This is a genomic window from Marivirga sp., assembly GCF_035704835.1.
GTDB lineage: Bacteria > Bacteroidota > Bacteroidia > Cytophagales > Cyclobacteriaceae > Marivirga.
In genome coordinates this window covers 1-57,671 of the sequence record NZ_DASSWQ010000005.1, presented here as the reverse complement: position 1 = coordinate 57,671, position 57,671 = coordinate 1, and the positions used below count along the sequence as shown (strand labels likewise).

The following is a 57,671-nucleotide window of genomic DNA, read 5'->3' as shown; positions in this document are numbered from 1 at the left end:
CACGCACGAAAATACGCACGCTTTAAATCTGTTTAAGGGTAAAGATGATCCAGATGATGATCTGCAGCGTTATTTAGTATTGTTGAAGGGCAATAACATAAGCCAACCTATTGAATTTAAACCGCCTTTCTTGGGTTTAGGAGCTTTTCTACCTAATGGTGATTTGCTGATGCATGCAAGTCCGAAAGACCAGGAAAAATCATCAGGATTTTGGTATTACAAAGTGAAAATTGAGGGCTTGTAGGTGATTTTCAATCATTTTAAAAGTGAAGAAATATTCTCCACTTGATGAGTTAAAAACTCAAGGCCCTCTCTCGTCCTCGTTTGTAACGAGGATGCCTAAACCAAGCATTTATAATGCTTATTCTGATAGCTTACAAAGTAGATGTTAGATTTTTATGATTTAAATATTTGTGCCTATTTTAGGGACTGGAAATAAATTGGAATTTCATTCTTAACATGTCTGGCGATAGGTTGAAAATTGAAGGACTGTAGGGAAATATTCTCCACTTACTGAGTTAAAAACTCGAAATTTAAGAATCCTCGTTACAAACGAGGACTAGCTGGCAATGAAAGGTTAAATAAACATAAAATTCTTCTCTCGTCCTCGTTTGTAACGAGGATGCCTAAACCAAGCATTTCTAATGCTTATTCTGATAACTTACAAAGTAGATGGTAGATATTTTATGATTTGAATATTTGTGCCTATTTTAACGCCTAGAACCAAATTGTAATTTCAACCTTATTATGTCAGGCGATAGATATAAAATATCAGATCAAAATGCTGTTTATTTCGTGACTTTTACTGTAATAAATTGGATTGATGTTTTCACACGAAATACTTACAAAATAGAAATAGTAAATTCTTTAAATTATTGCATTAAGGAGAAAGGTTTAAACGTTCATGCTTGGTGTTTAATGAGTAATCATATTCATTTAATTGTTTCAGCCAGGGAAGGGTTTCGTTTATCAGATATCATAAGAGATTTTAAGAAATTCACTGCTAAGCGAATTATTAAGATGATGGAGAGTGAGCCTGAGAGCAGGAGGGATTGGATGTTACAACAATTCATTTTTGCAGGATCAAAATTGAAAAGAATAAAGAAGTATAAGTTTTGGAAAGATGACAATCATGCAATAGAATTAAGTTCAAAAATGATGGAAGGAAGGATTAATTACGTCCATCAGAACCCTGTAGAATCCTTAATAGTAGGCAATGCGAAAGATTATTTATACAGCTCAGCAAGAGATTATTCGGATGGGAATGGTTTTGTAATAATTAGCTTTCTGAGTTGAAAACTCAAAGTTCAAGAATCCTCGCTACAAACGAGGACTAGCTAGGGGGAGATGTTTCTCCAAATAAGTATGAGAGAAGTGGAAAATTAAAAAGACAATATTTTTTATGATATCAATTAAAAACAGTACCGCAATTATATATGTGTTAATATTTACTTTTCTTAGTTCATGTGAAAATAGGACAAATGAAAATGATGGTTATTGTAAATCTAAATCTTCTGAATTTTTAGTATTAGTTAACGATTTAATAAATGAATACAAGAATAATTCAAATACACAGAACGATACTCAAACTAAATTAAGAATAGCAATAGTAGACTCATTAAACCATTTTAGTTTTATCATAATTGAAAAATCAGGTGGTATTTCTACGTCAACTGGACAGATATTAAATGGTTGTAGTCCATTTGCAGACAAAATTTCATTATTCAAATATTATAGAAAAAATGTAATTGGTAGTTTATATAAAAGACCAAATGCTAATGACACAAATTCTTTAGACTTTATAGATGTACTGAACAGAAATCTATATGGACCAGATTATTATTTTAATGAACAATACTTAGAAAGCTCCAACTTGAACCAATTTATAAATGACTTTAAAGTCTTCCAGTTAGATTTACTTGAATGATTACCCCGTTGCATCAAAAATAGTTGATGACCCATAAGATTATAAATGCAATTCAGCAAAGGAATATTTTGGCTTAAACAGAGAGATTAAAAATTGAAATCTTATGCTAATTACGCTTTTTAGTTCGCAACATGCGATATGAAGAGATATTCAATTCCCCCTTTTATGATGAATTAATTATAAAAATAAATCGTTACTTTTATGATAGCAATGAAAACAATAGACATCAAAACGGAACTAAAAAGCCTGATTGACCAGGAGACAAACCTGAGCTTATTAGAGACAGTAAAAGCTTTGTTTAAACAAAGAGACTTTGACCCTTCCATTGAAAAAGAAATGATATCCAGAGCGCTTGAATCCGAGCAAGATATCAAAGAAGGAAAAGTCTACACGATAGACGAAGCAGACTCTGAACTCAATAAGCGATTAGGTTTATGAAGGTAATACTTACTGTTCAATCCATAACTCGCTTGGAGCAGTCCCTGCGATTTCAACTTGAAGAGTTACAAATACCCAAAGATCAAGTTGTTAAAATCAAGAATAAGCTAATAGAAAAAGCTAAGAGCCTATCAGTAAGTCCTTATAAAGGTCAATACGAACCTTATCTTAGCAAGCTGAAAAAAGGTCACAGAAGATTAATTGAAGGTAATTTTAAAATCGTTTATCGAGTAGAAGGTAATATTATTTATGTGGTAGACTTCTTTGATAGCCGAGATAATCCTATGAAAATGAAAGGTTAAATAATAATATAGTTCAGTTCTTTAAGTTTTTTTTCTGTTGGTGATAAGTGTTTGCATCTGTCCTTTTAGTAAGAAATTTTTAGAGTTTCAATCCTCAGTTTTTAATTACTGGTTCAAATCTATAGTATATGAATCACTTATATCATTCTTCTTCCTAACAATTTAAGCAATTAAGAATAGTTGTTATACTAACAATTTGTTTACTTTGTAGTTAAATCCGTGGAAGGAAGTAAAATATGGAAATCTCAGCTAAAAATTTTCAACAGTATTGCAATAGTTTGGTTGCTTACAAACGCAGAAAGACTATTCCTGTAAAAGTCGGTGATGTGACGATAGGAGGCGATAATTCAATCGTATTGCAATCTATGACCACTATTGACACCATGGATACGGAAGGTTCCATAGAGCAATCTATCAGAATGATAGAAGCAGGTTGTCAATTGGTGAGAATTACCGCTCCATCCATCAAAGAAGCAGAAAACCTACGAGCCATTAAAGAAGGCTTGGTAAAAAGAGGATACAATACACCCTTAGTAGCTGATATTCATTTTACGCCTAATGCAGCAGAATTAGCTGCAAAAATCGTAGAAAAAGTTCGGGTGAATCCTGGTAATTATGCCGATAAAAAGAAATTTGAGAATATTGAATATACTGATGATAGCTATAAAGCAGAATTAGATCGGATTAAAAAGCGATTTAAGCCTTTAGTGAAAATCTGTAAAGAACACGGCACTGCCATGAGAATTGGAACCAATCACGGCTCTCTTTCTGACCGTATCATGAGCCGTTATGGAGATACACCTTTCGGTATGGTGGAGTCTGCCTTGGAATTTATCAGAATTTGCGAGGAAATGGAATTCTACGATATCGTAGTGTCCATGAAATCAAGTAATCCGCAAGTGATGGTACAGGCTTATCGTTTACTGGTCCAAAAGCTCGATGAAGAAGGTTTAAAGCCATATCCTTTGCATTTAGGTGTAACGGAAGCTGGAGAAGCGGAAGACGGTAGAATCAAAAGCTCAGTGGGTATTGGCACTTTATTGGAAGATGGGTTAGGCGATACGATTCGAGTTTCTTTGACTGAAGAACCCGAAGCCGAAATCCCTGTAGCTAAAGTCTTGGCCGACCGATACAAAGACAGAGAAGAGCATGATGAAATTCCTTCGATTGAAAATACCTTTTTTAATCCTTACGAGTACGAAAGAAGAAATAGCAGACAAACAGCTAATATTGGCGGGAAGGATGTCCCTATTGTCATGGCAGATTTTTCATTGAAGAAAGAGATTACGCCTGCTTCGTTCTTTGCCGTGGGATATAATTACTCAGTTCCTTTAGACAAATGGTCAATATCTGATTTTGCATGTGATTATATTTTCACAAATGATAAAACAGTAGATTTTGAAATTCCAGGTACTTTAGGAATAGTACATTCTCATAAAACCTGGCTGGATGAAAAACATAAAGAAAGAAGATTTCCTTTTATCAATCCTAAAGAATATTTAGCTGGAGCTGAATTGCATCCTAAGTTGAATTTTATCTATGCTATTTTATCCGATTTATCAGAGGAACTGATATCGAAGTTGAAGAATGATAAAACGGCAGTTTTATTAATTGACACCTACAATAATCATGGTTTAGCCGAGCAGCGTAGGCTTTTCATGGAGTTGATGCAGAAAACATGCGATGTGCCTGTAGTGATTGGTAGAGCTTATCAAGATTTGTCACTCGAGAAATTACAATTATATGCGGCTACTGATATGGGTGGTTTATTAATTGATGGCTTTGGTGATGGAGTGTTTATTGCAGCCGAGAATTGCGGTGGTGATAAAGCCATAAACGAAACGGCTTTCAATATTTTGCAAGCTAGCAGAACCAGAATTTCCAAAACGGAATATATTTCTTGCCCATCTTGCGGTAGAACCCTCTTTGATTTGCAAGAAACTACTGCAATGATTAGAAACAGAACTAATCATTTGAAAGGAGTGAAAATAGGAATTATGGGCTGTATTGTAAACGGTCCGGGTGAAATGGCCGATGCCGATTATGGTTATGTGGGTTCTGGAAAAGGAAAAATCACGCTTTATAAAGGACAGGAAGTGATGAAAAGGGGAGTGCCTTCTGAAAAAGCAGTAGATGAATTGATAGAAATAATCAGACAAGATGGAAATTGGTTAGAACCACAAGAGGCTTAATGTTGTTACCTGAAAAATGAATACCTATGACTAAAGAATCAAATTCAAATCAGGAAAATAAGACTTCAAATGACTGGACATCCTATTTCCAGTTAGGGGATGTGGCTTCTTATTTCAAAAGATTATTTGGAAAAAAAGATCCAAATGCGCCAAGCAATTTTAATCTAAAAATGATGCACGGTATTAATAAAATATCCATTGTCATCTTTTTAATTGCTGTAATCGTTATGGTTACTAGAGCTATTATGCGTTCTTAATTAATTTATTCTGGATTTTAAATTCTTTACTATTTATAGAATTAAAATGTAAATTCAATAATTTTAAATTTTACAATCTGTGAACATTGAGGACTTCAGAAACTTTTGTATTCAGAAATATGGAGTAACAGAAGAATTACCTTTCGATGAAAATACATTGGTTTTTAAAGTAATGGGTAAAATTTTTGCACTTGTAGATATAAATTTATTTGAAAGTGTAAATTTAAAGTGCAACCCCGAAGAAGCTATCAAATTACGTGAGCAGTATGATGCTGTAAAACCAGGCTATCATATGAATAAAAACCACTGGAACACCATTGCATTTAATGGCAGTATAAGTGATAGAGAGATTTTTCACTGGATAAATCACAGCTACGATTTGGTTGTTTCCAAATTACCTAAGAAACTACGAACTGAGGTGCATCAGAATATGTAAAATTCTACCCTTCTGTTAAGTTCTCTCCCTTCAAATTCATCATCGTTACTAGCAATTGGCCTTTCTTTCCCTTCACAACTAATTTCAATTCTCATAGGGTTTAAACCTCTTGCTACTAATGCATCTTTCACATTATTTGCTCTATTACATGAAAGATCAATATTGATATCTTCGCCTCCAATACCGTCTGTGTGGCCTTCTAAAAGAAGCTTCATATTTTGCTGTTTCTTCATTTCTGCAGCTATTTGATCTAAAAGATTATTAAATCTGATTGGCAACTTTTCTGAGTCAAATTCAAAATAGATGTTTCTATTGATTTTCATTCCTTTGGAGCCAACATCAATCAATTTGATATCCTCCTCCTTACCAGCAATGCCTAGTCTTTGCCCTATTCTAGAGAAAAAACCTTGGTTCTTAGTGGCTTCTAATTCAGCCTGGTAATCCATTTCCTGAATGATAGTGACTCCATTTGGTTGTGTGCCATTTTCATTCTTAACTTCTTTTGTTTCTGCTAATACCACTGAGGGAACTTCTCCGATTTGCTCTTGTTTTGGATTCACCTCAGCATTTTGTGCAACTACTGTCTTTTCAACAATAGGCTCTAAAATAATTTCTTCTTTCTTCTCAATATCGGGTGTAGGCATTTTGGTTTGCTTGCTTTTGTTGCGAGCAGCAATTATTTTTTCTTTTATTTCATCAGAAAGTGTAGCCCTCCAAATATTTCTATTTTCTGAATTGGCTGGGTAAGAATCATAATAGAGGTAATTCAAACTCGGATCAATTGAGACAAAAGTTTCTTCAAATTTTGTATTGATCACGGCTCCTAAATTTTCTGGTTCTGTCCATTCGTTCCAGCTATCACCGGTTCGATAGGCCATAAATATATCAGCAGCACCTTGTCCATTATGACCATAGCTAGCAAAGAAAATTGTATTACCATCATTGGTTAAAAAGGGAGCGAAATCTGCTTTTTCAGAATTAAGCGCTTCACCCATACTCATTGGAGTGCTAAATCTTTTCGAATCTTCCTGATAAACACTGTAGTACAAATCCTGGTCACCTTCGGAATCTTTTCTTTCAACGGCCATCAAAATGACTTTATGTTTGAAATTGTAATCAAAATCTACATAAGGATTATTGTTGTAATAGCCATCTATTGGTAATTCTTTAGGGTCGGTGCTGCCTTTAGTAAATAACGCTAACTCAGAACTTACACCTCGGTAACGAGCGTTTACAAAAATAAGTGAATCATCATTTTTGCTGGCTCTCACCAAATCGTTTGCTTGTTTATTATTGTAGTTCTCTCCTAAATTCTTTGGCTTAGTCCAAATTCCTCTTGAATCAAATTCACTAACCCAAACATCTTGGAAATCTTTTTCTCCTCTAATATTTTCAGGATGAAATCTTCTATTTAGATATAATTTTTTACCGTCATCGGAAATGATGGGTCTTACGTCTTGGGTACTGCTGTTTACGTTTCCAGGTAAACCTTCCGTACTAATTTCCTCTTGTGAAAAAATAAAAAAAGGAACAAAAGCAATTAAAATTAGTGTAAAAAATGGTTTCAATATATTGACTTTAATTTTAAGGTTTGATTTAGTGAAACATCACTAATTAAAAAAAATAAAAAAAAATGGTATTAAATAAGGTTTTTCGATTAAGTGTAGATAAATGTATATGAATAATTTGCAATTTTTTTAAAAATTGTAAAATTTTAATTTTTTACTCTTTTTGTATAAATCTAATTTAGTAGTTTTTCTTTTTTTAATTATCAACTATTTATTTTCATCTCACGAATCTCTGAAGAATCTTTTAATTTTAATTAATTTATTTTAAATTGCACTTTATTTATAATTTTGAAATGAAAAACATCAAATTTTTAATCATTTTTTTATTCGCTACTGTTAATCTTATGGCTCAAGAACAGATTTCTTACTTAGCATTAGGTGACTCTTACACTATTGGAGAAGCTGTAGATTCTGATAGTACTTGGTCTCAACTTTTGGTCACAAAATTGAATCAAAAAGGTATAGACTTGAAGTTAGAAAAAATAGTGGCAACTACAGGCTGGACAACAGATGAGTTGATTTCAGCTATTGAAAAGGATAAAGAGTTAGCTAATAATACCTATGATGTAGTGAGTCTGTTGATTGGTGTTAATAATCAATACAGAGGCTATGGAATCAAGCAATATGAAGAGGAATTCGAGTTTTTATTAAAAAAAGCTATACAATTAGCTGGGAAAAAAGCTGAAAATGTTTTTGTAGTTAGTATTCCAGACTACGGAGTTACTCCATTTGTAAAGAAGAATAACAAAAATGCAGAATTGATCGGTAAAGAATTAAAATTATATAATCAAATAGCGCAAAACATCTCCAATGATTATGGCGTTATGTTTTTTGATATTACACCTATTTCATTAAAAGCGGTTTGGGATAAAACCTATGTTGCGAAAGATGAGTTACACCCATCAGCTAAAATGTATGAAGAATGGGCTGAGTATATTGAGTCATCAGTATATTTAATGTTAAAATAATAAGAATTTGAGAAAGTATGCGCTGATATGTTTTATGGTGATTTTTACCTTTACAGCCTGTAAAGATAAAATGGTCTGCGCTGCATTTCAGAGTTCTTATATTTTAGATAAAGAAGAACAAAGAGAAAGATTTTCCCTATTTAAAGGCGATTCAATAGTTATAAATGCTAATGCTTCCACCAGCAATTACGAAACAAATATTTACGGCATATCAGAAAAAAAATATGGCTACTGGAAACAACAGGAGCTATTGAGAGTAAAGCAGAAGGAAGTATATAGTGATGAAGTTGATTCTTTATTGAATATCCGAAAAAGGGATCTATCTGAAATGGCAGAGGCTGGAACAGCAGATAGTGTCACGCAAGAGTTTGATAGTGCTCAATTAGCAGATGGTGCAGATGCATGGGACAATACCAAAAGGTTTAATTATAATGTTGATTTTGTAAAATACATGGAGCTTGTAGGTAATGATGTTTTGTTACAACAAGCTGCTGACAGAGATTCTGCTGCAGCAAAAGCCAAAAGAGAAAAAGTAAATCAACCTGAGGATTCTACATCGAATACAAAAGACGGTTTTTTCAAAAATCTTTTTAAGAATAAAACTAGAAACGCTCAAGACAGCACTGAAAATAATAGTCCCATCCAAGGATAATTTTTTCTCTAGAAATTAAGTAAGCGGGATATTTTATCTTCTTTAATAAACTAGGTATAGGATTGAATAAGAATCCATCAATACCTTTTAATGGATCCTTATTCAGTTACATTCCATCTTCTTGCCTTAATAAAGCAGAACGTTTCAATGCTTTTAAAATTAAATAGATAACAATGGAAACGACTGCAGCAATGATCAAAGATATATTAAAATTTTGGGTACCTTTGAGTAGCTCCGCCAATACATCAAAAACGCAAAAGATAATAAAAATTGCAGCAAATCCATTTTTCTCTTTTTTCAATACTTTCTTCCAACTAAAAGGTAGATTTGGCTTTTTGAAGTTCTTAAAAGTAGGAATAAATGCAGGAGTTTTCTCAGCCCAATCGGTATATACTTCCTTAAATTTTCTTCTTAAAAATTGCTCTTCGGCAAACATTATTCTTTCATAATATACCCAATAGAATAATACAAAAGCCACATTAAACCAAATATTTTCAGTAAGTAAAGCTGGACCCAACCACATAAAAAAATTCCCAACATAAAGTGGATGCCTTACAGTGGAATAAATACCTGTTGTATTTAGGGTATCTGCTACTTGCTTCCCTGTATTTCTTCCTGAGGTATTTTTAGGAGTATGACCCACCGTATAAGCTCTAATATACTGCCCAAATAAACTGACTGCAATACAGAAAATGAGGTAATAATTCTTGATTATCGGGTCTTGAATTAAAAATTCGGATGGGTTTAAGGCTGCATACAAATAGATAGCCAAGCCAATAAATAATATTAAAATAGGAAGTGTTCCTCTGTATTTGAAAAGCCAAACGCCTTGTTGTTCAAATTCTTCTTGTAATGCCATTAATTATGAAGTTCATTTTAAAAAGTTGCAAATTAACTATTATCTAAGCAATTAATTAAGCTAAATGTGATAAAATGTAACTTCCAACCTGAAAACTATCCTTTAAATGCCGTTTGATAAGTTAAAATCCGAATAATAATGTAATTTCAAGGACGAAACTTAAAAAATCATCATATGAAAAATATCTGGTCAATTTTTGTCATAATTATTTTAATTAATTTTTCTGCTAAGGGCCAAGAAGCTCAATATCCTATTGTGAAGGGTTTTGGCGGCATCTACAAAATGGAAAATTTAGTGGAAGAATTAGAGGAAGGTTCTAAAGTAAAAGTTATAGTCGAACTGGTATCTGGTAATGAAATGCCTGAAGAATATTCTTTTTGGGTAAATAACATTGCCCGACTAATGAATTTGCATGGTATTGAAGGAGTTTCACCTGCTGATTTGGATGTAAAAGTCGTGGTGCACGGACCTGCTGTTTTTGATCTACTTTCACATGGTAATTATTTTGAGAAATATAGAATCCCGAAGAATCCAAACATTCCGCTTTTAGAAGCTTTAGATGAAGCTGGTGCAGAAATTATAATTTGTGGTCAATCTCTATACATGATGGATTTGGGAAGGAACGAATTATGGGAGAAAACAAAAGTGGCGACTTCTGCTTTAACCACAATTACCAAGAATGTGGCAGATGGCTATGTTTTGATTAAGTTCTAGTATATTCATTGGTTTTAATTCTCTGGTATTGGTATCATTTCCTACTTACAAATTTAACCAATAAGTAAGTTTTAAGACTAATGCTCTATTTTTGGTATTATCCCCTGGAATGAAATCAACGGGTCCGTTGGGCGCAAAATTTTCGGTATAAACTAAAAATATATCCGAGGCAGGTGCAAATCGCCATTGGAAACGCAAATTATAATTGACATTATCAAATCGGTTATTGTATTGTGCGAAACCAGTGAAAAATATGGCATCCGTCATCGTTAAATCTAATCTTGGGCCGATGAGGTAAAAATTAGCTTCTCCGAAGCCTTCCGCCAGCTGAATTGAATTGTAATCATATCGGACTGCGAAAGAACCATATGGCTGAAATCTATACCCAATATTACCGTTTAAATTGAACCGTGTACCATTATAAAATCCACCGTAACTCGTACTTACATCATAGTTAACAACAGAACGCCTATCGGAAGTATAATCTGCTTGAACCACATTCCATTCATATTCTGTACCACTTTCTAATAAATTCTCATTAAAGGGTGCAATAGGACTAAAATCGAAGAACATGTATTCATAATTTCTGCTAAAACCTATTGAAGCGGAAGAAGTATTGGTGAAATTGACATCATGAGACAAGCCCAAAGATCGGTCAGTTATTCTACTGAAATCGGTATTGGTGGTGTATGAAATTTCCATACTTAGACTGTGATTAATGACTTTATCATTTTCTGGATAAAAAGTGAGGGAAGGACTCAAAGATCCTTGATTATAGCCAACTCTAGGTACGAAACCCATCTCAGCATTGAACCCGTCTCCTATAGAAGTATGAACCCAACGGACGGCATAATTTCTTCTTTGATAACGGACATAAGCTCCGTGGTTATAAGTTCCTTCTTTATTCCAGTTATCAAAAGAGCGCTGGTAATAAAAATCACCTGCCCAGCGCGTATCTTCTGTAAAAAGATTAAATTCTGCACCTAACACTCTATTATAAAGTTTATAGCTCGTGGTGGTGTCATTTCCTTGAATCTCTCTTCTGGCTACTTGAGGATTGTATTCGCTGATATCTTTGCCTTTTTCTACTCCTAAATTTTCTTTGTTTGCAAATACGAAAGCAACATTTGAGCGTTTTAAAATATTCTGTTGGAGTGCTATAACAGTATAGTTCTGGTACGGCAGGTTAAGATCATCCCTTTTATCAGTCAACATATTCAATACGCCTATCCTTAATTTTTCATTCAATTTTCCACTCATTCTGGCGCCTCCTAAAATCGGTACTTGTTCCGAACGACCTAAAGTATCTGTAGTGATTCCGATTCTTCGAGAGAAAAAAGCACGAGATTGTGGTAGACCAAATTTGCTGAAGAGGTCAGCATTTTCCAGGAAAAATTGTCTACGCTCAGGAAACTGAACTTCAAACCGACTTAAGTTAATGACCTGTCGATCTACTTCTACTTGTGAGAAGTCAGGATTTACCGTTAAATCTAAATTCAGAGAGGGAGAAAGACCGATTTTTGCGTCAAATCCAGTATTTGCTCCCAAGCCGTCATCTAGTAGCGGTTCCTCATAATTTCTGCTATAATCACCTAATACATACGGAATAAATGAAATATTAGTACCTGCTTCTGGTGGATTTTCTGGCCATTTAACTTGCCCTGAAAACGTTAAAGCATTGGCGTTATATTGCTGCGGAACTGCAATCCAGCTGCTTTGCTCATTTCTTTTTAAGTGATTTCTGGTGAATTGTATATTCCAAACTCTATTTTCATTGCTGTAGCGAATGGATTTAAATGGTATGGCGATTTCCGCTACCCATCTGTCATCGTAGACCTTTACATTCGAATACCATTTGTTATCCCAATCGGAATTGGTATTTGAACCTTCATCTATTGTGGCTTCTCTTTGCACTCCAAAAGGCGTAATTCCAAAGGAAAATCCATTGGTAAAATCATTATAAGGGTCAATAAAGATGGAGAAATTTTCATTAAGAGATCCTTCCCAATCTCTCCGTAAGGATTGTACTACATAACCATCTTTCCCATCGAAGCAGGTAATGGCAAAGTAGAAATTTTGTTCATCGTAAGTCATCCGGACTTCTGAATCCATAGGCGCTGGGCGGTCGTCATTTGGAATGGTCATAAAGAAATCGGTTGCGACCTCTGAATTCTTCCAAATCAACTCATTTAATTCTCCATCTAATACAATATTCTCTTTTGTTTTTTGAAGCGTATACTGCGTTTGCTGTGCTTGATTTTGGGCTTTTGAAGAGAAGCACTCCTAAAAGAAAAAATAGTAGACCCGAAAGTTGAATTGGTGTTTTCATCGCTCGCAATACTACTAAAAGTAATGATGGGATAGTAAAGAATTTTTATAAGTGGATTTATTTATTTCTGTTACTCGTTTTATCCACAATACTGCGGATTACAGAATCAATTTCATGTGCTGAACTCAAAACATTTTTCAGTAAATAGGAACATTCATTATCTACTTCATTCATATCTTCGAAATGCTTTTTTTCTAATCTATTGATAATGGCCATCATTCGAGTTAAGGGTGCACGAACCAAATGTGATTGTTCCCATGCGATGTCTTTCAGCTGTTGATTTTGAAATTCGATTTGACTAATGTATGATTGTGTTTCGCTCATATCAAGTGCCATTAATAAAGTAGCTTCTATTCCTTGATAATCAATTTCATTCCCGTATAGCTTAACCTTTATTTTTTTTCCAGTTTTTAAAATATGCTCATGTAGGTTTTCATTTTTTAAAATTTCTTCTTCTGATATGTGCTGGTTGAATTTCTCTTTTGCATAATTCAAATCAATATGGTGAATTCTCATTTTTAAAAATTCATTTTTAGTAAACCCATATTTTTTAAGAGCTGCATTATTAACTTCTAAGAATTCTCCTGTGCTGCTATTGATGACGCAAATAGGCTGTGGATTTAATTGAAAAAGTTGCTGGTATCTTTTAACCGATAATTCAAGCTGCTTATCAATATGCTTGCGTTCAAAAGCGTAAGTAATGCTTTTTCGAAGTCCTTTACTGCTAATTTCATTTTTCAATAAATAATCGGTACAGCCTAGCGTAAGGGCTTGAATAGCTGTATGAATATCATCTTGACCCGTAAGTATAATAACCGGTGTATTTGGAGCACAGACCACAATTTCTTTTATTAAGTTACTTTGGTCAATATCTGGTAAACTCAAATCCAATAAAATAATCTTGTATGTTTGTTTATTATTGGTTAAGTGAGTCTTAGCTTCCTTGAAATTACTGGCAATATCAAGATTTAGTTTTGAAAATTCAGCATAAAGATAATCAGAGACTAATACCTGATCGCCAGGATTATCTTCTACTAATAATATCTTCAGTCCTTTATTTTCCTTTATTATCATAAAAAATGGGGATTATTACAAAAAATATAATTTGGTTATTTGCTTTAAATAGTACCCTAAACCAGTATCAATTAGTTAGAAGTTCCTTTTAAAAATAGATTTACTACAGTTGTTTACTGATACTAAAGTGAAAAGTAGAGCCAAGTCCTTCCTGGCTTTCAATGGTAATTTCACCAAAATGCGTTTCTACTATTTTTTTGCAAACGGCTAATCCTATTCCGTGGCTTTCCGAATCAGTATTATGCAGCTTTTGAAAGACTTTGAAAATTCTATCAAAATCCTTTTCAGAAATACCTATACCATTATCGGCTACAGAAAACACATAAAATAAATCATTTTCATCTGCTTTAATGGTGATAATGGGCTTATTGTCAGAACGATATTTTATGGCATTTTGTACAAGATTTTGAAGTAATCTTCCAAATAGTATAGGATATGCATGAAATTCCTCAATATTATCTACTAATTTAATTTGTGCATGATGTTCTTTTATCAAAGGATTTAATGAAAACTTCAATTCTTCGAATGCATCTTTAACAGTAATTGTTTTTAAATCTTCATTAAGCACTCCTGATCTTGAAAACTCCAGTAATGAATTAATAAGCTGGTTCATTTTATCTCCTGCGGAAACCGCCATATCCATATATTTCGATAACTTTTCACCTAGTTGGTCTCCAGATTTCTTTAATATCAATTCTAAGATGCTTTTTATATTTCTTGCAGGTTCTTTTAAATCATGCGAAGCGATATAAGCAAACTCCTCTAATGATTTATTCAGTCCTGTAAGCTTATTATTTCTTGATTTAAGGATTTGATTTAAAGATTCAATTTGCTCTTCATAATCTTTTTTGGCACTTATTTCATTCTGAATAGAGAAGAAACCCATAATCTCATTATTTCGATCAAACATAGGTTCACAAACTATATTTGTCCAGTATTTATAGCCAGATTTGCTGTAGTTAACGGTCTCAACTTCAAACCCTCTTTGATCTGCAATAGCTTCCGACATAATTTTTATCGTCCTTTGATCGGTTTCTGGACCTTGCAAAAACTCGCCTGGTTTTCTTCCCATTATATCAGACTCGTTATAGCCTGTCAGCTTTAAAAAGGAATCATTAACATAATTAATTCGACCACCTATATCTGTAATTATTACTGAATTTCTGGTTTGTTGTGCTATTAAAGAAAGTTTATGTAACTCATATTCGAACTGAATTCTTTTTGTTATATCAGTGGTATTGGCAATGATTTGGTCAATTTTAGCAGTATTATTGTAAATTGGAGTTAATCTTACTTCAAGCCATATTTTTTCATTTTTCTTCGTGAAAGCTTCCAGCTGAATTTTCCCAATTGAGTCTCCTGCTTTTACTTTCTCAATTGATTTTGTCCATAGTTTTTGATATTTCTTGTTTTGTATAAATTCAAAAGGATGTTTTTCAATTAATTCGTCTGGTTGATAACCAATAATTTTTTTCGCAGATGGAGAAACATATTCAAAATTTCCCATTAAGTCATGTACACTAATTATTTCAATAGAATTATTCGTAATTATTTTCAATAACTCTAACTGCGTTTCATGCTCTAAATTTATGTTTTTCAGTTCATGTTTTGATGATTGTAGGTCATTATTTGCTTTTGTATATGCTGTGATTTCAATAAATGCAATAACGATCCCTTTCGTTTCACCTTTACTCCTTTTGAACGGTGATATTCTCATCATAAATTTCCGATCATTTTGATCTTCAACACTGGCTTCTATGGCTTGCTGAGTTTTATGAACTTGATTTATTCGATCTACAATTTCTACTAACTGAATCTCTGATTTGAAGTGACTAATATGCCTTCCGATATCTTGCGGAAGTATACTCATGATTTCTGTGATGGCCGGTGTAAACCTTCTGATATTGAGTTGTTCATTTAGGAATAAAATCGGGATGTTGGTGCTTCTTATAAGGTTGTCTAGGTCATTATTGGTATCCGATAATTCCTCTACTTTTTCCTGAAATTCTGCATTTACTGAATATAACTCTTCATTTATAGATTCTAATTCTTCATTGGAGGTTTGTAATTCCTCATTGGAGGATTGTAATTCTTCATTGCTTGATTCTAATTCTTCAATAGTGGCTTGTAGATTTTCTTTATTAAGTTTTAATTCATTTTCTAATAGTTGAATGCGTTCTTTTGAAGCTAAATCTAAATCAACTTTTGCTGGTTTTATGGAGGTTTGTTGGTTTTCAGGGCTTAAGAAAAATGCGATGTATAAAGAATCACCCTGTCTCTCTAATTTTTTGAAATGAATATTGATAAGGTCTGAATTAAAAACATCAGCCATTTCATCCTGTATTTCAACATTTTTAAGACTGACTTCCTCATTTTCTTGAATTAATTTATTGGCAGTTAATTCAAACACCAGGCTTATCTGTTCGGGAATCATCCTTAAAATATTTAAACTGAATTCCCCTAATGGTAATTTCAACCATTTGTTTGTTTTCCCTGTGGTGTGAACTAGTTCAAATGATGAATTGAAAACAATAGCATCAGGTACATACTGCTGAATAAGGAATTCCTGAATGTTTTGTAGATGTCTTTTTTCTGTTTTAGGTGAATTTTTAAATCGTATTTGACTCGTTGAGTCAGGGGGAGTGAAAGAACTTTTTAACAAACTACTGTCTGTAAACACTTGACTATTAGGTAGTACTTTCGAATTTTTTTTGTTGACGTAAATTTTATGTTTTCTATTAAACTCACTGAAATTCTCTTCTGATTCCCCTATGGTTTCACTCGATCCTAACAATAAAAAACCTCCAGGATTTAAAACATATTGAAAAGCTGAAAAAAGGTTTTTCTGAATATCCTGATTAAGGTATATTAGTAAATTTCTACAACTAAGGAAATCAATCTTACTGAATGGTGGATCTTGAATAAGGTTATGAACTGAAAAAGTGATCATGTCCCTTATTTCTTTAGCAACTCTATATCCTCCTTTAGTAGGAATGAAATAGGCATTTAATAAGTAGGGGTGAACCTCATTTGATATACTTTCTGGAAATATTTGATTTCCAGCCATTCTAATTGCATCAACATCTAAATCAGTTGCAAAAATCTTTACATCATATTGTAAACTGTTTTTTTTAAGGTAATCTTTTAATAAAATGGCAATGGAATAGGCTTCTTCACCACTAGAACACGCAGGTACCCATATTCTAATGTTTCTACTTTCGGAAGCTTGCTCAATTATTTGTGGAATTACTTCTTCATTAATAACATGAAAAGTTTCTTGATCTCTAAAGAATCTAGTGACGCCAACCAAAAGTTCTTTTGCTAATAGGTAACTTTCTTCTGAATTATCACATACATAATGGTAGTATTCTTCTAATTCTTTATTGCCTTGCAAGCCCATCCTTTTCACAGTTCTTCGATAAATGGTGGAGTATTTATACCCTGTGAAATCTATTTTGGTTTGTTTCTTTACTTCCTTTAATATTAGGTTTATTAAACGGCTATTTTCTTCCTTTTTGAAATCTATCTGTAAAAGCTTTTCATGGCTTTTAAAAAATAAACCTAATTCAAAAGGCATTTTTTCTACTTGGCATATTTTATCTACAGCACCTGTGTGGATAGCATTTTTTGGCATGCCGTCAAACTTTGCAGTTTCAGGATCTTGTACTAATACTATTCCACCTTTTTCTTTAATAAATTTTATTCCGTCAGCACCATCGCTACCTGTTCCTGAAAGTATTATACCAGCTGATTCCTCTTTTTTATCCTCTGCCAATGACTGCATAAAGGAAGTGATAGGGTATGCCAACTTTCTGTCAGCCTTCTCTTTAAGGTATAGGTGATTAGAAGATATTTCCACAAAATATTTTGGTGGGTTGAGGTATATTGTATTGGCTTCTACCGTTATGCCATCCTCAATGATTTTTATGGGCAAACTAGTATGGCGCGCCAATAACTCATCCATTAAGCTTTTATAATCAGGAGCTAGATGTTGTATGATGATGTAAGCAAAGCCAGAATCATTTGATACTTTATTGAAGAATAGTTCTAGGGGTTCAAGCCCACCTGCAGATGCACCGATTCCTATTACTGGTATATGTTTATTATGCATAATCTATATTCTTTGGTAAAGTAAAGAAAAAACTGCTCCCCTTTCCTAATTGAGATTCTACCCAAATGTTACCTCTGTATCTTTCTACTATCTTTTTGCAAATTGCTAAACCTAAACCAGTGCCTTCATATTCTGATTTGGAATGTAACCTCTGGAAAATTTGAAATATTTTCTCGTGGTATATTTCATCTATTCCAATACCATTGTCAGTTATTTCAAACTGAAACTCACTTTTGTTTTCTGTCCAATTTACTTCAATTATCGGGTTATTATCTTTATTTGAATACTTGATTGAATTCCCTATTAAATTTCTAAAAAGCTGTCTTATTGCAGTTTTAGAATAATAAACATCAGGAAGTTCGGCTATCTCTAGATTCACATTTTTATTATTAATGCTAGAGTGCAGTAAGCTTAGGACTTCATCAATCTCAACATTTAAGTTTAATTTTTCTATTGATTCCTGATGGTTACCAGCTCTTGAGAATTCTAATAAATCGATGATGATTTGTCTCATTCGATGAGCGCCATCAACAGCAAAGTCGATATAAGAATGAGCTTTTTCATCTAATTCAACTTCATATTTATTTTTCAACATCGCCATAAAGCTCGATACCATTCTAAGCGGTTCCTGCAAATCGTGAGAAGCGATATAAGCAAATTGCTCTAATTCCTTATTGCTTGTTTCTAATTTTTTGGTGTAATCTTGCAAATCCGCATTAAGCTTTTCTAATTCTTTTTGCTGATGCTTTTCAAAGGTGATATCTCTGAAATAGATGGATAGGCCATTTTTAGATGGATAACTTCTAATATTAAACCAAGTTTTTAAGGGTTCATTAAAATAGTCAAAAACGATAGAGGTCTTATTCTTTTTAGCGTCAGCTAAATTTTTCTTTACATTATCTTCAATGGCATGATCGAAAATATCCCATATATTTTGACCTAATGCATGTTCTTTTTTTATGTTTAAAAGATTTTCAGCTTTTTTATTCAAATAGGTAAAATTATTTTCTTCATCCACCGCTAAAAATGCATCTGATATGCTATCAAGAATTTCATTTTCTTTCTCATAAGCTTCCTCTAATGCCTGAGAGATGATTTTTCTATCCGTAATATCTTTGTAGTAAACGGAAAACCCATCTTGACTTGGATAAATATTTTCATCAAACCATAAATCGAAGTATTGATAATAAAACTCGAATTGAGCTGGTTTTCCTGTTTGTTGAACTTCAAGTAAATAGTCTTTAAAAACCGATTTTTCCAGTTCAGGAAATTCAGAAAACAAATATTTACCTATCAAATTTTTTTGGGTTTTCCCCATGGTTTTGAGCGCACTTTCATTCACATAGGTAAACCTAAACTGTTCATCTAAAGCATAAAAAGCATCAGAAATACTTTCCAAGATATTTTTCTTTTCTGCTAAAGCTCTTTCAACTCCTTTTTTGTTTTTTACTTTTTCCGTGACATCTAAAACAGTTGAAATCATTAAATCTAAATCAATTAAAGGGATGTTTTTAGCATCTATAAATTTAGTATCGCCCTTTTTGGTAGTAATGCTAATCTCATTCCATTGCATTCTACTCATATCTTCACTTTCCATATCTGCCATTACTATTTGCCGGATTTCTTTCCGATATGTCGGGTCAGGATAGACTTTTTCGAAAAATGTTTTAACATCATTTAAGTCGCTTTCAGGCCATCCATAGGCTTTGCTAAATTCACTATTCATTAATAATTGCTTTCCAGAACTAATCTCATTCACAGCCACGCCCATTGGTATATGTTCCAGAATGCTTTCTACCAATTCACTATTTTTCTTTAATTCGCTTTCAATAGTTTTTTTATCTGTGATATCAGAACTATGACAAACCAAACCTACAATTTCATTATTTTCATACATGGGGGTGAGGTTGGCTTGAATCCAGACAGGTTTTAGCACTTTATTGCCAGAAGGGGAGATTTCGATATTGATTTTTTCACCTTTCAAACATTGGTCGTATAGCTTTTTCCATTTGTTTACGTATTCTTCCGTTAGTATTGGAATTTCAAGCATATTTTGACCCACTTTCAGGTCAAACTTCAAATCACGAAGAAAACGTTTTTTCATTGCCTCATTGCAGGCTAGCAAAATATAATTTCTATCAATACTCCAGATTAGGTTCTGGGTACCGTTTATGATGGCTTGAGAAGTTTTCAGTATTTTTTCTTTTTCGTAATCCTTTGGTGGTATTGTTTCCTTAGCAACGCAATAAATTATTTCTTGCTGTTTATCATATTTTACCGACCAAACCATAGGGATGAGGTGGCCTTTTTTATGTCGATAATGATTTTGAAAGGATGTTAAATTGTCCCCTTTCAGTATTTTTTGGTAAATATCTGTAGTGGCTTCTAAGTCTTCCGGGGAAACAAAATCCAGAAAAAGCTTTTGCTCTAATTCATCGGGATTATATCCCCAAATTTTTTTTGAAGCTTTGCTTATGGAAGTGAATTTGCCAGTTTTGTCAATTTTGCACATAATATCCAAACTCAATTCCATGAATTCTTCTAAGGATATTGGCCACTTTTTTGACATTTAATTAAAATTTAATTTATGTACGCATCAATAATGTCAATGCATATGTTAATAAATATAATTAAAAGTAATTCGATTGCAAAATTGCTAATAGAAAGTTAGTGTAAGGAAAGTCATGATTTCCTATCGTAAACTACATAATCAAAGTTTAGCTGATGTCTTTCATCTTTTGAATGATGTTCTCTGCTTACCTCTTTCCATTCGGATTTATCAAACTCAGGGAAGTAGGCTTCTGCGTCTGGGAATTCTGCATCAACTTCTGTGATATATAACCGGTCGGCAAATTTCAGTCCTTCTTTGTATATTTCGCCACCACCGATTATAAACAATTCTTCTTCATTATTTTCTTTAGCGAAAGCGATTCCATCCTCAACGTCATGAAATACTTTTACGCCATCATGCTGCCAATCCTTATTTCTAGTAATTACAATGTTGATTCTTTGTGGCAAAGGTTGGTATTTTTCACCTAAAGAATCGAAATTCTTTCTACCCATCAGAATATGACGGTTTCTTGTTTTGTCTTTGAAATATTTTAAATCATCTGGTAAATGCCAAATCATATCATTATCTTTTCCAATGGCATTATCATTTGCCTTTGCCGCTATCATGGATATTTTCATGTTATTTATTTTTAGAATTTTTATCTTATAAAACTTTTGAAGCAAATTAGTTTTATGAAATGTGAATTACGCATATTTTTTTTGACTTCTTTACCCTTTTGTAAGTAAATTAAGCCATAAGTTCTATCTCTAAAAGATTGATGTAATGCTTCCAAAATCTATAGAAAATCAATTGAACTCATTTCATGGTAAGGAAATCTACCATATTCAATCAGTTGATGGAGGAAGTATAAATGAAGCTTTTCGATATTCCGTAGAAGGAGATGATTTTTTTGTGAAGTGCAATAATCAAGTTCCAGGGATAATTGCAAAAGAACTTGATGGACTGAAAGCTATTGCCAAGTTGGATTGTATTGCAACTCCAGAAATTATAACATTTGAAAAAATTGATGATTATGAGGTTTTAGTTTTACCTTTTATTTCAGCTGGTTTAAAAACTCCCAACGCATGGGAGAATTTTGGCGAACAATTAGCATTGATGCACAAACAGCCAGCTCATTATTTCGGCTGGCATCAAAGCAACTTTATTGGAAATTTGCACCAGTCAAATGAAGATATTCCTAATTTCATTGATTTTTTTATAAATCAAAGACTACTTCCCCAGATTGAATTAGCTCAAAAAAATGCTTATTTATCAACTGCTGATATCGGCCTGTTTGAACAATTGTTTCAGAAGCTAAATGAAATATTACCAGATGCAAAACCTTCTTTAGTCCACGGAGATTTATGGAGTGGTAATTTTATGATAGGCGAGAATGAAAAACCCTACCTCATCGACCCGTCCATTCATTATAATTTTAGAGAAACTGATATTGCTTTTACTCACCTGTTTGGAGGCTTTGATACTAAGTTTTATGAAACCTACAATCATCACTGTCCCCTAGAGCCGGACTTTCAAAATAGGATATCCCTTTATAATATTTATCCTTTACTGATCCACATGAATTTATTTGGTAGCGCTTACTATGGTTCTGTCATAAGTAATCTAAAGCAATATGTAGGATAGGTGTTCGCACTTGGGATTTTATATGTTCATAAATGAACACATTTGATATCTAATAAATTCAAAAAACCCTTTTAAAGCCATTTAAACGCATATCTGCAACTATTCAATTTTTGGCAGCGTCTTAGCTATACAAACAATAACAAAACAATATTTTAACAAAAAATCTAAAAAACATGCAAACTATTAAGACTACCGCCAAAATGATTGCCTTATCTCTTATGATGAGTTTTACAATCAATTTTACTGCATCTGCAGCTTCAAATGAAGCTACTGTAAATCCACATTATTCTGATGCTGAAATGATAAAATTGTTGGATATTGATTCCGAAATGATTCAAATTGAAAAAGAATTAAGAGAGGAAGGAATTCTAGAGTGTGAAAATGCAGAGATAATAATAGTACTAGGTCAAGATGATGAAATCGTGTATCAAGGAAGCTATCAATTAGAAGATGAGAATAATGCGTTCTTAACTAGACTTTTAACTAAAGCGGATTTCGTGATGTCAACTGACGGTAAAAGTTTTTACAAAGTATTTTAAAGAATTTTCAATCCTAACGAAAGATTTTATGGAATATCTATAAAAAAGGCTGTCACACAATGGACAGCCTTTACATTTTATATTTATCCAAAAATGTTATTTGAATTTAGGATGCTTCTCACCTGGGAAATTCTCTTCAAAGAAATCACCATATTCCCCAATCGTCTTTTTCATATCTTTTCTTAGCCATAATATTCCGATCAAGTTTGGTATAGTCATCAAGGCAATTGTGATTGCAGATAATGTCCAAATTATGGTAGTATCTTGAAAAGCAGCGAAAAAGAAAGCCACCACATAAACGATTCTATAATAGATAACAGACTTTGGACCGAATAAATAAGTCATAGCTCTATCTCCATAATAAGACCAACTAATGGCAGTACTGAAGGCAAATAATAGTAAACCAATGGAAACAATGTATTGTCCGAAATCCCCAAAAAATCCCCTATTGAAAGCTATAGCTGTTAAAGGAGCACTATGAACTAAAGACTCACCAATAAATTTGATAGGTCTATTATCCGATACTTTTCCATTTGTGATGGCTACTGAACCAGTGAAAACTTCATCTGTTAATAAGCCTTCATCTTTAAAAACTTTAATATTATCTGCAAAACTTCTGCTATGGATAAAAGTGAAATCATCATTATTTTGGATTTCGCCATTAAGAACTTCTATTTCTCCAGTATAAGTTGGTAGTTTTTCTTCATCGTTTATATGAAGGTAAATTTTGTTTTTATGCTCTTCATTAGATTCAACATATTGTCTCTCTAATATTTCAATTTCAGAATATTCAAATTTGTTAACATGTTTTTCATTCCATGCTCCTGAAGATAAAAGCACAAGACCAGTAACGGTACAAATAATAATAGTATCGATAAACGGCTCAAGAATGGCAACAATACCTTCTGAAAGAGGTTCATTTGCTTTTGCAGATGCGTGCGCAATTGGGGCAGAACCTTGTCCGGCCTCATTGGAGAATAAACCTCTATTTACACCTCTATTGAATGCATATGCAATATTTGCTCCTATAAATCCGCCTGTTGCAGCAGAGCCCGTGAAAACATCGCCAAAAATAGCAATAAGTGAAGGGATAATGTTTTCGTAATTAAAGAGGATAACTGCAAAAGCGCCTATAAAATATATAATGGCCATGGCTGGCACCAATTTAGAGGTTACAGCGGCAATCCTACTGATTCCTCCAATGATTACCAAACCTAAAAATACAGCTAACACTGCTCCAGTAAGCATTTGGTCAATTCCAAATGTGGCTAGCATAGTGCTGGAAATACTATTTATTTGTGGTAAACTTCCTGTTCCAAACGAGGATAAAACAGTTGCAAAAGCAAATATTGCGGCTAACCATTTCATATTTACTTTTTTTCCTCTTAAGGTGAAATTGGCATTTTTCATATAGTACATCGGACCACCAGCCATTGTACCATCACTTAGTTTAGTTCTATATTTGTGAGAAAGCGAAACCTCAACAAATTTGGTACACATACCAATTGCAGCAGTTACCAACATCCAAAATAAAGCAGCTGGCCCTCCTAAGTGAATAGCGAAGGCTACACCGGCAATATTCCCTGTCCCTACTGTTCCTGATAATGCAGTTGCCAACGCTTGAAAGTGAGAAGTATCACCTGGCAAATCTTTTCTATCAAATTTTCCTGAAACGATTCTTAAAGCATGTTTAAAGAATCTTATCTGAGGGAATTTTAAATAGATAGTGAAAAATAAACCTGTACCTAAAAGGGCATATGGAAACCAAGCAGCGCTTCCAATAAAACTATCAATAAAAATGAGGAAATTATTTACTTCTTGCATAAAGCTTATAGTTCAATCAGTCAATTTTTTTAGTGAATGGGCACAAATCTAACAAAAAATACATTAGATAAGGGATTTGGGCATACAGTTTTTATTATTGGCTATTTGAGGTGATTGATAGTTCAAATTCTTCTTTTAATAGTAAATAGGCAATTTTTATATTGTATTTACCATTTCTATTAAATTTTGGCTCATTACTTTTAATATATGAATGCTTGAATTATATGCTTTGGTTATAGGGAATTTAGCTTTTGTGTATGAACACAATTTAATTTTGGACATACCGTTTTTGATTGAAATCAGTTTTCTAAAACTTCTACTCTTTGAAGCAGTTTATAATAGAAACTTAAGTTATGCTATATTTTCAAACCATATTAATTTATTTGACTGTCTTTTTTCAGACTTCCACTTCTAATTTGGAATTAGAGATTGGGGAATTCAGAAATACTGATGGACACGTATTAATTTCCGTTTTCGATAATGCTACGGCCTTTCCAGACAATGAAAAGAAGGCTGTTGCTAATAAAAAGGTTAAAGTAACTCAAAAGACACATACCATTACTTTTGAAAATTTACCAGAAGGTGAATATGCTGTAGTTTTTTTGCATGATGAAAATGGCAATGAGGAAATGGACACTAATTTTGTTGGAGCTCCAGAGGAAGGTTACGGTACAAGCAATGATGCAGTCAATACTTTCAGTGCCCCAAAATATAAGGATGCTAAATTTCTTTTGGAAGGTGAAAATAAATCCTTAAAATTGAAGATATTTTACTAATCAAACTTATGCGTCAACTCCTGTTTTTAATTTTCTTTTCTATACTTTTTAATTCATGCACTCAGCATAGCGATGAAAATGGCACTGAAGATCCTTTATGGAAGTTAGAGGAACAAGTTTTCAAAAATGGTGAAAATATTGAAATTGATGAGATTAATGAGTCCATACAAAAAGCGACTACTATGCGATTGAGTTGGGCTTATAGTCCTATAACTATTGCAATCCGGATAGCTGGTCAGCAAATGATTAGTCCTGAAGTGAAAATTTTAGCGAAAAGTAAGTCTGGAAATGAGTTAATTACGCATGCAGTAATAATGATTGAAAAGATAAATCTCCAGGATGATTCTGTCAATAACCAATACTATAGAATTGAAATGAAGCTTGGTGGAAGCATTTGGCAAGTGGTAGATATCAAAAAAGCTTGGACCTGCAAATCCAACAGAGGACACAGTGAAGTAAGTGCTGAAGTTTGTAACTAAAAGTTAATGGCTTCTCGATTTGATTATTTTTATTTGGTTGAAATTCAATATCTGGGATTTCGGTATCATGGCTGGCAATTCCAACCTGGACAAAAGACGCTCCAAGGGATGCTGGAAAAAACCTTCAATTTCCTTTTCAAAGAAAAAGATTTTAAAATATTAGGAGCGGGGCGTACCGATGCTATGGTTTCAGCTCAATCTGCTTTTTTTGAATTATTTACCAATCATGAATTAAATTTAGATTCCTTTCCATTTTTATTAGATGAAAATCTTCCTGCTGACATAAAAGTTCATGAAATTTCAATAGTTGATAAACGCTTTAATATAATTCAAGATGTACAGTTAAAAACCTATCATTACTATTTTGCCTCTGTCAGAGAAAAGTATCCTTTTGCTGCTCCTTTCATGAATTGCATAAATGAGGAGCTTAATATTACTAAAATGCAAGAGGCAGCAGAATTATATGTAGGAACTCATGAGTTTAAGCATTTCATGACTGGTGATGCTGAAAGAAAAGATACCGTACGAGAAATCAAAGAAAGTAGGATAGAAGTAAATAAAGAATTGTCAGCAAGCTTTTTTCCTAATCCGAGCTACGCTTTTATAGTAAAAGGAAAGGGTTTTATGCGTTACCAAGTTCGTTTAATGATGGGTGCTTTAATCAGAATTGGTCAAAATGAGATTTCCTTGCAAGATTTAGAACATACTTTAAAAGGAAATCTACCAGGCTTTGAAAAATTAAATGCTGCTGCATCGGGTTTAATGGTGAAAAAGGTGGAGTTTATTACTTAAATGAAGCTCGTCTTCTTTTATCCTTTAATATCGCAAAAAATAAAGCAATTGAGTTAGGATTTAAACAGATCAGAGCTTAAATATCTATCTCCACGGTCGCAAGTGATACACACAATCACGCCTGATTCAATTTCGTCAGCAATTTGCAAAGCAGCATACAGAGCCCCACCACTGCTCATACCCGCTAAGATTCCTTCTTCTTTTGCCATTCGTTGCGTCATTTTAGTAGCATTTTCTTCACTGATATCAATCGTTCTGTCGACCCTATTCGCTTCAAATATTTTGGGTAAAAATTCAGGCGACCATCTTCTGATTCCAGGAATTCTGGAACCATCAGTAGGCTGAGTGCCCACTATTTGAACATCTGAATTTTGCTCTTTTAAATAGCGTGAAACACCCATAATAGTGCCTGTTGTGCCCATTGCGGAGACAAAATGAGTGATTGTTCCTTTTGTATCATTCCATATTTCGGGGCCAGTCGTTTTATAATGTTGTTTATAATTATCAGGATTACCGAATTGGTTAAGCATAAAATATTCACCAGTTGCTGCCATTTCTTCTGCCACAGTTCTGGAATATTCAATAGTGCCTTCGGCTTTTGTTAGAATCACCTCAGCACCATAAGCTTCCATCGTTTGTATGCGTTCTGCAGTTGAGTTTTCGGGCATAATTAAAGTCATGTGTAAACCCTTTAGTTTAGCTATCATAGCTAATGCAATGCCTGTATTTCCACTGGTTGCTTCCACTAGTTTATCACCAGCTTTAATATCACCTCTTTCTAATGCAGCACCTATCATTCCTAATGCTGCTCTGTCTTTCACACTTCCGCCAGGATTTTGACCTTCTAGTTTACAATAAATCTTTACATTTTTCTTGGTCGGAATATTCTTTAACTCTACAATGGGGGTGTTCCCTACTAAATCTTCTAAAAACATCTAAGTAAAATTGAGTGTGAAAGTATTATCTAAGTTTATTCTAAACGGTAAGGAAATTATACTGTTTTAAATCTGTACTTATATTTTATATGGTTTATTTAATAAAAAATATTGTTTATGTAATCTCGTGTTAATATATTGAAGTTGAAAACTAAAAATTAATATAAATTGATAAGAACATGATGGCTATTGTAATTGGTGTAGGAGTACTTTTACTTATAATTGTTTTAATGTATAACAGCTTGGTAAACAAAAAGAACCAAGTTGAAAATAGTTTTTCAACTATTGATGCAATGTTGAAAAAGCGATACGATTTAATTCCCAATTTGGTGAACACGGTAAAGGCTTATATGAAGCATGAGAAGGATACTTTGACAGAAATCACAGCATTAAGAGCTAAAGCAATATCTGGTGAAGTCTCCGATAGTGAAAAAATTGAGTTGGAAAATAAGATTGCTGGAAAGGTCAGTGGTATTATGGTTGCAGTTGAGAATTATCCTGATTTGAAAGCAAATACTAATTTCTTACAGCTTCAAGGCGCGTGGACGGAAGCTGAGGAGCAAATTTCAGCAGCCAGGAGAGCATATAATGCTATGGTGACGGATTATAATAATGCTGTTCAAATGATTCCGACTAATATTTTGGCTTCCATGATGAGTTATAAAAAGAAAGATTGGTTTGAAATTCCGGATATGGAACGAAAAAATATTAGTGCAAAAGATTTGTTTAATGCTTAATTTTTGAATGATGGAAAACATAAAATCTTTTGATGAACTTTATGAAACGGTATTAGTACATGAAATTGAAAAGCAGGAAGAACAGAGAAAAAGCTTCAAAAAGCGATTTCTGATTATTTTATTTGCCACTTATTCATTGATTATTCTTTCTGCTTTTATTTTTGACCCTATTTTTTTTCCAAAGGAGGATCAAGGCAGGGTAATGATTTATGTATGGGTAGCAATTCTTTCTATTTTACCATTTGTTTTTTTCTTCAGACGATTTAGTAAAAGTTTTACAAAAGTGTATAAGGATAATGTAATTCAAAAATTGGTACATTTTGTTGATAATGACTTATCTTATAATGCTGTTGGTGGATTCCCAAAATCTCAATATTTGAGAAGTGAACTTTTTAACAGAACACCAGATAAGTATAAGGCGGAAGATTTGGTGGAAGGTAAAGTAGGGCAAACGCATATCTGTTTTTCCGAAGTTAAATCTGAATATAAAACGAAAAGTGGTTCAGGAAAAGATAGGAAAACGGAATGGCATACTATATTCGAAGGGATTTTTTTTGAAGCAGATTTTAATAAGGATTTTAGCACAAAAACCTTTATTCTTCCAGATTATTTGGAAAGAACATTAGGCTTTTTAGGTAAAAAATTACAAAGTTTTAATGTAGGTAGACCTCCATTGGTAAAACTTGAGGATCCTGAATTCGAGAAATATTTTGTTGTGTATGGAGAAGACCAAGTGGAAGCAAGATATATTTTATCTACTTCTTTAATGAAAAGACTTACGGACTTCGCAAAAAAGCGAAAATTACCTGTTTACATTTCTTTTGTTGGGAATAGCGTATTCATAGCCATCTATGAAATAAAGAATTTATTTGAACCACGAATTTTCAGAACTAATCTTAACAAAGAGTTGATTTTAGAATATTATAATATGCTAGAATTAGTAATCGGATTAGTGGAAGATTTAAATTTAAATAACAGAATTTGGGCTGGTTCAAAAATGGAATCTGGAACTTAAAAAGCTTTCGGTTTACGTATTAAAATTATAGTAAGCAGTTTATTTTAAACTACTTTTACGTAAGTGCTTATTTTCTGAATCGTAGTAAAGTCGGGAATGTGATTCCAGGCTTTTGGTTATCCAGCTGTTGCCTCCGATAATACAATGGTCTCCAATGGATGTCTTTCCCCCCAAAATTGTGGCATTTGCATAAATCACAACATGATTTCCAATAGTAGGATGTCTTTTTTGGCTCGCATTCTCTTTTCGTACACTGGTGGCTCCCAGTGTAACTCCTTGATAAATTTTGACATATTCCCCAATGTCAGTCGTTTCTCCAATTACAATTCCTGTACCGTGGTCAATGCAAAAATGTTCTCCAATGTTTGCTCCTGGATGTATATCAACTCCTGTTTTACTATGTGCATGCTCGCTAATTATACGCGCAATTAATACATAACCAGCAGTGTAAATACAGTGTGCTATTCTATAAGCAGCAATCGCTTTAAATCCAGGATAGGTTTTAACAACTTCCAAACGACTTTTTGCAGCAGGGTCTCCCTCATAAATTGCCGTTATATCTTTCTCTAATGCTTCTTTAATCTTTGCAAGACTATTGAAAAGTAGTTCTTCTTCTCCAGGATACTTACTGCGTAAATTTTCACATCTTTTTTCCAGAAGATTATGCCATTCTGCCTTTAGTTTCAGATATTTATTTTCTAAATCCGCTCTATTGGCTATTTTTTCATTTCCATAATCAGGAAATATAAATCCTAAAAGTGATTCATAAAATGAAATGATGCTGTCGGGTGAAGGACAGCCCATTGCATTTTGATGTTCTTGATAAAGATTATTGAAAAAATCTTTTTGCATTAATTAGTCTTTTATTTCCTCTCTTCCATCAGCATGTATGGCAAATCTTCCTTTATTTTTGTCATGCACATTCTCATATGAAGGCCATGGCCAACCTCCGAACTCAGTTTTTTGAAACTCCATAATTGTTTCTCTTACTTCAGCAGGATAATTGAGTACGAAAGGTCCGTGTTGAACCACCGGTTCGTTAATTGGTTTTCCTTGAAGCAATAATAATCTTGCCTCCTCGGTGCCATTTTTTAAAGTGACATCTGCTCTTGCATCAAGTTGAGCTCCATGGTAATGGGGTAGGTTGGTATCATTTAATTTGAAATCTTTCCCATTAAAGAAATAGACATTTCGATTAATTTTATTGTTAGAAGCAGGCAAAGTAAACTCAGCGCCTGGTTCCATTTTAATGTGCCAAATTGCGACTTCATTTTCAGGATTTGCAGCCCAGGAATCAGGTGCTGGCTTAGGGGCTGTTTTATCTCCAAGTTTTCCTGCCATTACTTCAACTTCGGTAGTTTTACCATTTTTATCCGTGCTTTTATAAATAGGGATGGTATCTTGCCATAACATTGCAAAATGGGGTTCTACTTTTTTGCTGTCTCTCGGTAAGTTCAGCCAGATTTGAAAAAGTTCTAATGGATTTTCTTCGTTTTCTTTTAAAAGTGGAAACATTTCAGAATGTTGTACCCCTCTTCCTGCAGTCATCCATTGTACATCACCGTTGCCAAATCTTCCTGCTGCACCTAAGGAGTCCGAATGGTCTACCAAGCCTTTTCTAACAGCTGTAACAGTTTCAAATCCAGAATGTGGGTGTGCTGGAAAACCTGGAACTTTACTTCCGTGGTACATTCTCCAACCATCTTTTATGTTGAAATCTTGTCCAATCATTCTGCCATCTAAAGAAGCGGCAGGTCCCAATTCTTTATTTCCTTTGGGGAAGAAATCCTCATGATGAACACAAAACAAAAAGGGATCTTGTGTCTGCCAAGGAAAGCTTAATTTTTCTATTTTATTGATTCCTGAATTTTCCATGTTGGTACAACGAAAATTGACTAAATATTGTTGATATATTTTTTATTTGGATGTAGGGGATTCGGGTAATTTTTCTCCACAATTATGACAAAACTTAGCAAAACCACTGTGCTGGTTCGATTTACAATTTTCACAAATGCGATGGTCTGTTTTTATATTATTTCTTGTCATTTCCGAAGTGACTATTCCAGTTGGTACCGCAATTATACCATACCCCATAATCATAATTAAGGAGGCTACAATTTGTCCTAGAGGTGTAATTGGCGCAATATCTCCATAACCTACCGTAGTAAGCGTAACAATAGACCAATAAATGCCTTTCGGGATATTTGTAAAACCGCTTTCAGGTGGTTCGATTAAGTACATAATCGCACCTAAAATAGAGACTAATATTAGTACTGTGCCGATAAAAAGTGTGATTTTCTTTCTGCTTGCTAAAAGTGCTAAAGATAGTTGAGTAGCCTCACCTAAATATTGCGTTAATTTAAATATTCTAAAAATTCTTAACAGCCTAAGACTTCTAATAATCATTAAAGATTGAGCTCCTGCAAAGAAAAATGCCAATAATGAAGGAAGAATTGAAAGTAAATCTACTATTCCGAAAAAGCTTTTGATATAATGCCAAGGTTTTTTTACTATAACTATTCTTAAAATATATTCAATGAGGAAAAATCCGGTAAATATTCTTTCTGCCCACACAAAATAAATTCCATAATTTAATCGGATATCACTGACACTCTCCAAAATAACAGCTAAAACACTTAAAAAAATCACCAATAATAGAATAGCATCAAATACTTTTCCCCAGAAAGTGTCAGCTTTAAATATAATTATAAAAGCTTTTTCTTTCTACTTAGCACTTTTATTTGCCTTTTCTTCCATTTAATTATTTATAATAAACTGCGGTTTTTAATGTTAATTTTAAATCTTTAAAACTTAAGTATTGCCATTGTGTTTTATTAATAATATCTATAACTTATATTAATTTTAACTAAAATTTAAGTATCAACCTTTAATTGAACCAAACTAAGTGAAATTACTGACTTTAACTTTTTTATTGGTAATCATTACAACGCTTAACTTGTTTAGTCAAGCTAAAAGTAATACTACTTTACCTGAAAAATCAATCAATTACGGAATTGATAAAACCTATGAGCCTTATGAATATGTCAACAAAGACGGTCAGGTTGATGGCTTTAACGTAGAAATCATGAGGGCGATTGGAAAAGAACTTAATTGGAATATTACAATTTATCCTGATGATTGGAAGAATGTCAGAAGAAAATTAGAAGTAACAAAAGAATTAGATGTCGCAGCTTATTTTAAAAGTGCTGCCCGAGAAGACAGTATTTTATTTTCTCGACCTATCAGTTTAGCCTATTATTCGATTTTCACACGGTCTGATGGAGAACCTGTGGAAGATCTATTCAGTTTGTCTGGTAAGAAAGTTGCTATACAGGAATTGACAATAGTAGAGGAATATTTTGACCAATTAGGATTTCTTAATTTAGAAGAACTTCAAACATACCCTTCTGAATCAGCTGCTATTGATGCTGTGGTAAATGGAACTGCAGATTGCGCTATCACTTCCTTTATGACTACTAATTATAAAATGGAGGTTGAAAATATTAAAAACATTCAATCTTCAAGTGACCCAGTTTTTATTACAGAATACTGCTTTGTGGTCAATCCTGAAAACGCAGCTTTATTAGATTCTTTAAATTGGGGTTTAAGATTAGTGAAAGCCTCGGGAGAATATGACAGACTCTTTCAAAAATGGTTAACCCCTAAAAAGGGATGGTGGTCACAAAATCTTGATTTAATCATCATGGTTTTGGCCATATTCTTTTTACTTTCCATTATGGCCGTAATTTATATTTATTCATTAAGAAATTTAGTGAAGAGAAAGTCCCAGGTGATCAAAAGAGAAATACAGAGCAGAACAGAAACAGAATGGGAGTTGATAGAAAGTGAAAATTTGCGTAAGAAAATGGAAGCATTTACTTCCGTAATGTTAGTCGAAACGGATTTGGAACATAATATCACGCAAGCACCAAAATTATTCTATTCTCTTTTAGGATTTGATTCAGATAAATTATTAGGAGTAAATATTCATCAGCTTTTAACTTCTAGTTCGGTTACTAAAGACCAGGAGATTAAAAGTGTATTGATGAATAAGGAATTTTCTTTCTTGGATACCGAGTATGAATTCAAAAGTTCAACCAATCTTCAGGTTTGGATGGATAGCAGTACTTCACTTTTATATGATGAGAAAAATAGAATAAAAGGATTTAAACTGTTTTTACGTGATATAACACCATTGAAACAAGCTAATTTGAATCTTAAGGATTTAAATGCTGAGCTAGCTAATTTCATGTATAAAACTTCTCATGATGTGAGGGGACCTATTGCTAATGTTTTAGGATTAGTAAATCTTGGTCATATGGTATCTAAAGATCAAGAAATCCAAAGCTATTTTGGGCTGATTGAAAAAAGCATTCAGAAATTAGAGCATATTTTTAATGATTTTAAAGAAGTGAGTTTTATTCTTCATGGAGATTTAAATATTACTACTTTTGATTTGAAGGAATTAATAAATGAAGTAACAGAATCAATATTTTTAAAACGAAATAAGGAGCTTAAAAGGGGGCAAATAGAGTTTAAAAATTTATCGGAGTCACAATTCATGATTTCAGATAGAACCTTATTAAAGCGACTATTTTTCCAATTAATAGAGAATGTATTTGAGCATAATAATTATTATGATACTCACCTAAAAATAACGCTAGAGAAAGATGATGCATTGGGGTATAGGCTTTATTTTGCCGATGATGGTGTAGGGATTCCGAAAGAATTACAAGAAAAAGTGTTTGAAGTTTTCTTTAAAGGAAAACGCAGTGATATTAATGTGGGGATGGGATTATATATGGCTAAAAAGGTAGTTTCAAGGTTAGGAGGTCACTTAAATCTCTCAAGTGAATCTGATAGTGGAACTACTATTGAAGTGATTTTACCTGCCAATCAAATGGCTGAAAATTTAACTTAAAGCCAAATCACTTCGGAATTGAAAATGAAAAAATTGTTCCTTTCTTTTCTTCACTTTTCACCCAAATTTCTCCTCCATTTTTCTCTATAAACTCTTTACATAAAATAAGACCTAGTCCTGTTCCTTTCTCCTTGGCGGTTCCTTGAGTTGAATATTTAGTATCGATTCTAAAAATTTTGTTAGCGACTTCTTTTGGCATCCCAACGCCATTATCAGCTATTTTGACAACATAACGATTGCTTTCTTCAATTACGCCCATTTTAATTTGGCCTCCATCGTTGGTGAATTTTATAGCATTTGATAATAAATTTCTAATCACAGTATTAATCGAATTAGGATGGGCTTTGGCTGTAACTGATTTTGAGTTCTTGACTTCAATAGAAATATTTTTATTTTCGGCTTGTTTGCTCAGCAGCATTTTATTTTCATTAAGCATTCCAGTTAAATCAAATTCTTCAGCCGTAAATTCAATATTTCCCGTTTGAGAACGCGACCACTGTAACAGATTTTCTAGTAAGGCAAAAAGGTTCTTTAATGATTTATCTAAATCCTGAGCCAACATCTGGATTTCTTCTGTGCTTAGGCTACTTGTATGATTCATCAACAAACCAGAAAATGATGTTAATGAATTTAATGGGCCTTTTAAATCATGACTAATAATGGAAAAGAACTTATCTTTTGTGGCGTTTAAGTCTTCTAATTCATTATTTTGTGCTTTAACTTTAAGGTTAGCTTTCTTTAATTTAGTATTATTTTTTCGCTGTAAAATAAATAGTGTGAAAATCAATAAAAGAATGATGGCGATTAAAATCACCATTATAATCAAGAAGTTCTTGAAACTTTTTTCTTCCTCTAATTCAAATTCTTTCTGAACTCTGTTTAATTCCAGTTGGTCAATAAGACTTTGCTTTTGACTAATGGAATATCGACTTTGCATTTTTAAAATACTTCGATCATTCTTTTCTTTTTGCAAAAAATCTTCCAGAGCTTTGTATAATTCACTGTATTCCAAAGCTTTTTTATAATCTCCCAATTCTTTGTAAGCTTTACTTAATAGTGCATAAGTTTTTTGGATAAGTTCTTGATTTTGGGAAGTTTGAGCTGCCTGACTCGCTAATCTTAAATTAGTTAAAGCTCTTTCAGTATTTCGTACTTGTAGATAATAGCGGCCTACAGAATTATATAAAGTGGCTAGCTGGGCTTCACTATTTTTATGAGTTGCCAAAATGTTTAGTGCTGCTAAATAGTTTTCGTATGAATCAGTTTCATTATTTTGCATCAAGTAAATATCACCGATTGCATTCAAACATAAAGCTTCTTTTAAGGGAGAATTTATTCGTCTATAAATAGCTAATGCATTTTTGTAATGCTCTAGTGCTTTTTCATAGCCATTTTCACTTGTGTAAATTTTTGCTAAATCTGTTAATGCTTCTGCCTCTAGTGAAGGGATTCTTTCAGCTTTGGAATAGGTTAAAATATTTTGATGTTGCTCAATTGATTTTCCAACTTCTCCAGTAGCCCAATAAGTATATCCTAATTTTTGATTCAAATAAATTCGAAGTGGTGGGAAGTTATAATTTCTCAAAAGATTAGATGCTTTTTCTAGAAATTCTTTTCCAAAGTAAAAGTCTTCCACCTGCTCAAAAAGTTGATAAAAGCCGAGATAAGTAAAAATTAAGCTGGGTTCGTTTTTTGTTTGCTCATCAATTTCTAAAGCCCGAATTAGCAAGGACATGGCCTTTTCAAGATTATTGGTTTTATTAATGTGAATGAAAGCTAGTTCTTTTGAAATTTTACTTTCAATATCAGTTCTATTGATATCAATAGCTGTTTGAAGTTCTTCCTTTTTGTTCTCTAAAAGTGTTTCAGCATTAGAATTTTTGATTTGATTTTCTAAATCAGTATACCAATTCCATTCTGATTCAATTTCTGGAGATTGTCCATAAAGATTACCAATTACTAAGAAGAGAAAAAAGAATATTTTTATTGCTTTTTTAAGCATTGCAGAACATTGATGATTCATCAAATTAAGTAAATAAATATAGATTTTAAATATTACTGTATGTGTTTTTAGTCAAGGAATTTGATTTTCTTCTTTTAATAAATATCGTAATGGTTATTCTTTCCAAAGCGTGTTTAGAATAATTAAGGTTAATTTTCAAGCATGGATCTTGAAAAACTATTTAAAAATTTTTGTAAGAAATGTAATTAAATTAATAATAGATTTTAAAATTTAGATTAATGGACTTATATTTGAATGTAAGATTGTAAATCAAATTTGATATGAAGAAATTTTTATTCGTTATAGTTGCAGCATTATTTCTAGGAGCTTGTGCACAGAAAACTTGTCCTACTTACTCTTATAATGATTTAAATACTGAACAAGAATCAAATTTAGAAGAATATTCTGTTTGATTTTAAATGAGTATTATTCAATATATTTCTTCACATCCTGTGATGTAATTTTGTCAGCCCCTAAAATTATTAATCTTTCTACTACGTTACGCAATTCTCTTATATTACCACTCCATTCGTATTCTTGTAATTGATTCAAAGCAGCTTTTTCGATAGATTTTGTTTTTGCTCCTTGTTCCTCTGCAATATCACCTAAGAATTTTTCAACTAATTCTGGAATATCTTCTTTTCTTTCTTTTAGTGGTGGTACATTAATTCTTATCACACTCAACCTGTGGAATAAATCTTCACGAAATTCACCATTTTCAATCGCTTCTTTTAAGTTTTTGTTGGTTGCCGCAATGATCCTCACATCTACCTTTATATCCTTATCTCCACCAACTCTATTAATTCTACTTTCTTGCAATGCTCTGAGTACTTTTGCTTGAGCAGCTAATGGCATATCTCCAATTTCATCCAAAAATAGAGTACCACCGGTGGCTTGTTCAAATTTCCCAATTCGTTGTTTTATTGCCGAAGTAAAAGCACCTTTTTCATGTCCGAATAGTTCGCTTTCTATCAACTCTGAAGGTATTGCAGCACAATTGACTTCAATCATTGGAGATTTTGCTCTCTCACTTTGCTCATGAATTTGTCTTGCTACAAGTTCTTTACCTGTTCCATTTTCTCCTATTATTAAAACTCGCGCATCAGTAGGAGCTACTTTTGCTATGGTATTTTTCACTTCTTCTAATTGCTTAGAAGAGCCAATCATTTCATATTTTTTAGAAACTTTCTTACGCAGGGTTTTAGTTTCAGCCATCAAGCTTGATTTATCTAATGCATTTCTGACGGAAACTAATAATCTATTTAAATCAGGTGGTTTAGAAATAAAATCAAAAGCACCTTTTTTTGTGGCTTCCACAGCATTATCAATAGTGCCATGCGCTGATATCATGATAAACGGAATTTCAATGCCCTTTTCATAGACTGCATTGAGCAATTCCATCCCGTCCATTTTGGGCATTTTTATATCACAAAGAACAAGATCGTAATGCTCACTTTCTATTTTTTTCAAACCATCTGCACCATTTGCTACTTCCTCGACTAGATATTTTTCATATTCCAGTATTTCTTTTAAAGTTTGGCGAATACTGGCTTCATCATCTATCAGTAATATTTTGGACATAGTATTGAATTTTAAAATGTAAATATAAAAATTGCAAGCCTGTAAGCCGAGTTCTGTCCACTTTCAAATAAATTTGAGAGTGCTCTTATCATTTATCTAACGCAGTCTACCCCTTTTTACCATTCTGAATCAGAATTTTTGGACGAGCAGCCCTTATCCCGTAGCTATAAATAGATACGAGAGCAAAAATGTATGTGACCTTACAACCCGAAAGGTTTACCGTGCACTCGAATATTACTATCCGAGACGGTGAGCTCTTACCTCACCTTTTCACTATGACCATTACCATTTAGACAAGCTAAATGTAACGGCTACCTGTTTTCTGTGGCACTATCTGTTCCTGATTTTTACATCAAGACCCTTGGTTTCTCAAGGTACGGTGCTCTTTGTTGCTCGGACTTTCCTCCCCCCGATAAATCGAAGAGCGATAAGACGGCTTGCAATTTTATGCTTTAGACCTTTTGGCAAAAATAAGACCAAAAAATGGATTTGAAAGGATGTGTAGATGAATTAGTTGAGAACGTAAGAATAATAAAGATTGATTTAATGTACGTCTTGTCCAGTCAATTTATGTTCCCAAGCATCAGCAACAGTGGCAACTTCTTCAATAATATCTTTCAGAACACCCTCAGTTGCACTTTCCTCTAATATTGCAGCTTCAACTCTGATGAAATCATCTATTAATACAAATCGAGCTGAACAAAAAGTAGCGTTTGCACGGATTAAGTTTTCCAGATTAATAGAAGTATTAAACTCACAAACTTTAGAAGTAAATTCTATACTTGGTTTATTAGTAATGTCGCTCTTTTTAAGCGTACCTAAAACTGCTTGATATCTGTTTGCTCCTAATGGATAAATTACCACTGATTTATTGGTGTCATACTCTTGGAATTGTCCGCCTACTTCATTGGCATAAGATTCCATAAATTCGTTGAAGTTCATAAGGCAATAAAATTTTTCTTAGTTATATATGATTTCTTAAATATAGAAAGTCATATAGTAACAAATTTAATAAAATATTGTATAAAATTGAGATATAAATCTATTTAATCTTTACTAAAGTTGCACCGTAACCAAACTTTTCTTTGTGTGTATCCTTAAAGAATTGAATATTATCATGTTGTGATAATTGCTTATGAATGTTATTTCTTAACACACCATTTCCTACCCCATGAATAAATATAATTTCATCTAGTCCTGCCATGAAAGCTTCATTAAGCTTTTCTTCAAATTTTGAGAGTTGAATTCGTAAAATATCCTCCTTAGGTAATTTTTCATAATTTGGGTCAATGTTCTCAATGTGTAAATCTATTTCAGGGATGTGAGTATTGTTTTTCCCCATGCTTTTAAAAGATTGGGTTTCTTCATTTCCTTTGAAAAAGCTATCTTTCAATTTATCTACATCAATTTTTTCTGGATCAATAGTTTCTGTAGAAGATTGATTTAAGGGGATTAAAAAGCCTTTTTTATGTAGGAATGGTATTTCAGTTTTCTCCTTTTGGAAATGTTTAGCTTTTATTTTGACCGTAATTTTTTCAGGTCTCATTGGAATAGACCATTTACTATTTTCGGTTAGAATAGTAAATGAAAGAGGAGACCAGGTATTTAGATGGTCCATGTTTCTTTCGGTAATCTTACTAAATTTCTCTGCAAAAATTTTCTCTGAAAGGATCGTCCTTTCTTCGTTTTTGCCATTTATTTCATTTGCAAGTATAAGAATGTCATCTTTTGATGGATTCAAAAAATAGATACTATTGAGATGATCGTTTAGGGGGATAATTGCCAAGTGAAAGCCTTTTAACTGATTAGCCTGTTCGTACACAGTTTTTTGCTTGGTGGGTTTTTGACTTTCATATTTAGGCATATCAAAAGCAGTACTTTCATCGGCAGAAACCACTACTAATTCAGATTCTAAAACAGGAATAGCAAATCCATCTTCTATTTCAACTTCCACCAAAGACTTGTCTAGCATTTTTACAACTATGCCTTCCTCAGTTCCTTTCATCAATCTTACTCTATCGCCTATTTTCATAACAACTCAATTTTTAAAAATATAAAGGATGCAAAACTACGCCTTTTCTATTCCATTCTACAGCCGGAAACGGAATTTTAACCGTATTGATTAAATTCAGCATAATTTTCAACCACTTTTGTTCAACTTCAATTTTACTAAGGTTCATGTCCAAACTCAATAACCACTGTCTGTTGGCATTATATCCATTTTCTGAATTTTGCTGCGGATTACCATAAATCATTTCATGTCCACTGTAGCCAATAGAAAATTGAAGCCAATCAGGAAACGTATTGGTCTTACTAAAAATATTAAAGTCTGTGCTTAACCAATAGGTTTGTCCATTGTAGTCTTTTATGCATTGTTCTACATAATTTTTTCCGAGTGTGTTTGGTCTTAATTCAGCATAAGGACTTGGAGAGAATGAAAACTTAGGATAAATGTAATTTTGGTCAAATAAAAACTGCTGATAGGGGAGGAAAGCGCCAATAGTGTTCGCAATTGCATCTCCCCAGGAAGCTCCATAATTGGCAGAATATCCATCTAATATTTCAATGGGAAGCATCATGGCAGTAGAACTTATGCTACTGAAGAGCATGGCTTTTTTAGGCTTTAGCCCTGCATTTTTCAATAATTGATAGTTTATTTCCGTTAGATGGTAAGCCGTGAAAATATGGCCGATTTTATCCATCTGAAGCCATTGATTATTGTCATTAAAAAACTGAAAAGATTGTGGTTTACTATCTTTATACCACAACAGTCCTAAGCCTGTCATTCCTCCTACATAAAGTATACTTTCAGCATACATAATATTCCTAATCTGCTTTCTATTAATGCTATCATTTTGAGCACTAACTAGATTTTGGAAAAGTATAATTATTGAAAAGCCTAATAGCAATATCCTCATGGTTCAAAATTAGGGATATTTAAGTATTAAGCATTGTCTAGGGCAGATTTGTAAGTATCTAAAGCTCTTTGTCTCGCCTCTTTATGATCGACCATAGGTTCAGGGTAATTTGAATTGTTTATCTCAGGAACCCATTTTTTAATATAGGATTTATTCTTATCGAATTTATCCGTTTGACTGTAAGGATTGAATATTCTGAAATATGGTTGAGCATCTGTGCCAGTTCCTGCTGCCCATTGCCAACCACCATTGTTGGATGCCATTTCATAATCTAATAGTTTTTCAGCAAAATAAGCTTCTCCCCATCTCCAGTCAATTAATAAATGCTTAGTCAAGAAACTTGCAGTTATCATGCGAACTCTATTATGCATATAGCCAGTTTGATTCAGCTCGCGCATGCCAGCATCTACAATTGGATACCCTGTTTTTCCTTCACACCATTTTTGAAAATCCTCTTTGCTGTTACGCCATGGGATGGCATCATATTTTGCTTTGAAAGCATTATTCACCACATGAGGAAAATTAGCTAAAATCATGCTGTAAAAATCTCTCCAAATTAATTCGTTGAGCCAAGTATTATTTAATTTTTTCGCATGAGAAACAGCCTCACGAATGCTGATAGTGCCAAATCTCAAATGAATTCCTAAGCGACTAGTGCCATTTTTTGCAGGGAAATCTCGTTCTTGGTCATATTTTTTAATAACGCTTTGGTCGTATTCTTTTTTAGGAATAGGGATCTCCGTTTTATTGAATCCAATATCCTCAAGGCTTGGTAGAGTTGGTGTAAATTGATAAAAATTTTCTTTTTTTAATTCTATTTTATAAGGGTGAATATGACCTGACTCCAATTTTTCCAGCCACTTATTTTTAAAAGGCGTAAACACTTTATAAGGCTCATTTCCACCAGTTAAAATTTCTTCTTTTTCAAAAATAACATGGTCCTTAAAATCATAAAAACCGATTCCTTTTTGTCTTAATATATTATCTATTTTTTGGTCTCTTTCTAATGCGTAAGGTTCGTAGTCTCGATTGGTGAATACAGATTGCACATTATATTTTTCAATTAAAAATTTGTAGATTTCTTCAGGTTTCCCGTGTTTGACTAAGATACCTGAACCAATTTTATGGAGTTGTTCATTGATATCAGTCAGCTGATCATGGATAAAATTGACTCTTGCGTCTGATTTATCCTTCAAATCATCTAAAATTTCCGAATCGAAAATGAAAATTGGCAATACTGCTTCATTTTCTTGCAATGCATAATATAATGCTGTGTTATCGTAAAGTCTTAAATCTCTTCTGAACCAGAAAATTGAAATTTTATCCACCGTATTATCTTTTGTTTGGAAGCTTAACCAATGAACATATGATTAGTTTTTCATTATTTTGAATTTTCATCTTCATCTCTAATTACAGCATCAGTATTAATATTTTGAGGTTTTTCTTCCTCTTCCGATTTCTCTTTCTTTTCTTTCTGATTATTTTGAAAAATTTCTCTCAGTTGATCGAAACTCGTAACATGTACTAAACTTACGCCCGTGCTGGTTGTGGCAGTATTCGTGATTTGAGCAGATGCCAGTGCATTAAAATTAGTTCTATTATAGATTTTAGCTCTTAATTTTCCGTCAGGTGTTAATAAATACTCTACAGACCAGTCACCTAAAATCCCCAATATTTCTTGATTGACATTATCAGTTTCTCCTTGGGTAAAACCACCATCGCGGGTGATTCTCAATCTTCCATCCAGGAAACTGTAAGAAAGTCGCAATTGAAAAGTATTGAATTGCTCCTCATCGAAAGAACCTAAATCCACATCGATTTCCAAATTTTCATCGATTTGAGTTACCCAGTAGCTTAACTGATTAGATAGGAATTCGCTTACGGAATTACCGACCGATCCACTTACTGCAAAAGAGGCTCGAGGGGATAATCGTCTTAAAATAATCAAACTAAAAACCTGTCTTTTGAGCTCTTGTTCATCTGCATCTAACTCTGCTTCAAATGCAATAATGCTAGTTCTTAAAGGAATCTGCCCGCTATTGGTGTTTATATAATCAGGGTAATTGGAAAATTTAATATCAAAGTCGACTTCTGGCTGCAATAAATCGCCTTTCAAATCCAATAGTACTTTTGCAGAATATCTTCTTTTTAATTCAGGGGAGTTAGCAATGGTAGAATCTTGTCCCATATCTACAATCGGTAAAAGAGAAACATTTTGCTCATAAACAGCTTGAATATTGAGATTTGCTCTATATGGGTCTCCATCCCAAGTAATTTGGCTACCTGGTTGAATGCTAAATTCTTTATTGATAATATTGTATAGCGTGAAATTGTAGCCTCCTTCAGTAAGCGTGTAATCGCCTATCATGGTGAAGGCACCATTGGTATCAATGTTCATGCTTAATTTACCATTTCCACGTCCTCTTATAATATCTCCAGATTTAATATCAAATATAATTTCAGCATAGGCGTCAGGTGTAATTTCCAAATCAAAATTCATAGTGACTCCTTTAATTTCTATTTCTTCAATTCTATTGATGGCTAAATTATTGTTATTGGCAGTGTCTTTCACATTTATAAAATGTATGTATTCTTCTCTTTGGATTGAGGAGGTGCTTTCAACTGGTATGTAAATTCTAGTTCCTTTTTCGGAAATAGCTTGTGCATCAATTGTAAGATTTCCTACACTTCCCGAAAAGGAAACATTTCCGCTAACAAAAGCGGTTCCATAATATAATTCATTATCTCTAGCTGAAGTATTTAGAACTTTCAGTTTGTTCATTGAACCATTTAAGTCTAATCGTAAATCTGTAAAACCATCGTGAAGTAAATCGCCCGAGATATATCCGTTATTACCTTGTTCATCAGTAAGTTGCATGTTTTCGAAAGTTACTTTATCCTGATTGAAGGTTATATTTCCAGTGTAATCATAGTAAGTGTTTAGGTAATTCACTCTAATTCCTCCATTTGTAATTTTACCTGTTCCATTGACCACTGGCCTTTTTAAATTCCCTACAATTTTAAATTCCCCATTTACTTCTCCTTTCATATCGGAAAAAATGGTGTTAATAAATGGCTCAACGATTACTAGGTTCGTATTTCTTAATTTCGCATTCAGGTTTAGTGGACTTTTCTTTTCTGAGGGTGAGTAGGATCCTTCTAATATAATGATATCCTTATCTTCACGATTGACTAGATAGTCCATAAGGAGCTTTCTTTCATTGGCTTGCCAATTAGAATAACCACTTATATTTCCAATCAAAAACTCATCTAAATAAAACTGAAGGAGGCTTAATTCTGTTGTTAATAAGAATTCATCTTGAAAATTCTGAATTTCAATAAATCCGTTTGCTGTTCCTTTAAAATCATGTTGCTCTACTAATTCGTTGATGTTTGAAATATTAAAACTATCAATTTCAATCAATAGCGATTTGGTAGAATCTAAGGAGAGTTCCCCATTTGCTACTATTCGTTCATCACCTGAAGAAATTCCAAAGTTTTTAAAAATATAATTTCCATTGTTAATTTTTAAATTATTGTTCTCAACAAAATCCCATTTTTTGGAGAAGAATTTAATGTCTGATTGTTCTATAGAAAGATTAAGCGTATCCTCTAAAAATAATAAATTACCTACAATGCCAAGGTGATTTTCGCTATTAGTTTGGTTAGCATAACTGCTAAAGTTTATCTCTCTGCCACTCCAATAAAGTTCAGCTTCAAGGTTTTCAGTTTGGATTTTATTATTTAGTTGCTGGTTTTTTGACGTCACAAATCCAATTCCTAATACATTTTGGCTTAAATGATATTTACTGAAATTTAAGTCTATTGTGCTTTTTAAGAATTCATAATTATTAAAGCGAACAGAATCGAATTGTGACTTGACATAAATGGTACTATTCTTTCCATTTTGAAACTGACCTTGAATTGTTGCTCCCTTTTTCACATATAATTCAGGAATAAAAAGGTTGATAAGGGGATTAATTTCTTTTATTAAGAAGTTAAAATCAACTAGATATTCTTCCAGATTAACAGTAGAATCAATAGTTGAATAATATTCATCAAGTTTAGCTTTATCATTTTGAATATTCAGTTGATACTCCTTTGCTGTTCTAAATAAATCTTTTTGCAATTGGGTAAACAAATAATTGCCATTAATATTTGCTCTAAATAAATCGGAGTTGATTTTTAGCTTTCTAAAATTTGAATCTCTAGAGGTATTGATGATTAAAGAATCTAATTGCAAAGAATTTCCTTGATAAACTACATAAATTTTTTGCAGAGAAGTGTTTCCTTGAATGCTATCAAGTGTAATTCCACTTCCGTTCAGATTTCCTTTGGCCGATAAGATGAAATCTTCTTTTGAGAGATTTAAATCCTTGAAATTGATCGTGTCTAAATCAGCTGTTATGTTAATCAGATTTTTATTTTTTCTTAAGTCAATGGATCCATCCATCTGAAATTTCAATAGAGGGTCGTTTATTTTTAATTTTCCATTGAAAAATTGAGAAGATAATTCTGCATTTGTTTTAATATTTTGATATTCATAACCATTAATTCCTATTAAGTTAATAGTCGCATTAAGATTTACTTTTGCAGTTTTCAATGTAAAACCAGAACCTTGAATATTCCCTGTCATCTGTAATTTTTGGAAAATTGAGTCTGAACCAAGAAATTTTCCCAGGTTAAAATTATAGGTAGAAAGACTTCCTTTATAAGTGGATTTTCTAGAATCTTTCGCAATTTTTAGATTCAAATCAGATTCAATTCTACCTAAAGGCGATATAAATACTCCATCCGCTACGAAATCAGTAGGAAATCCAATAAAACTGCCTTTAAAATTTGTTACTCCAAAACTCTGTACTCTTTCATAAGTGGTACTATCGTTTATATATTGCTTAAGGTCGTTAGGTGTTAAATATGAGTTTTGTAAATCAATATCAATAAAGGATTCCGAGAAATTTGGCAATCCATCAATTCTTAGGTCACCTTGAATAAAACTTGAATTCCCAAACTCAAGATTTAAATTTTTAGCGTTAAATCGTTTTACCTTACCATTAAATTTTCCGGATAAATTGATTTTATCATCATATTTTTTAAGATAAGGAGCAAAAAGAGCTAAATCTTCAGTGTAAATAATGGAGTTTTTGAAATTTGCATTAATATTTACTGAATCAATTATATAAGAAAGATCACTAATGCTATTGTAATTGAACACAATAGAATCAGCTACAGTACTTTTATTTAATTGTAAATTTAGGTCAGTTAATGCAAGCCTGCTTTGAGAAATTTCAAATTCTGAAAACAATTTATGAATGGTCATATCTGTGACAGAATCTACCGCAGTCAAATTCTCAATTTGCATTTTTATGGTATCGGCTCGGCTTGAGAAATCATTTAAATTTGCATTTAAATCATGTAAAACAAATTGATTGTAATTAAAGCCTTCAGTTATACTATCAGTATCTAAGTTGGCAACGCCTAATGTTATATTTGATAGGGAAGCTTCTCTGATCATAATATTTTTAGCGTTACTAACTGAACTATCACTTTTTGGAGCAGATAATTTTTGGATAGCTTCTACTAAATAATCAATATTAAAGTAGTTATCTCCTTTTTTCCTTATGAGCATAATTCGCCCATTTTCTAGTTTCAGATCATCAAAAAGCAGGTTTTCATCATTAATAAGCTGTTTGATATCGTAATTAATCAAAATCGATTTGAGATCAATAAAAGTGCTATTATCCTTATTTTTTACATATAAGCCTGTTAAGACTATTCGGTCAAACCATTCAATGTTTATTTTTTCTATGCTGATATCAAAACCTAATTTTTCACTTAAATAATCACTGCCATATTGGGCTATTTTAGTTTGAACAACAGAGGATTGCATCGCTAAAACCAAAACACTCATCGAAAAAAAAACGATAAGGAACACCCATAATATTGCTTTTGCAATACCTTTTTTAATACCTTGCGTTATATTTTGCTCCTCTTTCAAATTTTATGGATATCAATATTCTTGCCATCGAATCTTCTTGTGATGAAACTTCTGCGGCAGTTGTACAAAACGGGAAAGTACTCAATAATATTATTGCTACTCAGTCGGTTCACGAAAAATACGGAGGTGTAGTTCCTGAATTGGCTTCCCGTGCTCACCAACAACATATTGTACCTGTAGTAGAACAAGCACTTTCCAATGCAAATATAAGCAAGAAGGATTTAAAAGCAGTAGCTTTTACCCAAGGACCTGGACTATTAGGCGCATTATTAGTAGGAAGTAGTTTTGCAAAGTCATTGGCTTCAGCTTTACAAATTCCATTAATAGGTGTAAATCATATGCAAGCTCATATTTTGGCACATTTTATTGAAGATCCAAAGCCTCAATTTCCTTTTTTATGTTTGACAGTGAGTGGTGGCCATACGCAAATAGTAAAAGTCAATGGCTATTTGGATATGGAAATTTTAGGGGAGACCAAAGATGATGCGGTAGGCGAAGCATTTGATAAAATTGCAAAAATCATTGGTTTGCCTTATCCAGGCGGACCGATGATTGATAAACATGCTAAAAATGGGAATCAGGAAGCATATCAATTTCCTGAAACTGAAATGCCTGGTTTTAATTACTCTTTTAGTGGCATAAAAACAGCGGTTTTATATTTTCTTCAGAATAATAGCCAAAAGGATTTGAATTTCGTCAGTGATAATTTAGATGATATTTGTGCCAGTGTGCAACATCGATTAATAACTACATTACTTCAAAAATTAAAAAAAGCCTCTAAACATACTGGCATAAACGAAATAGCTATTGCGGGTGGCGTTTCTGCTAATTCTTATTTAAGAAAAATGCTGGCGGATACGGGAGAGGAATTAAATTGGAATACGTACATTCCAAAGTTTGAATACTGCACAGATAACGCAGGTATGATAGCTATTACGGCTCATTTCAAATACCAAAAGCAAGAATTTTTAGGTATGGACGCAGCACCAATTCCAAGGATGAAATTTTCAGTCAAAAAAGTAAAATGAAGGAGATTTTCAAAAAAGGAGATAAAAAATACCACAATTTTCAAGTAAAAGTGAAAGATGTAGCACATTTTGAACAGCAAGCCGTACATGATGTTTGTGCTACATTTACTTTAGCCAGAGAGATTGAGTGGGCAACTCGCCTTTTTGTTTTAGAAATGGTAGAGCAAGGGGAAGAAGGAATAGGCACTCATCTACATATTACACATCTTTCTCCAGCTTTATTGGGGCAGAAGGTAAATATTGAGGCAGAATTTGAAGGTATTAAGGAAAGAGAAATTATTTGTAGCTATTTAGCTAAAGTGGATCAAAGACTTATTGCAAAAGGCACAACAGGTCAAAAAATTCTCCCTAAAGAAAGTTTAAATAAGATTTTTGATAAGTTATCAAAATAAAGTATTATTTTTTGATAGAATAGTAAGATATGAGTGATAAAAAAGATTTTAGTACATCAGTAACTGTAAAGAATAAGAAAGCCCGATTTGAGTATGAGTGGTTGGACACTTACCTAACTGGGATTGTTTTGCAAGGAACAGAAATTAAAGCCATAAGATTACATAAAGTGGGTCTGCAGGAAGCATATTGCTATATTCATAGAGGTGAGGTATTTGTGAAAGGAATGCATATTGGCCTTTACGAATTGGGTACGCACTACAATCACGAAGAAAAAAGAGAGCGCAAATTGCTTTTAAAAAAACAAGAAATTGAGAAAATCCGAAAGCGGATGGAAGAAAAAGGCTTAACCCTTATACCAACAAAGCTTTTTATTAATAATAGGGGGTTGGCTAAACTAGAAATTGCATTGGCAAAAGGAAAGAAAATTCATGACAAGCGCGACAGCATAAAAGATAAAGATATGAAGCGAGAACTATCCAATATGAAGTTTTAGTATATGATTTCAATAGGAGAAAAAGGTATTTGTAGATTAAGTGTGATTCCAGTAAGAGCAGAGGCATCTGATTCTTCAGAAATGGTTACACAACTATTATTTGGAGATCATTACGCGGTTACAGAATTGTCAAAAGATTCTAAATGGATTAAAATTAAAATCTATTATGATGAATATGAAGGCTGGATTGATGCAAAGCAATATTATTTCATAACTGATGAATATTTCGAACAGATTATTAATTCAGATTATAAAATTTGTACTGACCTGACAGCTAATATTTTATATCAGAAAAGCTTATTACCAGTTACAATAGGCGCCATTATTCCGATTTCAACTAATGAAATTTTTAAAATTGAAGAGCAATTAGGGTTTAATGGCGAAGCAAAGTCTTTAAGCGCCAGGCGAGATTTTGAATTTCTGAGAAACATCACATTAAAATATTTGAATGCTCCTTATTTATGGGGTGGAAAATCACCTTTTGGAATTGATTGCTCGGGGTTTACACAGATTGTATTTAAAATTTGTGGATATAATTTAAAACGTGATGCTTCCCAACAAGTGGAGCAAGGAAAATTAGTGGAAGGTTTAGAAAATGCTTTACCAGGTGATTTAGCTTTTTTCAGAAATGAGCACCAAAAAGTGATACATGTGGGTATTTTGCTTGAGAATCAGGAGATTATTCATGCTTCTGGCAAAGTAAAGATTGATTTTTTAGATGAAAATGGTATCTTCAATGCTGAACAAAAAGGTTATACACATTATTTGATCGATATTAAAAGAGTGTTAGCATGATAAAATAGATTTATTTTTCATGCTTGAATAAAATTTTAAAAGCATGAAAATTGGTTCCACACGCGCATTAGTTTTAAATCAGGATTATAGTCCAGTTACAGTTTGCAGTATTCCGAAAGCCTTTTTGTTATTGTATTTGAAAAAAGCAGAACTAATTGAAAAAGACGAAGCCCGCAAACTTCGTTCGGTAGATCGTTCTTATCCATTTCCTTCTGTTATTCGATTAACCAATTATGTGAATATGCCTTATAAAGGTGTAATGCTTACTCGTCAAAATATTTTTAAGCGAGATGGTCACGAATGTCAATATTGTGGAACTTCCAAGGATTTGACTTTGGACCACTTGATACCTCGCTCAAAAGGAGGGAAGTCTAAATGGACGAATTTGGTTACTGCCTGCAAAAGATGCAATGCCAGAAAAGGAAATAATACCCCAGAAGAAAGCGATTTGAAACTCAAGCGTCCGCCTTTCAAGCCTAATTATGTAATGTTTATTCGAGATTTTTCAGGACAGATTGATGAAAAATGGATGCCTTTTTTAAAAACAAAGCAGATGAGTGCGTAAATCTCTAAAACAAAAAAAACCGCTCTACTTTTGACAGAACGGCTTTTACTTTAGTGGTAAATTTGGTATTCTTTTAATACTATCTTAAAAATAATAATTCTCTGTATTTTGGTAAAGGCCAAAGCTCATCATCAACATATAATTCAAGCTTATCAACAGCATATCTTATTTTATCAAAATAAACTTCTTTTACTTCGTCACAATATCTAGTCGCTCTTTCTTTAGAGTCTTCAATTAAGTTTAATTCTTTTCTTTTTTCTATCATTTCATGAACAAAGCTTCTCAAATCTTTTGTGAAGCCAGAAATCAATTCAATGTTTTTTAAGATTTCAGAATTATCTAATTTCAAAGCACTCAAGTTTTTCGCATTTTGCGCTAAAGTATTTTGATATTTCACAGCTGTAGGGATAATCTGATTTAAAGAAATATCTCCCATCAAACGTGATTCGATCTGGATTTTCATGATGTAATTTTCCAAATAGATTTCATTGCGAGCTTCCAATTCTTCCGAAGTCATTACATTATGCTTCGCAAAAAGCTTCTTAGATTTCTCTGTAACGAATGCTTCGAGTGCTCTTGGCGTATTTTTAATATTTGGCAACCCTCTTTTCTTCGCTTCTTTTGCCCACTCTTCAGAATAACCATCGCCTTCAAATCTTACTTTTTTAGAATCTTTAATGTATTCTCTTAAAATATTGACAATAGCAATTTTCTTGTCAGTTCCTTTACTCATTTGAGCTTTAACCTCTTTATGGAACTCGTTTAATTGCTCAGCCATTATCAAATTTAAAATGGACATCGGCTGTGCCACATTCTGATCAGAACCTACCGCTCTGAATTCGAATTTATTTCCTGTAAAAGCAAAAGGAGAGGTTCTGTTTCTGTCGGTATTATCCAATATGATTTGAGGAATTTTATCTATGCCCAATTTCATATACATATTGTCACCTTTATCAAGCTTGATATTTCCTTTTTCTTCTAATTCATTCAAAACGGCTGTAAGCTGAGAGCCAATAAAAACGGACATGATAGCAGGAGGTGCTTCATTCGCTCCTAATCTGTGGTCATTACTTGCAGAAGCGATAGAAGCTCGCAATAATTCTCCGTTTTCGGCTACCGCCTTGATGGTATTAACTAAGAAAACTAAGAATAGTAAATTTTCTCTGGCGCTATTGCTAGGCTGAAATAAATTTACGCCAGTATTTGTAAGTAATGACCAGTTATTGTGCTTTCCACTTCCATTTAAACCAGCGAAAGGCTTTTCATGGAATAATACTTCTAAATCATGTCTTGCGGCCACTCGTTTCATAACGTCCATCATCAAACTGTTGTGGTCAGTCGCAACGTTTATATCTTCAAATAGTGGAGCTGCTTCAAATTGGCTTGGTGCCACTTCATTGTGTCGGGTAGAGATCGGAATACCTAATTTTAAACATTCGATTTCGAAATCTTTCATATAGTTGTAAATCCTGCTTGGAATGGATCCGAAATAATGGTCATCTAATTGTTGGCCTCTTGCAGGGTTATGTCCAAATAATGTTCTTCCTGACATTAATAAGTCTGGACGGGCTGAATAAAGTGCTTTATCTACCACGAAATATTCCTGTTCACAACCTAAAGAAGCATTTACTCTAGTTACATTTCTGTCAAATAACTGAACCACTTTAGTAGCAGCTTTATCAACTGCTTCCACGGCTTTTAATAAAGGTGCTTTGTGATCTAATGCTTCACCTGTGTAAGCAACAAAAATAGTCGGGATACAAAGTGTTCTTCCGAAGATAAACATAGGAGATGAAGGGTCCCATGCGGTATACCCTCTAGCTTCGAATGTGGTTCTTAATCCTCCGTTTGGAAATGAAGAGGCATCCGGTTCTTGTTGAACTAACATAGATCCAGCAAACACTTCAATTCCTTTTTGAGCGTTGAAAAATGAATCGTGTTTTTCGGCTGTTGACCCAGTTAGTGGCTGAAACCAGTGCGTATAATGAGTAACTCCTTTATTGATTGCCCAAGTTTTCACTGCAGAAGCGATTTGATCTGCAATTTCCATATCTATTTTTTTGCCTTTGTCAATGGCGCTACTTACTTTTTTGAATACTTCAGGTGCTAATGAAGCTTTCATTTCATTTAAAGTAAATACATCTTGTCCAAAGTAGTCTGAAATTTTATTAGATGGGGCCTCAATTCTTTCAGTTTTTCTTCTTGAAACAATATCGAGTGCGTTAAATCTTAAATGAGCCATTTTATTTTTTGTGGTTTAAATATGAACCAAATTTAGCTAAACTTTTGTAAAAAAATTATTTTTAGGGTTAAATTTTATTTTTATATCGATAAAAAGTCATAAAAATGTTTGTTAGGCCCTTTAATTTTAAACTGTTCATTACAATATTTTCGAAATCGAGTTAATAGGTGGGTATAAATTATGAAATTCACTGAAAATGCGGTAGTTAAGAATCTTTTCCGCCTCATTATTGAAAATGAGCTAAAATCCATACTCAATGACCTCCTTGAACTCAAAAAGATTTATTTTCACGAATTTTAGCCTTAACTTTGCGGTTCATTTTGCAAAATATTCGGCATGAACAAAAAAGTTGCATTTTATACACTCGGCTGTAAATTGAATTTCTCTGAGACTTCTTCTATTTCGAGAATGTTTGAAGATAGAGGATATGAGAAAGTTGATTTTCAGGAAAACCCAGATATATTCATTATCAATACCTGTTCTGTGACGGAAAATGCTGATAAAAAATGCAAGAAAGTTGTAAAAGAAGCTAAAAAAATCAATCCGGATGCTTTTGTTACTATCATTGGTTGTTACGCACAGTTAAAGCCAAAAGAAATTTCTGAAATTAAAGGAGTAGATGCTGTATTGGGTGCTGCTGAGAAATTTCAATTGATTGATAAGTTAGAAGGCTTTACCAAAAAAGATGAGCCTCAGGTTTTAGCTTCAGATATAAAAGAAGCTAAAAGTTTTAATAATGCTTTTTCCATAAATGATAGGACAAGAACTTTTCTGAAAGTGCAAGATGGGTGTAATTATCATTGTGCATTTTGTACCATTCCATTGGCAAGAGGGAAAAGTAGAAGTGATACCATTGAGAATATTGTAAAAAGTGCTCAGCAAATTGCGAGTGAGGATGTTAAGGAAATTGTCTTGACTGGTGTAAATACTGGTGATTTTGGAATTCAAGATGGTAGAAGAAAGGAGCGTTTTGTTGACTTGGTTAAAGAACTGGATAATGTAGAAGGCATTGAAAGATTTAGGATATCCAGTATTGAACCTAATTTGTTGACCAATGAAATCATAGAGTTTGTAAGTCAATCGAAAAGATTTGTACCTCATTTTCATATCCCACTTCAAAGTGGGAGTAATAAAATTCTGCGCAAAATGAGAAGACGCTATTTGCGAGAGCTATATGAAGACAGAGTCGCAAAAATCAAGCAATTGATGCCTCACTGCTGCATAGGAGTGGATGTAATTGTAGGTTTCCCTGGAGAAACAGATGAAGATTTCCTGGAAACGTATCATTTCCTGAAAGAATTGCCGATTTCTTATTTGCATGTTTTTACCTATTCAGAAAGACCAAATACAGATGCAGATGAAATGGATAAGGTGGTGCCTATGAAAGTTCGTAACGAGCGTTCCAAAATGTTGAGAAGTTTATCTGAAAAGAAAAAGCGTGCTTTCTATGAAGAAAATTTAGCTAGGGAAGAAGTCGTTTTATTTGAAAAAGATATTCACGATGGTTTAATGGAAGGTTTCACCGATAATTATGTGCGAGTAGTTGCCAAATATGACCCTATCTTAATTAATGAATTGAAAAAAGTAAAACTGACCAATTTGACTGCCGATGGCTTAATGGAAGTAGCTGAAGTGGAGACGGAGGTATTACAACACTAAGATTGATGAGGGGTGCTGGGTGTAGGGTGTTGACCTAAACTATTTTACATCCTACACCCCACATCCAGCAACCTAAAACCTCAAAGCCTCTTTAAAAATCAGTAAATCATCTTTCAGACTGGTTTTTTCTACAGGGAAATCAATATGTTTTTGTAGGTTAGTTTCAGGGCTCACGAGCAACTCTCTTAACTTCAGATGCTGGTTAATAAAAGTGAATTCCATTTCAGGATAAATAGATTTTAGGGCATCTACTATATCCAAAACCTGTAAATTGTGATCAACCACATTATAATAAGCAGAAGGGATATCATTTTTAATAGCAACCTGCTTTAAAATTTCAGATGCTTTTTGAATCGAGATAAAGGGTCGGTGCTGTTTTCCATCTCCATGAATGGCAATTCGCTTATTGAAATTGGCATCAAACATAAAGCGGTTAATTACGGCATCGAAGCGGACGGCATTGGTATACCCATAAACATTGCCCAGCCTTAAGATTTGGGTATTGATTTTGTCCATCAAACGGGCTACATGCTCTTCACCTCTCAATTTGGAAATGCCGTAAATTGTCCTTGGATTTGGAGCGTGGTTTTCCTCAATCAGTTCGGTGGAGGAACCAAAAACAGAAACACTACTGGCAAAAATAAAATGCTTTACTTCTGATTCTTCCACTGCATAGACTAATTCAGCGGTTCCCCAGTGATTGGTTTGCTCAAAATAATGTGGGTCAGCATCTGCAAAAGGTGTGGTTACTTTTGCCGCCAAATGGATGACCGTATCGATGCCCTTTAAAGCTTTTTTAAGCTTCCGAGTATCTAATAATTCTCCTTGTATAAAATTGATTTTCTCCTGATTAGGGAGCTTTTCACCTAAAAAAAAATGATAATTATTGCGACTCAGATTATCATAAATCACGATTTGCTTCACTTCCTGCAAAGGCAAAAGTTGCTCAATCAAAGCAGAACCAATATAGCCCGCTCCTCCAGTAATCAATATTTTCTTCATGGGATTATATTACTTTTCAAGACAGCAAAAGTAAAGGTTTAATGGTTGTTGTGAAAATTAGAGGTTCCTTTTGTTGGGTTAAGAAGAATCTTTTCAATTATCTAGCTAGCTTTTTTTTGTTTATACTTTAATATTAAATATTAAAATATTTAGAAACTACTTTGATATTTGGTTGAACTATTATATTTTTAGTCTTTATATATTTTAGAACGTCATCCTTAATTTATGTTTGAAATTAAAAATTATGATCCAAGTCCCACCCCCCCCCCATTTTTTTAATTTAAAAGTGGTAAATGCTCAATTGACTTTTAAAGAACAAGAAGTCTTTGCACTTTGTAAAAAAGGCTTGAGTTGTCAAGAAATGAGCGAGATACTTTTTATAAGTATGGAGACTGTAAAGACTCACAGGAAAAAAATAGTCAAGAAGTTGAGGCTTTATGGAAAACAAGAATTCAGGAAATTTATACTGCATTTAATGGCTGAGGAGTTAATGTTACAACATGAAATATCACCCCAAAATCACCCCAAGGGGTGATGTTTTAAGATTTAAAATTGATCACCTTTGAAGTGTGATCACATAAATAAATTTTAAACCATTAATTTTGAATCAATGAAAATGAAGCTAAGTGTAATGTTTTGTTTTTTACTGATTACCTCTTTTTTTGGAGGTAATATTAGGACAGCTCAATCACAATCCGAAAAAGTATGTAATGTCCCTGACATAAAAGAGGAAGGAACTGGCGTTGTTTACTGCTTAGGACTGGGTAGTTCAACTTGTGTTGTTCCCTGCCAGCCGGTCTTTACACCAGATCCCGGCAACTAAAATTATTGTACACGGTATTTGACCAGTACCGTGTATTTTAATTGAACTACTATGAAAGATATATACCTTAGCTTTTCCTTGTTTTTTTTAATCATATCATGTCAAAGTAATTTACCTGATGACAATATCAAAGGCGTCATTTACCAACTGGCAGATTCAGTTATAATCAAAGAAGGTGATCTGCGTTATGTTGATCAGAATGAATCAAAGGTGTTATTTTATAATACAGGAAGTTTTTCTATTTATACATATGATAGGGAATCAGACACACTATATGCATTTAATAAGTTTGGCAATGGCCCAGAAAACTATAATCTGATTTATAATAATATTAGCTTGTACAAGGAACACTTGATAATGGTAGGTCAAATAAATAAAGTATTAATATTTGACATATTAGGAAATTTTATTGAAGCAATTCCAATCACCGATCAAAGGACAAGGTCTCCGTTGCTGACGCCTAAAGAAGTGTCTGATTATATTTACTTTATAAACAGCCCTCAAGGAAATTTTTCTAATCCCGATTTTTATAAAAATAATTATAAAGTACTTCTTAAATATAGTTTAAACAAAAAAGATGTTACTGAATTTGGTCATTTTCCTTCAAGCATTGGCGATTATCAAAATGGTAAACATTTTTATTTATATTCTGGATTATTCTTTTTAGAGATAGATGAAGAGTTTGTTTATTTAATGAGTAAGAATGAAGGAATTTTGCAAAAGTATACACACGAAGGGCAGCTAGTTAATGAGTTTGATTTATCTTTAGAGAGATTTAAGCCATATCCTATAAATTTTTCAAAGCAGTTAAATGAGGAGGAGATGGACTTTGTTACATATCAAAATAGTACAATTCAGAATATTTCCGTGGTTGAGGATTTGATTTTTGTATGTTACAGTGATCCATATTCTTTGGATGAACTGCAGAGGTTTAAAAGTGATCACCCTGATTTTCACGGATTTGACAAGCCTCCCTTAAAATATGTTTTGGCTATTTTCGACAAGAGCGGAGAGAGGATTCATAAAGATACCATAGTGCCTGAAAAATTTGGAAAATTCCTATATAGCCGAAATAGTAGTTTATTTTTTCAAAAACAAAATTTCGAAGGTGAAGAGGACGTCACGATTTTATATCAAGTGAAAATAAAGGAGGAAGAATGAATTATCTCAAATACCTATTGACATTAGTTTATTTCAGTGGATTTCAATTTAATTTATTACAACAGATAAATTTCTACGATGCTTTAATATTGGAATTGGGTAAGGAACTTGACGAAATACCTAAAGAGCCTTATGCAGTAATATTGGTTAGTGAACTTAATTGTAATACATGCTTTGATTTTATTACTGAATTGACAACCATGCCAGTGTATGGTTTTATAATTGCAAAACATCCTGATGATTTCCAAAGTAGATTAGGTAAATTTAATCCAAAAATTCAGTGGTTCATTTTTAATGATAAAGAAATAGAGGATGCTTTTATTACTAAATTCAATACTCACAAATCACCTAGTTACTTCATTATTTCTAATTCGCAAATCAATGTCAATTACACCCATTAGAAATTTTGATTTATTAAAAAGATAGTTATTATATTTTTTATTTTTTCAGCTTGTAGTAGATTTAAATTTTGAGTTGTTGAAGACCATAAATTTACCTCCAACATTTATAGCATCTGATAATTATGAGGGAAAGATTTTAAACTCTTTTAAAAAGCACCCAACTCAAAACATTTTCTTTATTGTTGAGAATGAAAAATTAGATAATTTCAATGCAAAGAGGGCTGTAAAAATAAGGCTTAAATGGTATAATTCAGATTCGGGGGAATATGGTGAGGAAGTTTTGCCTAATTATATGCGAATTCATCAAGTAATGTCTGATGGTACTGTTATTTTATTAGATAGAAATAGTAAGGAAGATACATATTTGAATTTTTATGAATTACTAAATAAAGAGAATGTTTAACTGGATTTTTCTTTTTTTAATACTTTTTGGCTAATTCGGTTCGATTTGTGCCACCCATTTCGGTTTTATAGTGCCAGTGATTTCGGTTCAAACTGTGCCAATATTGCTGCTTTGAGGCTGCGTTAAAACGGTTTGATTTGTGCCAGCTGTCACGGTTCTAATTGCCC

At 33.0% G+C, this 57,671-nt stretch carries 51 protein-coding genes and 1 other RNA gene (1 of these 52 running past the window's edge); 30 read left to right on the top strand and 22 right to left on the bottom strand.

Annotated elements, in window-relative coordinates:
- The 8 genes from VFM92_RS00440 to VFM92_RS00405 all read left to right on the top strand — a co-directional run.
- Positions 1-244, top strand: the final stretch of a protein-coding gene (locus VFM92_RS00440; protein ID WP_325120216.1) for a hypothetical protein. It extends 824 nt beyond the left edge of the window; only the last 244 of its 1,068 coding nucleotides appear in the window; the start codon falls outside the window, past its left edge; it ends in the stop codon at positions 242-244.
- Positions 245-747: 503 nt separating this feature from the next.
- Positions 748-1,296, top strand: a complete 549-nt coding sequence (locus tag VFM92_RS00435) for an REP-associated tyrosine transposase (RefSeq protein WP_325120215.1) — start codon at positions 748-750, stop codon at positions 1,294-1,296.
- 142 nt (positions 1,297-1,438) lie between these two features.
- Entirely contained in the window at positions 1,439-1,927 is a 489-nt protein-coding gene (locus VFM92_RS00430) for a hypothetical protein (protein WP_325120214.1), read from the top strand.
- A 201-nt stretch (positions 1,928-2,128) separates the two neighbouring features.
- Positions 2,129-2,365, top strand: a complete 237-nt coding sequence (locus VFM92_RS00425) for a hypothetical protein (protein WP_325120213.1) — start codon at positions 2,129-2,131, stop codon at positions 2,363-2,365.
- Complete coding sequence (locus VFM92_RS00420) at positions 2,362-2,667, top strand: type II toxin-antitoxin system RelE/ParE family toxin (RefSeq protein WP_325120212.1); 306 nt, start codon at positions 2,362-2,364, stop codon at positions 2,665-2,667. Before VFM92_RS00425 ends, VFM92_RS00420 begins: the two co-directional genes overlap by 4 nt.
- 236 nt (positions 2,668-2,903) lie before the next feature.
- Positions 2,904-4,859 (top strand): (E)-4-hydroxy-3-methylbut-2-enyl-diphosphate synthase, encoded by a 1,956-nt coding sequence (ispG, locus tag VFM92_RS00415; protein WP_325120211.1) that lies wholly within the window; start codon positions 2,904-2,906, stop codon positions 4,857-4,859.
- A 26-nt stretch (positions 4,860-4,885) separates the two neighbouring features.
- Positions 4,886-5,116: a DUF6728 family protein gene (locus tag VFM92_RS00410; protein WP_325120210.1), complete on the top strand. Its 231-nt coding sequence runs from the start codon at positions 4,886-4,888 to the stop codon at positions 5,114-5,116.
- Positions 5,117-5,195: 79 nt separating this feature from the next.
- Positions 5,196-5,552, top strand: coding sequence for an MmcQ/YjbR family DNA-binding protein (locus VFM92_RS00405; protein ID WP_325120209.1), 357 nt, complete (start codon positions 5,196-5,198; stop codon positions 5,550-5,552).
- Here VFM92_RS00405 and VFM92_RS00400 read toward each other — a convergent pair.
- Complete coding sequence (locus tag VFM92_RS00400; RefSeq protein WP_325120208.1) at positions 5,540-7,120, bottom strand: OmpA family protein; 1,581 nt, start codon at positions 7,118-7,120, stop codon at positions 5,540-5,542. The two genes, VFM92_RS00405 and VFM92_RS00400, sit on opposite strands and share 13 nt — an antisense overlap.
- Before the next feature lie 293 nt (positions 7,121-7,413).
- Here VFM92_RS00400 and VFM92_RS00395 point away from each other — a divergent pair, with 293 nt between their 5' ends.
- Positions 7,414-8,088, top strand: a complete 675-nt coding sequence (locus tag VFM92_RS00395) for an SGNH/GDSL hydrolase family protein (RefSeq protein ID WP_325120207.1) — start codon at positions 7,414-7,416, stop codon at positions 8,086-8,088.
- A gap of 34 nt (positions 8,089-8,122) precedes the next feature.
- The gene (locus VFM92_RS00390) at positions 8,123-8,740 is read left to right on the top strand and encodes a hypothetical protein (RefSeq protein ID WP_325120206.1); all 618 of its coding nucleotides are present in this window, start codon (positions 8,123-8,125) and stop codon (positions 8,738-8,740) included.
- A 106-nt stretch (positions 8,741-8,846) separates the two neighbouring features.
- On the opposite strand, the gene VFM92_RS00385 is transcribed toward VFM92_RS00390, so the two are convergent.
- Complete coding sequence (locus VFM92_RS00385; protein WP_325120205.1) at positions 8,847-9,599, bottom strand: isoprenylcysteine carboxylmethyltransferase family protein; 753 nt, start codon at positions 9,597-9,599, stop codon at positions 8,847-8,849.
- Between the two features lie 174 nt (positions 9,600-9,773).
- On the opposite strand from VFM92_RS00385, the gene VFM92_RS00380 reads away from it, so the two are divergent.
- Entirely contained in the window at positions 9,774-10,313 is a 540-nt protein-coding gene (locus tag VFM92_RS00380) for a DsrE family protein (protein ID WP_325120204.1), read from the top strand.
- A 45-nt stretch (positions 10,314-10,358) separates the two neighbouring features.
- Here the strand turns inward: VFM92_RS00380 and VFM92_RS00375 are convergent, their stop codons facing one another.
- From VFM92_RS00375 to VFM92_RS00355, 5 genes are all read right to left on the bottom strand, one after another.
- Positions 10,359-12,524, bottom strand: a complete 2,166-nt coding sequence (locus VFM92_RS00375) for a DUF5916 domain-containing protein (protein WP_325120223.1) — start codon at positions 12,522-12,524, stop codon at positions 10,359-10,361.
- Positions 12,525-12,699: 175 nt separating this feature from the next.
- A complete protein-coding gene (locus VFM92_RS00370; protein WP_325120203.1) occupies positions 12,700-13,716 on the bottom strand; it encodes a response regulator in 1,017 nt (338 codons plus the stop codon).
- 103 nt (positions 13,717-13,819) lie between these two features.
- A complete protein-coding gene (locus VFM92_RS00365) occupies positions 13,820-17,827 on the bottom strand; it encodes a CheR family methyltransferase (RefSeq protein ID WP_325120202.1) in 4,008 nt (1,335 codons plus the stop codon).
- The gene (locus VFM92_RS00360; protein WP_325120201.1) at positions 17,820-20,396 is read right to left on the bottom strand and encodes a PAS domain S-box protein; all 2,577 of its coding nucleotides are present in this window, start codon (positions 20,394-20,396) and stop codon (positions 17,820-17,822) included. Before VFM92_RS00360 ends, VFM92_RS00365 begins: the two co-directional genes overlap by 8 nt.
- 113 nt (positions 20,397-20,509) lie before the next feature.
- The gene (locus VFM92_RS00355) at positions 20,510-21,016 is read right to left on the bottom strand and encodes a dihydrofolate reductase (protein WP_325120200.1); all 507 of its coding nucleotides are present in this window, start codon (positions 21,014-21,016) and stop codon (positions 20,510-20,512) included.
- A 145-nt stretch (positions 21,017-21,161) separates the two neighbouring features.
- Here VFM92_RS00355 and VFM92_RS00350 point away from each other — a divergent pair, with 145 nt between their 5' ends.
- Both VFM92_RS00350 and VFM92_RS00345 read left to right on the top strand, forming a co-directional pair.
- The gene (locus VFM92_RS00350; protein WP_325120199.1) at positions 21,162-22,022 is read left to right on the top strand and encodes a fructosamine kinase family protein; all 861 of its coding nucleotides are present in this window, start codon (positions 21,162-21,164) and stop codon (positions 22,020-22,022) included.
- A gap of 173 nt (positions 22,023-22,195) precedes the next feature.
- Positions 22,196-22,561, top strand: a complete 366-nt coding sequence (locus VFM92_RS00345) for a hypothetical protein (RefSeq protein WP_325120198.1) — start codon at positions 22,196-22,198, stop codon at positions 22,559-22,561.
- A 96-nt stretch (positions 22,562-22,657) separates the two neighbouring features.
- On the opposite strand, the gene VFM92_RS00340 is transcribed toward VFM92_RS00345, so the two are convergent.
- Complete coding sequence (locus tag VFM92_RS00340; protein WP_325120197.1) at positions 22,658-24,385, bottom strand: amino acid carrier protein; 1,728 nt, start codon at positions 24,383-24,385, stop codon at positions 22,658-22,660.
- Between the two features lie 353 nt (positions 24,386-24,738).
- On the opposite strand from VFM92_RS00340, the gene VFM92_RS00335 reads away from it, so the two are divergent.
- Genes VFM92_RS00335 through truA form a run of 3 tightly spaced genes read left to right on the top strand, consistent with a single transcriptional unit; the run spans position 24,739 to position 26,432 of the window.
- On the top strand, positions 24,739-25,161 hold the full coding sequence (locus VFM92_RS00335; protein WP_325120196.1) for a DUF2141 domain-containing protein: 423 nt from the start codon (positions 24,739-24,741) through the stop codon (positions 25,159-25,161).
- Between the two features lie 8 nt (positions 25,162-25,169).
- Positions 25,170-25,640 (top strand): hypothetical protein, encoded by a 471-nt coding sequence (locus tag VFM92_RS00330; protein WP_325120195.1) that lies wholly within the window; start codon positions 25,170-25,172, stop codon positions 25,638-25,640.
- A gap of 6 nt (positions 25,641-25,646) precedes the next feature.
- Positions 25,647-26,432 carry a tRNA pseudouridine(38-40) synthase TruA gene (gene truA / locus VFM92_RS00325; protein WP_325120194.1) on the top strand — a complete coding sequence of 262 codons (786 nt, stop codon included), beginning with the start codon at positions 25,647-25,649 and terminating at the stop codon, positions 26,430-26,432.
- Positions 26,433-26,485: 53 nt separating this feature from the next.
- Here the strand turns inward: truA and cysM are convergent, their stop codons facing one another.
- On the bottom strand, positions 26,486-27,367 hold the full coding sequence (gene cysM / locus VFM92_RS00320; RefSeq protein ID WP_325120193.1) for a cysteine synthase CysM: 882 nt from the start codon (positions 27,365-27,367) through the stop codon (positions 26,486-26,488).
- A gap of 179 nt (positions 27,368-27,546) precedes the next feature.
- Here cysM and VFM92_RS00315 point away from each other — a divergent pair, with 179 nt between their 5' ends.
- Positions 27,547-28,104, top strand: coding sequence for a LemA family protein (locus tag VFM92_RS00315; RefSeq protein WP_325120192.1), 558 nt, complete (start codon positions 27,547-27,549; stop codon positions 28,102-28,104).
- A gap of 10 nt (positions 28,105-28,114) precedes the next feature.
- Positions 28,115-29,119, top strand: coding sequence for a DUF3137 domain-containing protein (locus VFM92_RS00310; protein WP_325120191.1), 1,005 nt, complete (start codon positions 28,115-28,117; stop codon positions 29,117-29,119).
- Between the two features lie 39 nt (positions 29,120-29,158).
- Here the strand turns inward: VFM92_RS00310 and epsC are convergent, their stop codons facing one another.
- Genes epsC through VFM92_RS00295 form a run of 3 tightly spaced genes read right to left on the bottom strand, consistent with a single transcriptional unit; the run spans position 29,159 to position 31,768 of the window.
- On the bottom strand, positions 29,159-29,971 hold the full coding sequence (gene epsC / locus VFM92_RS00305; RefSeq protein WP_325120190.1) for a serine O-acetyltransferase EpsC: 813 nt from the start codon (positions 29,969-29,971) through the stop codon (positions 29,159-29,161).
- Positions 29,972-29,974: 3 nt separating this feature from the next.
- Positions 29,975-30,994, bottom strand: a complete 1,020-nt coding sequence (locus VFM92_RS00300; RefSeq protein ID WP_325120189.1) for a pirin family protein — start codon at positions 30,992-30,994, stop codon at positions 29,975-29,977.
- Between the two features lie 42 nt (positions 30,995-31,036).
- Positions 31,037-31,768 carry an ion transporter gene (locus VFM92_RS00295; RefSeq protein WP_414675551.1) on the bottom strand — a complete coding sequence of 244 codons (732 nt, stop codon included), beginning with the start codon at positions 31,766-31,768 and terminating at the stop codon, positions 31,037-31,039.
- A 256-nt stretch (positions 31,769-32,024) separates the two neighbouring features.
- On the opposite strand from VFM92_RS00295, the gene VFM92_RS00290 reads away from it, so the two are divergent.
- Positions 32,025-34,040, top strand: coding sequence for a transporter substrate-binding domain-containing protein (locus VFM92_RS00290; protein ID WP_325120188.1), 2,016 nt, complete (start codon positions 32,025-32,027; stop codon positions 34,038-34,040).
- 7 nt (positions 34,041-34,047) lie between these two features.
- Here VFM92_RS00290 and VFM92_RS00285 read toward each other — a convergent pair whose 3' ends face one another.
- Positions 34,048-36,042, bottom strand: coding sequence for a tetratricopeptide repeat-containing sensor histidine kinase (locus VFM92_RS00285; RefSeq protein ID WP_325120187.1), 1,995 nt, complete (start codon positions 36,040-36,042; stop codon positions 34,048-34,050).
- Between the two features lie 281 nt (positions 36,043-36,323).
- Here VFM92_RS00285 and VFM92_RS00280 point away from each other — a divergent pair, with 281 nt between their 5' ends.
- Entirely contained in the window at positions 36,324-36,455 is a 132-nt protein-coding gene (locus VFM92_RS00280; protein WP_325120186.1) for a lipoprotein, read from the top strand.
- Positions 36,456-36,468: 13 nt separating this feature from the next.
- Here the strand turns inward: VFM92_RS00280 and VFM92_RS00275 are convergent, their stop codons facing one another.
- From VFM92_RS00275 to VFM92_RS00245, 7 genes are all read right to left on the bottom strand, one after another.
- Positions 36,469-37,623 carry a sigma-54 dependent transcriptional regulator gene (locus VFM92_RS00275; protein WP_325120185.1) on the bottom strand — a complete coding sequence of 385 codons (1,155 nt, stop codon included), beginning with the start codon at positions 37,621-37,623 and terminating at the stop codon, positions 36,469-36,471.
- A 26-nt stretch (positions 37,624-37,649) separates the two neighbouring features.
- An RNA gene (gene rnpB, locus VFM92_RS00270) (RNase P RNA component class A) lies at positions 37,650-38,067 on the bottom strand.
- Positions 38,068-38,166: 99 nt separating this feature from the next.
- Positions 38,167-38,565, bottom strand: coding sequence for a hypothetical protein (locus VFM92_RS00265; RefSeq protein WP_325120184.1), 399 nt, complete (start codon positions 38,563-38,565; stop codon positions 38,167-38,169).
- Between the two features lie 100 nt (positions 38,566-38,665).
- On the bottom strand, positions 38,666-39,655 hold the full coding sequence (locus tag VFM92_RS00260; RefSeq protein ID WP_325120183.1) for a Smr/MutS family protein: 990 nt from the start codon (positions 39,653-39,655) through the stop codon (positions 38,666-38,668).
- A gap of 13 nt (positions 39,656-39,668) precedes the next feature.
- Complete coding sequence (locus VFM92_RS00255; RefSeq protein ID WP_325120182.1) at positions 39,669-40,541, bottom strand: DUF2279 domain-containing protein; 873 nt, start codon at positions 40,539-40,541, stop codon at positions 39,669-39,671.
- A 26-nt stretch (positions 40,542-40,567) separates the two neighbouring features.
- The gene (locus VFM92_RS00250) at positions 40,568-41,869 is read right to left on the bottom strand and encodes a deoxyribodipyrimidine photo-lyase (protein WP_325120181.1); all 1,302 of its coding nucleotides are present in this window, start codon (positions 41,867-41,869) and stop codon (positions 40,568-40,570) included.
- A gap of 53 nt (positions 41,870-41,922) precedes the next feature.
- Positions 41,923-46,539, bottom strand: a complete 4,617-nt coding sequence (locus VFM92_RS00245; RefSeq protein ID WP_325120180.1) for a translocation/assembly module TamB domain-containing protein — start codon at positions 46,537-46,539, stop codon at positions 41,923-41,925.
- Positions 46,540-46,544: 5 nt separating this feature from the next.
- On the opposite strand from VFM92_RS00245, the gene tsaD reads away from it, so the two are divergent.
- The 5 genes from tsaD to VFM92_RS00220 are packed head-to-tail and all read left to right on the top strand — an operon-like array spanning position 46,545 to position 49,813.
- Entirely contained in the window at positions 46,545-47,567 is a 1,023-nt protein-coding gene (gene tsaD / locus VFM92_RS00240; RefSeq protein WP_325120179.1) for a tRNA (adenosine(37)-N6)-threonylcarbamoyltransferase complex transferase subunit TsaD, read from the top strand.
- Positions 47,564-47,959 carry a thioesterase family protein gene (locus VFM92_RS00235; protein WP_325120178.1) on the top strand — a complete coding sequence of 132 codons (396 nt, stop codon included), beginning with the start codon at positions 47,564-47,566 and terminating at the stop codon, positions 47,957-47,959. The genes tsaD and VFM92_RS00235 overlap by 4 nt, the downstream gene beginning before the upstream one ends.
- A gap of 29 nt (positions 47,960-47,988) precedes the next feature.
- Entirely contained in the window at positions 47,989-48,453 is a 465-nt protein-coding gene (gene smpB / locus VFM92_RS00230) for an SsrA-binding protein (protein ID WP_325120177.1), read from the top strand.
- 3 nt (positions 48,454-48,456) lie between these two features.
- Positions 48,457-49,248 carry a C40 family peptidase gene (locus tag VFM92_RS00225; RefSeq protein ID WP_325120176.1) on the top strand — a complete coding sequence of 264 codons (792 nt, stop codon included), beginning with the start codon at positions 48,457-48,459 and terminating at the stop codon, positions 49,246-49,248.
- Positions 49,249-49,291: 43 nt separating this feature from the next.
- A complete protein-coding gene (locus VFM92_RS00220; RefSeq protein WP_325120175.1) occupies positions 49,292-49,813 on the top strand; it encodes an HNH endonuclease in 522 nt (173 codons plus the stop codon).
- 79 nt (positions 49,814-49,892) lie between these two features.
- Here the strand turns inward: VFM92_RS00220 and VFM92_RS00215 are convergent, their stop codons facing one another.
- Positions 49,893-52,055, bottom strand: coding sequence for a glutamine synthetase III (locus tag VFM92_RS00215; RefSeq protein WP_325120174.1), 2,163 nt, complete (start codon positions 52,053-52,055; stop codon positions 49,893-49,895).
- A 336-nt stretch (positions 52,056-52,391) separates the two neighbouring features.
- Here VFM92_RS00215 and mtaB point away from each other — a divergent pair, with 336 nt between their 5' ends.
- Positions 52,392-53,714, top strand: coding sequence for a tRNA (N(6)-L-threonylcarbamoyladenosine(37)-C(2))-methylthiotransferase MtaB (gene mtaB / locus VFM92_RS00210; RefSeq protein WP_325120173.1), 1,323 nt, complete (start codon positions 52,392-52,394; stop codon positions 53,712-53,714).
- A gap of 72 nt (positions 53,715-53,786) precedes the next feature.
- Here mtaB and VFM92_RS00205 read toward each other — a convergent pair whose 3' ends face one another.
- A complete protein-coding gene (locus tag VFM92_RS00205) occupies positions 53,787-54,716 on the bottom strand; it encodes an NAD-dependent epimerase/dehydratase family protein (protein WP_325120172.1) in 930 nt (309 codons plus the stop codon).
- A 244-nt stretch (positions 54,717-54,960) separates the two neighbouring features.
- Between VFM92_RS00205 and VFM92_RS16885 the strand changes: the two genes are divergently transcribed.
- The 4 genes from VFM92_RS16885 to VFM92_RS00190 all read left to right on the top strand — a co-directional run bounded on the left by VFM92_RS16885 (position 54,961) and on the right by VFM92_RS00190 (position 57,504).
- Positions 54,961-55,251 (top strand): helix-turn-helix transcriptional regulator, encoded by a 291-nt coding sequence (locus VFM92_RS16885; RefSeq protein ID WP_414675553.1) that lies wholly within the window; start codon positions 54,961-54,963, stop codon positions 55,249-55,251.
- A 339-nt stretch (positions 55,252-55,590) separates the two neighbouring features.
- Positions 55,591-56,700: a hypothetical protein gene (locus tag VFM92_RS00200; protein ID WP_325120171.1), complete on the top strand. Its 1,110-nt coding sequence runs from the start codon at positions 55,591-55,593 to the stop codon at positions 56,698-56,700.
- Positions 56,697-57,101 (top strand): hypothetical protein, encoded by a 405-nt coding sequence (locus VFM92_RS00195; protein ID WP_325120170.1) that lies wholly within the window; start codon positions 56,697-56,699, stop codon positions 57,099-57,101. The genes VFM92_RS00200 and VFM92_RS00195 overlap by 4 nt, the downstream gene beginning before the upstream one ends.
- A gap of 76 nt (positions 57,102-57,177) precedes the next feature.
- A complete protein-coding gene (locus tag VFM92_RS00190) occupies positions 57,178-57,504 on the top strand; it encodes a hypothetical protein (protein ID WP_325120169.1) in 327 nt (108 codons plus the stop codon).
- Positions 57,505-57,671: the final 167 nt, after the last annotated feature.

Bases quoted from the DNA above. Each gene is read 5' to 3' on its own strand.
- VFM92_RS00435 (WP_325120215.1), top strand. From the start codon at position 748: ATGTCAGGCGATAGATATAAAATATCAGATCAAAATGCTGTTTATTTC.
- VFM92_RS00425 (WP_325120213.1), top strand. From the start codon at position 2,129: ATGATAGCAATGAAAACAATAGACATCAAAACGGAACTAAAAAGCCTG.
- VFM92_RS00420 (WP_325120212.1), top strand. From the start codon at position 2,362: ATGAAGGTAATACTTACTGTTCAATCCATAACTCGCTTGGAGCAGTCC.
- ispG (WP_325120211.1), top strand. From the start codon at position 2,904: ATGGAAATCTCAGCTAAAAATTTTCAACAGTATTGCAATAGTTTGGTT.
- VFM92_RS00410 (WP_325120210.1), top strand. From the start codon at position 4,886: ATGACTAAAGAATCAAATTCAAATCAGGAAAATAAGACTTCAAATGAC.
- VFM92_RS00395 (WP_325120207.1), top strand. From the start codon at position 7,414: ATGAAAAACATCAAATTTTTAATCATTTTTTTATTCGCTACTGTTAAT.
- VFM92_RS00390 (WP_325120206.1), top strand. From the start codon at position 8,123: ATGGTGATTTTTACCTTTACAGCCTGTAAAGATAAAATGGTCTGCGCT.
- VFM92_RS00385 (WP_325120205.1), bottom strand. From the start codon at position 9,599: ATGGCATTACAAGAAGAATTTGAACAACAAGGCGTTTGGCTTTTCAAA.
- VFM92_RS00380 (WP_325120204.1), top strand. From the start codon at position 9,774: ATGAAAAATATCTGGTCAATTTTTGTCATAATTATTTTAATTAATTTT.
- VFM92_RS00370 (WP_325120203.1), bottom strand. From the start codon at position 13,716: ATGATAATAAAGGAAAATAAAGGACTGAAGATATTATTAGTAGAAGAT.
- VFM92_RS00365 (WP_325120202.1), bottom strand. From the start codon at position 17,827: ATGCATAATAAACATATACCAGTAATAGGAATCGGTGCATCTGCAGGT.
- VFM92_RS00360 (WP_325120201.1), bottom strand. From the start codon at position 20,396: ATGTCAAAAAAGTGGCCAATATCCTTAGAAGAATTCATGGAATTGAGT.
- VFM92_RS00355 (WP_325120200.1), bottom strand. From the start codon at position 21,016: ATGAAAATATCCATGATAGCGGCAAAGGCAAATGATAATGCCATTGGA.
- VFM92_RS00350 (WP_325120199.1), top strand. From the start codon at position 21,162: ATGCTTCCAAAATCTATAGAAAATCAATTGAACTCATTTCATGGTAAG.
- VFM92_RS00345 (WP_325120198.1), top strand. From the start codon at position 22,196: ATGCAAACTATTAAGACTACCGCCAAAATGATTGCCTTATCTCTTATG.
- VFM92_RS00340 (WP_325120197.1), bottom strand. From the start codon at position 24,385: ATGCAAGAAGTAAATAATTTCCTCATTTTTATTGATAGTTTTATTGGA.
- VFM92_RS00335 (WP_325120196.1), top strand. From the start codon at position 24,739: ATGCTATATTTTCAAACCATATTAATTTATTTGACTGTCTTTTTTCAG.
- VFM92_RS00330 (WP_325120195.1), top strand. From the start codon at position 25,170: ATGCGTCAACTCCTGTTTTTAATTTTCTTTTCTATACTTTTTAATTCA.
- truA (WP_325120194.1), top strand. From the start codon at position 25,647: ATGGCTTCTCGATTTGATTATTTTTATTTGGTTGAAATTCAATATCTG.
- cysM (WP_325120193.1), bottom strand. From the start codon at position 27,367: ATGTTTTTAGAAGATTTAGTAGGGAACACCCCCATTGTAGAGTTAAAG.
- VFM92_RS00315 (WP_325120192.1), top strand. From the start codon at position 27,547: ATGATGGCTATTGTAATTGGTGTAGGAGTACTTTTACTTATAATTGTT.
- VFM92_RS00310 (WP_325120191.1), top strand. From the start codon at position 28,115: ATGGAAAACATAAAATCTTTTGATGAACTTTATGAAACGGTATTAGTA.
- epsC (WP_325120190.1), bottom strand. From the start codon at position 29,971: ATGCAAAAAGATTTTTTCAATAATCTTTATCAAGAACATCAAAATGCA.
- VFM92_RS00300 (WP_325120189.1), bottom strand. From the start codon at position 30,994: ATGGAAAATTCAGGAATCAATAAAATAGAAAAATTAAGCTTTCCTTGG.
- VFM92_RS00285 (WP_325120187.1), bottom strand. From the start codon at position 36,042: ATGCTTAAAAAAGCAATAAAAATATTCTTTTTTCTCTTCTTAGTAATT.
- VFM92_RS00280 (WP_325120186.1), top strand. From the start codon at position 36,324: ATGAAGAAATTTTTATTCGTTATAGTTGCAGCATTATTTCTAGGAGCT.
- VFM92_RS00275 (WP_325120185.1), bottom strand. From the start codon at position 37,623: ATGTCCAAAATATTACTGATAGATGATGAAGCCAGTATTCGCCAAACT.
- VFM92_RS00265 (WP_325120184.1), bottom strand. From the start codon at position 38,565: ATGAACTTCAACGAATTTATGGAATCTTATGCCAATGAAGTAGGCGGA.
- VFM92_RS00260 (WP_325120183.1), bottom strand. From the start codon at position 39,655: ATGAAAATAGGCGATAGAGTAAGATTGATGAAAGGAACTGAGGAAGGC.
- VFM92_RS00255 (WP_325120182.1), bottom strand. From the start codon at position 40,541: ATGAGGATATTGCTATTAGGCTTTTCAATAATTATACTTTTCCAAAAT.
- tsaD (WP_325120179.1), top strand. From the start codon at position 46,545: ATGGATATCAATATTCTTGCCATCGAATCTTCTTGTGATGAAACTTCT.
- VFM92_RS00235 (WP_325120178.1), top strand. From the start codon at position 47,564: ATGAAGGAGATTTTCAAAAAAGGAGATAAAAAATACCACAATTTTCAA.
- smpB (WP_325120177.1), top strand. From the start codon at position 47,989: ATGAGTGATAAAAAAGATTTTAGTACATCAGTAACTGTAAAGAATAAG.
- VFM92_RS00225 (WP_325120176.1), top strand. From the start codon at position 48,457: ATGATTTCAATAGGAGAAAAAGGTATTTGTAGATTAAGTGTGATTCCA.
- VFM92_RS00220 (WP_325120175.1), top strand. From the start codon at position 49,292: ATGAAAATTGGTTCCACACGCGCATTAGTTTTAAATCAGGATTATAGT.
- VFM92_RS00215 (WP_325120174.1), bottom strand. From the start codon at position 52,055: ATGGCTCATTTAAGATTTAACGCACTCGATATTGTTTCAAGAAGAAAA.
- mtaB (WP_325120173.1), top strand. From the start codon at position 52,392: ATGAACAAAAAAGTTGCATTTTATACACTCGGCTGTAAATTGAATTTC.
- VFM92_RS00205 (WP_325120172.1), bottom strand. From the start codon at position 54,716: ATGAAGAAAATATTGATTACTGGAGGAGCGGGCTATATTGGTTCTGCT.
- VFM92_RS16885 (WP_414675553.1), top strand. From the start codon at position 54,961: ATGATCCAAGTCCCACCCCCCCCCCATTTTTTTAATTTAAAAGTGGTA.
- VFM92_RS00200 (WP_325120171.1), top strand. From the start codon at position 55,591: ATGAAAGATATATACCTTAGCTTTTCCTTGTTTTTTTTAATCATATCA.
- VFM92_RS00195 (WP_325120170.1), top strand. From the start codon at position 56,697: ATGAATTATCTCAAATACCTATTGACATTAGTTTATTTCAGTGGATTT.